Here is a 57,036-nt window from a genome sequence, read left to right as displayed (position 1 = left end):
GGCTTTGATGGCAATCATGGAGCCGAAGTTGAAGCACTGGAACCAGAGATCTTGGTGGGCGAAGCCCGCCTTGCGCAGGCGCGCCTGGTGCACGGCCAGGGTGTCGGTGCGCATCACGTTTTCCAGCGCGTTGCGCTTCTGGCTGATTTCCAGCTCGCTGTAACCGTTGGCACGCTTGAAGTCCAGATGCAGATCGATGAGCAGCTCGTTGACTTGGGCATCCTCGAAGCGGAACTTCTCGCTCAGGATCAGGATGCCGCCGGGGCGCAGGCCATCAAAGATGCGTTGGATGAGGGCGGCTCGCTTGTCGGGATCGACGAATTGCAGGGTGAAGTTGAGCACCACCACAGAGGCGTTCTCGATGGCGATGTCGCAGATGTCCGCCTCGATGAGCTCGACCGGCACCTCGGACTTGAAACCCGACAGATGCGCGCGAGCGCGTTCGATCATGGGATGGGACAGGTCGACCGCAGTGATCTGGCAGCCCGGCTGCGCCACGTGACGGCGCATGGCCTGGGTGGCGGCACCCAGCGAACAGCCGAGGTCATAGAGACGGCTGCCTGGTTGGGCGTAGCGGGCAGCCATCATGCCGATGGCGGAGATGATGTTGCTGTAGCCCGGCACGGATCGCTGGATCATGTCGGGGAACACATCGACGACCTGTTCGTCAAAACAAAAATCCCCCAGGCGGGCGATCGGGGCGGCAAAAATCTGGTCTTTGATATGCATGCTGACACAACCTGACAACCGGTGCGCGAACCGGTTGTTTTGTTCAATGGAATCTTGGCTGGACGCCCATCGACATGGCGTCGTCACCGGTTTGCAAACGGGATGGCGGGCCTTGAGATCCTTCGAGCCTGTCCCGTTCGAAACGGGCCATCGTCCTGGCCCTTATCCGGAGCCGGGTTATCGGTTGCAATCTATCGCAACGAATTAACGACCGGGCTCTCACATGGGGCGCTAGTGTAGTGGATTGACTGGCGTTTGTCTTGACGCCAACCCCGCCCGAGCCACAAAAAACGGCTTTTTTTATACCCGGCCGGGGGCCGTTAAAATGGCTGGCTACTAAAAATACAGCCGCGCTTTTCGGTCCGGGTTAAAAGCCCAGCGAGCCCTGGCGCGCGCGATCGTTTTCCCCCGGCCAGGGGGCCATTTGCTGGCCGAGCAGACGGCTTATCTGGCGGGCCAGCTCCGGTGCCTGGGCATTGTCGGCGGTGTGGATGAAGAGGTAGAGATCCTTGCCCTCGGCCAGCCACTGTTGCCAGCGAGGCAGCCAGGGGGGCAGGAAGGGATGATTGGCGGCCGGATCCGGCAAGCCGATCAGCCGCACCACCGGAGCTTGCGCCGTGGCGAGCAGGTGCACCGGCAGCCTGGGCTTCTTGCCTTGGGCGTCGATCATGGCGGCCGTGGCGGCAGGCACCGAGAACAGCGGCCGGCTGTCGAGCATGATGCGGTTGATGCCGCGGGCCATCAGCAGCCGATTGAGGGCGCGCTCCGCCTCGCCCTTGGCGAAGAAATCGGGGTGACGCACCTCGAGGGCATAGGTGAACTCCTTTGGCAGGCGCTCGAAGAAGGCGGCAAGCCGCGGCAGGCCGGCGGGGCCGAAGCGGGCGGGCAACTGCAACTTGAGCAGCCCCAGCTTGGGGTGTAGCGGGCCGAGCAGGTGGATGAAGTTGCTGATCAGCTTGTCGACGCTGACCAAGTCACTCTGGTGGCTGATGGTTTGCGGAAACTTGAAACTGAAGCGAAAGGTGTCGGGTACCGCATCGGCCCAGCGTCTGACCGTGTCCGGGGTTGGCGAGGCGTAGAAGGTGGTGTTGCCTTCCACCGTATTGAACACCCGGGCATAGTGGGCGAGGTGTTCGGCGGGCTTGGCTCCCACGCCCAGAAGTTGACCGGGCCAGGCCGGGTGCGACCACTGCGGCAGACCCAAATAGAGGCTCATCGCGACTCCTGTCTGCGGGTTGATCGTGTTTTGCTCTGCTTTTTTGCGCCAGGACAAGAAAAAACAGGGCAAAGGAGGCTGCGGGCTATTTTACCCAAATAGGGGTTTTCCTCTATAATGCCAACCCTTTTGTTTGCCAATTTGTTGTGACTCATGCGGTCGTGCGCCTATGGTGGCGACGATGGCAGCCATGAACTGGCTAAACAACGATGCTTGCCGATGTCCTCGCTCCGACTCCTTGACCCCTTATCGGTCACGTAGCTCGAGCCAACATGGGCGGCATAGTGGCGGCAAGTATTCGGCTCAAGAGGAGCCGGATGGTACGAGATTGATTTCAATCCGGGTAAGAAGCAGGATCTGGCCAGCTGTGAGACAGGCGGTGCTTGCCAGTCGTGCCCGGCGACCCAAAACCGTCTCTCTACAATTTCGAAGGAAGAAGTCCATGCGCTCTATCTATTGCGGACAGGTCAATGAGGCCCATGCCGGGCAGACCATTACATTGTGCGGTTGGGTCCATCGTCGTCGTGACTTGGGCGGTCTGATCTTTATCGACATGCGTGACCGGGAAGGGATCGTGCAGGTGTTCTTCGATCCGGACAAGCCGGATGCCTTCGCCCTGGCCTCTGAGCTGCGCGGTGAGTTCTGCATCCAGGTGACCGGCGTGGTCCGCTCGCGCCCCGAGTCCCAGCGCAACAACGACATGGCCACCGGCGCCATCGAGGTGTTTGCCCACGAGTTGACCATCATCAACCGCGCCGAGCCGTTGCCCCTCGACTTCAACCAGGTCAACAGCGAAGAGATCAGCCTCAAGTATCGCTACCTGGACCTGCGCCGTCCCGAGATGGCCAAGTACCTGAAGACCCGTGCCAAGGCCAGCGCCTTCGTGCGCCGCTTCATGGACGAGCAGGGTTTCCTCGACATCGAGACCCCGATGCTGACCAAGGCCACCCCGGAAGGCGCCCGTGACTACCTGGTGCCGAGCCGTGTTCACAAGGGCAAGTTCTACGCCCTGCCGCAGTCCCCGCAGCTGTTCAAGCAGTTGCTGATGATGTCCGGCTTCGATCGCTACTACCAGATCGTCAAGTGCTTCCGTGATGAAGACTTGCGCGCCGACCGTCAGCCTGAATTCACCCAGATCGACGTGGAGACCTCCTTCATGACCGCACCCCAGGTGCGCGAGCTGATGGAAGAGATGATCCGCCAGTTGTGGCAACACGTGCTGGCCGTCGACTTGGGCAACTTCCCGGTGATGACCTTCGACGAAGCCATGCGCCGCTTCGGCTCCGACAAGCCTGACTTGCGCCTGCCGATGGAGCTGGTGGACGTGGCAGACCTGCTGACTGCGGTCGAATTCGCCGTGTTCGCCGGCCCGGCCAATGACCCCAAAGGCCGTGTGGCAGCCCTGAAAGTGCCGGGCGGCGCCGAGCTGTCTCGCAAGCAGATCGACGAGTACACCAAATTTGTCGGCATCTACGGTGCCAAGGGGCTGGCCTGGATGAAGGTCAACACCGCCGCCAACGGCCTCGAGGGCGTACAGTCTCCGGTCGCCAAGTTCCTGAACGACGAGATCGTGCGCGAGATGCTGGCCCGTACCGGCGCGGCCGATGGCGACATCCTCTTCTTCGGCGCCGACAGCAAGAAGGTGGTCTGCGACGCCATGGGCGCCCTGCGTCTGAAGGTGGGTCGTGACCTGGGTCTGGTGGAGCAGTGCTGGAAACCGCTGTGGGTCATCGACTTCCCCATGTTCGAGGAAGACAGCGAAGGCGGCCTGGCGGCCATGCACCACCCCTTCACCGCACCGAGCAATCTGAGCGCGAGCGAGCTGAAAGTGAACCCGCTGAGCGCCTACGCCAACGCCTACGACATGGTGATCAACGGTTACGAAGTGGGGGGCGGTTCGGTCCGTATCCACAACAGCGAGATGCAGTCCACCGTGTTCGACATCCTGGGGATCACCCCGGACGAGCAGCGCCTGAAGTTTGGCTTCCTGCTGGATGCGCTGAAATACGGTACCCCGCCGCACGCCGGCCTGGCCTTCGGTCTGGATCGTCTGAGCATGCTGCTGACCGGCACCGACAACATCCGTGACGTGATTGCCTTCCCGAAAACCACCGCGGCCGCCTGTCTGATGACGGACGCCCCGAGCTTTGCCAACCAGGCCCAGCTGACCGAGCTGGCCATCGCGACCGTCGCCAAGGCCGATGCCAAGGCGGATGTCGAAGGCGCTGAATAAACCAGATGGGCCGCACTTGCGGCCCGTTTAATTCGAACTATCTGATTGATTTATAAGTATAACGGAGAGTTTCTATGGCAGGTCACAGCAAATGGGCCAACATCAAGCACCGCAAGGCGGCACAAGATGCCAAGCGCGGTAAAATCTTCACCAAGCTGATCCGTGAAATCACCACCTCGGCCCGCATCGGCGATCCGGATCCTGCCAACAACCCGCGCCTGCGCGCGGCGGTGACGGCGGCCCTGACCAGCAACATGACCCGCGAAACCATCAATCGCGCCATCGCCCGTGGCGCCGGTGGTGGCGATGGCGAGCAGCTCGAAACCATCGTCTACGAAGGCTATGGCCCGGCTGGTTCCGCCGTGATGGTGGAGTGCCTGACCGACAACCGTAACCGTACCGTGGCCGAAGTGCGTCACGCCTTCAGCAAGAGCGGCGGCAACCTGGGCACCGACGGCTCCGTGGCCTACCTGTTCAGCAAGAAGGGGCTGCTGACCTTCGTCGGTGTGGATGAAGACGCTCTGATGGACGCGGCATTGGAAGCCGGTGCCGATGACGTGGTCACCGAAGAAGATGGCTCCATCGAGGTGTACACCACCCCGAATGATTTCGGTTCCGTGCTGGATGCGCTGGAAGCCGCCGGCTTCAAGCCTGAGAACGCCGAAGTAACCATGATCCCCTCCACCGAAGCCGAGCTGGATGCCGAGACTGCGCCCAAGCTGATGCGTCTCATCGACATGCTCGAGGATCTGGACGACGTGCAAGAGGTGTATCACAACGGCTCCATCTCCGACGAAGTCGCGGCCACCCTCTAACTGCAGCGGCACTGAGCCGATCGCCGTGATGCACTGAGCATCCACTGGCAAACGCGAATGCAAACGGCAGCCCTGAGCTGCCGTTTTTTTTATGTCTTATTTTTGTCTTGAAAGTGTCATTGGGATTCAATCTATCCCTTTTTTGGTCATCTCTTAATTCCCGCTTAAGTTTGCCTTCTTATGCTCACCCTGTATCCGGGCCGCTGTGCCCATCACCTTTCGTTTGCTCGGGATGAGAGACAGGTGACTGGGATGCCCAAAACTGAGCCCCCATGCAGGGCCTCAAGATCTACTGGCTTGTCGGAGTATTGCTATGCGTCTCACTCTGGGAGTGATGAAGGTCAACCTGTTGCTGGTGCTGCTGTTTGCACTGGTCTTCAACTGGCCCATCTTCCTGCACTTTTACCGTATTCTCACTGAGCTTGAACACGTCAAGGCGGGCTTTGCTCTCTCGATCCCCTTCGTGCTGATGGCGGCGCTCAACGCAGTCTTTCTGCCGTTCACCTTCAAGTATCTGCTCAAGCCATTCTTCGCCTTGTTGATCATGACGGGTTCCATCGTCAGCTATGCGATGCTGAAATACGGCATCATCTTCGACGCCGGCATGATACAGAACGTCATCGAGACCAACCGCGGGGAGGCATCCTCCTACCTCAATCTCTCGATCATGCTCTGGTTCTTGCTGACTGCAGTGCTGCCGGTGCTCTGCCTGTTGCTCATCAAGATTGAATACCCGAGCTCCTGGCTCAAGGGGCTCGGCCTGCGCCTCGGGGGCATCGCGCTCTCCTTGCTGTTCCTGTTCGGGGTTGGCGCCCTCTATTACCAGGATTACGCCTCGGTCGGGCGCAACAACCACAGCCTGCTCAAGGAAATCGTACCTTCCAACTATGTCGGGGGCGTCTATCGCTATGCCCGGGACGTGCTGTTCGCCACCCCCGTCCCTTACGAACCGATCGGTACCGATGCCAGAGTGGTGAGCAAGAGCGACAAACCGACCCTGATGTTCCTGGTGGTCGGCGAGACGGCGCGCAGCAAGAACTACTCCCTCAACGGCTACGAGAAGGAGACCAACGGCTTTACCGGCAAGGAGCAGGGGCTGGTCTCGTTCAAGGATGTGCGTTCCTGTGGCACCGCCACGGCGGTCTCTGTACCCTGCATGTTCTCCAACCTGACTCGCCATGAATACGATGAAACGGTGGCCAAATCCCGAGATGGTCTGCTGGATGTGCTGCAGCACGCCGGTGTCTCGGTGCTGTGGAAGGAAAATGACGGTGGTTGCAAAGGGGTGTGCAAAAATGTACCCACCATCGAGATCCAGCCCAAGCAGTTCCCCGACTACTGCCAGGGTGACTCCTGCTATGACGAGGTATTGCTGCAGGGGCTGGATCAGCAGATCAGCGACATGAAGAGCGGTAACAAGGTGGTCGCTTTCCACCTGATGGGCAGCCATGGCCCGACCTACTATCGCCGCTACCCGGCCGCCGCTCGCTTCTTCCTGCCGGACTGCCCGCGCAGCGACATCGAAAACTGCAGCAACGAGGAGCTGGTCAATACCTATGACAACACCATTCGCTATACCGACAAGGTGCTGTCCCAGCTCATCGCCAAGCTTAAGACCCTGGAGAGCCAGTACAACGTGGGGCTGGTCTATTTGTCGGATCACGGTGAATCCTTAGGCGCCATGGGGCTCTATCTGCACGGCACACCCTACAAGTTCGCACCGGACGATCAGACCCGGGTGCCACTGCTGACCTGGTTCTCGCCCCAGTTGCAGAGCGATCGCCAGCTGGATCAGAAATGTCTGCGCCAGGAGGCGGGCAGCAAGCGCTTCTCCCACGACAACCTGTTCCACTCCATGCTCGGTATCATGGATGTACAGACCAAGGTGTACGATGGCGCGCTGGATATGTTCAAGCCCTGCCGCGGGGGCTGAGTCTGAGTCGATATCCACAGATAAAAATGGCAGCCGATGGGCTGCCATTTTTATTGGCAGAAGGGCGCTGGGACTTTTCCGCCCTGATGATTCGCAGGCCAGATATGTAGCAGTCGAACTGGGTTGATAAGCGTGCGGTCTTTGGGCCTATGGACCCGATAAGATAGACGGCAAGCTGGAGGCGGTGGTTGTGTTGCCGGGAGACGAGCGGGGAGGACGTTGGTCGGTGCCTGGTTAGATTATTTGGCCATGGAATCAACACTGGGTAGCCACTTTGTGATGGGAAATAGCAAAAAGGCAGCCGAGGCTGCCTTTTTATTGAGTCATAAAGGAGAAAACTACTTCTGCTCCATGATGATCTGCAGCAGATCCCCTTCCAGCAGGGAGCGTTTGACCAGCGCGAAGCCACCGATGGTGGGCTGGTTCTGGAAGCGCGCCTTCACGATGGGCAGGCCACGGTGGAAGCTCGGCAGGGATTGATGCTCGACGCAGCGGCGAATGGCCGGGATCAGGATCTCCTCGGCGGCGGTGATTTCACCGGCGATCAGCACCTTCTGCGGGTTGAACAGGTTGACCGTGATGGCGATGGCCCGGCCCAGATGTTCTCCCACGTTTTCGATCACGCTGCGGGCCAGTTCATCTCCCGCCACCGCGGCCTTGCACACCTCCTGGATGGTGATGTGCTTCTCTTGCAGGCTGCTCAGATGGCCACGGCTGATGAGCTCCTTGACCTTGTCGACGATGGCCTCGTTGGAGGCGATGGTCTCGAGGCAGCCGAAGTTGCCGCAGTGGCAGCGTTTGCCGAGGGGTTCGACCTGGATGTGGCCAATTTCACCGACGTTGCGGTTCTGGCCGAGGAACACCTTGCCCTTGGTGATGATGCCGGAGCCGGTGCCCTGGTGCACGCTCACCAGGATGGAGTCCATGCAGTCACGGGACTCGCCGAAGAAGTGCTCGGCCAGCGCCAGTGAGCGGGTATCGTTGCCCACGTAGCAAGGCAGGTTGAAGTGGTGCTCCAGCAGCTTGGCCAACCCCAGGTTGCGGATCTGATAGGTGGGGGTATAGATGACCATGCCGGATTCCGGATTGATCAGACCAGGCATGGTCAGCGCGACACTGATGAGGTTGCGGCTGCGCTCGCTGTTGGCGTCGATGAAGGCGCCAATTTCCCGCAGCAGCATGTCGACCACGGGCTGTTGCTCGATCTCGGTCACCTCGGTGATGTGCTGATCGAGCTCCTTGCCATCGAGATCATACAGGCTCAGCTGCAGGTAACCGCGGCCAAGCTTGGCAGAAACAAACTGAAAGCGATGCTTGATGGTGGTCAGGGAGATGGCGCGCCGTCCACCGGTGGAGGCCTGCGGCGAGGTCTCCCTGATCAGCCCATGTTCGATCAGTTGCCGGGTGATCTTGGTCACGCTGGCCGGGGCCAGCTGACTCAGTTCGGCAATTTTGACGCGAGAGATGGGCCCTTGCAGGTCAATGAGTCGATAGACGACCGCACTGTTCACCTGCTTGATAAGATCTACGTTTGCTATTTGTCCGCCAGTCATAGTGTCACTGTTGTGTGTAGTGTCCGTTAACCACGGTCCCGCAGACCGTGAAGGCCTGATCAAAGACGGTGAGGTTGGCAATTTTTCCGACCTGGATACTACCGAGACATGAGTCCCATCCAATGGCGCGAGCGGGGTAAAGGGTAGCCATTCTCAGTGCTTCATCGAGCGGTAATCCGACCTGTTTGACCAGATTTTCCACCCCTTCGATCATGGTCAGGGCGGAGCCGCCGAGTGTACCACTCTCGTCGATGCACTGACCATCACGCAAATAGACGGTTGCGCCACAAAAATCAAACTTCTCAAAGCCTTCCGGTGCACCGGCCGCCGCGGTGGCATCGGTGACCAGCACCAGTCGCTCCCCCAGCATCTTGTGCGCCAGGCGCACGTTGGCCCAGTGTACATGGTGACCATCGACGATGATGCCGGCGTGAACGTCCTTGCGATCATAGATGGCGCCGACAACCCCTGGCTCGCGCCCGTTCAGGGTTGGCGTCATGGCATTGTAGAGGTGGGTGGCGAAGCGGATGCCGTTGTCAAAACCGGTCATGGCCTGCTCATAGCTGGCGGCGGTGTGACCGGCGGACACCAGGATGCCGGCCTCGACCAGCCGACGAATGTGCTCGGGCTTGTTGCGCTCCGGTGCCAGGGTGATCTTGGCGATGGCATCGCTGTTGGCACAGAAAAAGTCGATCATCTCGTCGGCGGGCTGACGGATCTGCGCGGCCGGGTGGATGCCCTTGCGCTTGAGGTTGGTGTAGGGACCCTCCAGATGGACGCCGAGCACCTCGTTGGGGTGGGCCGCCATGTAGTCACGGGTGACTGCCACCGCCTGCTTCATGTCCGCATCCGGACTGGTGATCAGGGTCGGCAGGAAGCTGGTGGTACCGGATCTGAGGTTGGCCGCCTGCATGATGGCCAGGGTTTCGGTGGTGATGTGACCATTGAACATGACGCCGCCGCAGCCGTTGAGCTGCACGTCGATGAAGCCGGCGCTCAGGTTGGCGCCGTGCAGATCATGTTGTTCGACACCGGCAGGTAGTTCGGCCCGGGGCACAATGGCGACAATCTTGTCGCCCTCGATCAGTACGCCGTGGCCGGTCAGCACGCAGCTGCCGGTATAGAGGGTGCAATTAGTCAGTGCGTACATTGCGGCTCCTTACAGGTGCTGGATGTTGTCGGCTTCCAACTGCTGGAAGTAGCGCACCGTCTTGACCTTCAGCTCCATGGTGGAGGGCTCGTCGCACACCATGATGCCCTTCGGATGCAGTTGCAGGGTGGAGATGGTCCACATGTGGTTGACGCAGCCTTCCACAGCAGCTTGCAGGGCCTGGGCCTTGGCGTGGCCGATGACCAGGATCAGGATCTCTTCCGCATCCATCAGGGTACCTACACCCACGGTCAGTGCCAGCTTGGGTACCTGCTCCATGTCGCCGCCAAAGAAGCGGGAGTTGGCGATGCGCGTGTCCTCGGTCAGGGTCTTGACCCGGGTACGGGAGGCCAGGGAGGAGGCTGGTTCGTTGAAGGCGATATGACCGTCGTTGCCGACCCCGCCCATGAACAGGTTGATCTTGCCGTAGGACTTGATCTTCTCTTCGTAGCGCTTGCACTCGGCGGCCAGATCTGGCGCGTTGCCGTTGAGAATGTTGATGTTCTCCGGGCGAATGTCCACGTGGTTGAAGAAGTTGTTGTACATGAAGCTGTGGTAGCTCTCAGGGTGCTCCTTCGGCAGGCCGACGTACTCGTCCATGTTGAAGCTGACGACGTGCTCGAAGCTCACTTCACCGGCTTTGTGCAGTTCGATCAGGCGCTTGTAGGTGGTCAGCGGGGTGCCGCCGGTGGGCAGACCGAGCACAAAAGGGCGCTCGGCAGTGGGCTTGAAGGCATTGATGCGGTCAACGATGTAGCGGGCAGACCAGAGACCGACTTGGCTCGCAGACTTCAACGGGATCAGGCGCATTGGATATACCTCTATACGGTTAGGCCGCGTATCGACGGCAAGAAGTGAAAGACGACTTAAGTTGTTTTATAGCGTAAATAAAGATTGCGAACTAAGCCACATCTATCCGCTACCTTTATCTCGGTTGAGTGATAATGATCACGAAAGTTGGTTTATTAATTTGCGCAGCGAAATAAAACTCATAGACTGCCAATCAAGCCTTGATGGCTTATGCGTCGAACGTGATAAGCACTTAATTTCTAGAAAAACACCAACTAAGGAGAGGAACCGTGAACATTCTCGGTTATTTGCAAAAGATCGGCCGTGCCCTGATGGTGCCGGTAGCGGTATTGCCTGCCGCAGCGATCCTGATGGGGATTGGCTATTGGATTGACCCGAACGGGTGGGGCGGCGAGAGCGCGCTGGCAGCCTTCCTGATCAAGGCGGGTGCCGCCATCATTGACAAGATGGCAATCCTGTTTGCTGTCGGCGTTGCCTATGGCATGTCCAAGGATAAAGACGGTTCCGCCGCGCTGGCCGGTCTGGTCGGCTACCTGGTCGTCACCACCCTGCTGAGCCCGGGCGCCGTGTCTCAGATCCAACAAATCCCACTGGATCAGGTACCTGCAGCCTTCGGTAAAATCGAAAACCAGTTCATCGGTATCCTGACTGGTGTCATTGCCGCCGAGTTGTATAACCGCTTCAGCGGTGTCGAGCTGCACAAGGCGCTGGCCTTCTTCTCCGGCCGTCGTCTGGTGCCGATCGTGACCTCCGTCGTCATGATCGTGGTCTCCTTCATCCTGATGGCGGTCTGGCCGGTTATCTATGGTGGCCTGGTGAGCTTCGGCGAATCCATCGTCAGCATGGGCTCCACCGGTGCGGGCATCTATGCCTTCTTCAACCGTCTGCTGATCCCGGTTGGTCTGCACCACGCCCTGAACTCCGTGTTCTGGTTTGACGTGGCGGGCATCAACGACATCCCGAACTTCCTGGGCGGTCAGAGCTCCATCGATGCCGGTAAAGCGGTAGTTGGTGTCACTGGTATGTACCAGGCTGGCTTCTTCCCCATCATGATGTTCGGTCTGCCGGGTGCCGCCTTGGCCATCTACCACACCGCCAAGAAAGAGCACAAAGAGAAAGTTGCCTCCATCATGATCGCAGCCGCCTTTGCCGCCTTCTTCACCGGGGTGACCGAGCCGCTCGAGTTCTCCTTCATGTTCGTGGCGCCGGTGCTGTACGTCATCCACGCCCTGCTGACCGGTATCTCCGTGTTCATCGCCGCCAGCATGCACTGGATCTCCGGCTTCGGCTTCAGTGCTGGCTTTGTCGACATGTTCATCCAGTCGCGCAACCCGCTGGCCACCCAGTGGTACATGCTGCTGGTACAAGGCCTGGTGTTCTTCGGTCTGTACTACGCCATCTTCCGTACCGTGATCGTCAAGTTCAACCTGAAGACCCCGGGCCGTGAAGATGACGAAGCCGTGCCGGTACAGACTCAAACCACCGACCGCACCGAGCTGGCTCGCCAGTATCTGGAAGTGCTGGGCGGCCAGGACAACCTGGTCACCATCGATGCCTGCATCACCCGTCTGCGTCTGACCCTGAAAGATCGCTCCATCGTCGATGAGCGCAAGCTCAAAGCCCTGGGCGCGGCCGGTGTGGTCAAGCTCGGTGAGCAAAACCTGCAGGTGATTCTGGGCCCATTGGCCGAAATCATCGCCGGTGAAATGAAAGCCCTGCGTTAATAGAGCGCAAGCTCGCCTCAAGTCTAAGTCCATTGTTGACATAACTAAGGGCCCCGCTCAGGGGCCCCATATAAAAAAAGCCAAGAAAATCCAACCTTTACTTCAAACGAGAGCAGCAGTTATGAACTTGAAACATTCTCTGTTAGCCATTGCCATGTCTACCATTTGTGCCACCCAAGTGCAGGCAGCCGATGCCGCCAAGCAAGCCGTGGTGGATTCCCTCGCCAGCAATCTGGTCATCAAGTACGAAGTCGTCACCAACGACGGTGCCGGCGCAGGCCTGGATTGTCAGGCGCTCGGTTCCGAGTGGGCGAGCTGTGGCGTTGCCAAGCTGCACCTGACCAACACGGGTGCCGATGTGACCTCCAAGGACTGGAACATCTATGTCTCCTCCATCCGCCGGATCCAGCGGGTGGACAACGACCAGTTCACCATCACCCACATCACCGGTGATCTCTACCGGATGAGCCCGACCGACAAGTTCCAGGGCTTTGCCAAGGATGCCACGGTCGAAGTGCCGCTGGTGGTGGAATACTGGGTACTGTTTGAAAGCGACATCATGCCGAACTGGTATGTGGCCACCGAGGGTGCCGAGCCCAAGGTGCTCGCCAGCATGAGCAACATCGACGACGCGACCACCTACGAGAAGCCGATGCCGGCCGATGGCTGGAAGCGCACCAAGGATGACAACAACATCCTGATGACCAGCGAGACTCGCTTCGACGCGAACCAGACCAGCAGCCTGCTGCCGGCCAACAAAATCGATGATCGCATCCTGCCGTCCCCGCAGAAACAAGTCGTGAAGGCGGGTCCGCAGGTGGACTTCTCCAGCATCAAGCTCAATGCGCTGGACCTGCCAAGCGATCGTGCCGAGGTCATCAAGGCTGAATTGACCAAGCTGGGTGTCACCCTCTCCGACACCGGCTACCCGGTCACCATCAAGCTCGGCAGCAAGGTCAAGCAGGCGGAAGGTTATGACATGACCATCGGCCAGAAGGGCACCGTGATTCAGGGCAAGGACATCGAGGGTGCCTTCTGGGGCGCGCAATCCCTGCTCTCCCTGCTCGGGGTGAATGACAAGCTGGTCAGCCAGATGAGCGTCGAGGATGCACCTCGCTTTGGATACCGTGGCATGCAGACCGACGTGGCTCGCCACTTCAGAAGCCCGGCGGTGCTGCGCAACCTGATCGATCAGATGTCCGCCACCAAGCTCAACGTCCTGCACCTGGGGTTGACCAACGATGAAGGCTGGCGCATCGAGATCCCGGGCCTGCCGGAGCTGACCGAGGTCGGTGCCGAGCGTTGCCACGATCTCTCCGAGACCCAGTGCATCCTGCCGCAGCTGGGCTCAGGCCCGACCAGCGACAACATGGGTTCCGGCTTCTACAGCAAGGCCGATTACATCGATCTGGTGCGCTATGCCAAGGCGCGCGGCGTGACCGTGATCCCTGAGATCAACATGCCGGCCCACGCCCGTGCCGCCGTGGTCTCCATGGAGGCGCGCTACAAGCGGTTGATGGGCGAGGGCAAAGAGGTTGAAGCCAATCAGTTCCGTCTGACCGATCCGGCCGATACCTCCAACGTCACCTCGGTGCAGTTCTACGACAAGATGTCCTTCATCAACCCTTGCCAGCCGGGCGCCGCGACCTTCGTCGCCAAGGTGATGGATGAAGTCGCCCAGATGCACCAGGCCGCCGGCCAGCCGCTGACTGCCTGGCACTACGGTGGTGACGAGGCGAAAAATATCATGACCCGTGCGGGTTACCAGGATCCGGCCACCACCAAGAAAGAAGAGCTGGTGGGCTGGCGTGGCAACGTCGACTCCAGCAAGCAGGATGAGCCGTTTGGCAAGTCCCCGCAGTGCCAGAAGCTGATCGCCGATGGCAAGATCCAGAAGGTGGATGAGTTGCCGGTTTACTTCGCCAAGGAAGTGAGCGAGATGGTCAAGGGGCACGGCTTCTCCACCCTGCAAGCCTGGGAAGATGGCCTGAAGTACGCCAAGAATGCCGGCGAGTTCGCCACCGACAAGACCCGGGTCAACTTCTGGGAAACCCTCTACTGGGGTGGTTTCAACGAGGCGATGAAGTGGGTGCACAACGGTTATGATGTGGTGCTCTCCAACCCGGATTACCTCTACTTCGATTTCCCGAACGAGGTGCACCCGGCCGAGCGTGGTTACTACTGGGCGACCCGCTTCAACGACACCCGCAAGGTGTTCGCCTTCGCCCCGGAAAACCTGCCGCAAAACGCCGAGACCTCGGTGGACCGCGATGGCAACGCCTTCGTCGCCAAGGGCGATCAGGAGCCCGTCAAGTTCGAGGGGATCTCCGGTCAGCAGTGGGGCGAGACGGTGCGCACCGACGCTCAGTATGAGTACATGGTTTACCCGCGTATCTTCTCGCTGGCCGAGCGTGCCTGGCACAAGGGCGGCTTCGAGCTGGACTACGTGAAGGGTCGCGAGTTCTCCGGCACCACCAAGTTCGTGAACAAGGCCACCCTGAGCAAGGAGTGGAACCAGTTCGCCAACGCCTTGGCCCAGCGCCAGTTGCCGAAACTGGATGCCCAGGGTGTCGAGTATCGCCTCTCGGTGCCGGGTGCCAAGATCGTTGACGGCAAGCTGGACGCGAACGTGGACTTGCCGGGTCTGCCCATCCAGTACAGCCTGGATGGTAAAACCTGGAGCGCCTATGACGCCGCGGCCAAGCCGAGCGTGACCGGCAAGGTCTACCTGCGTACCACCAGCTTCGATGGCAAGCGCAGCAGCCGCGTCACCGAGCTGAACTGATAGTGAGCACAGGGTGGGTCGCAAGACCCACCTTTCCCAAGGCCGCGCCGGGCAAGACGCACCGGTACGGACTTGGGAAAGGTTGACTGTGCGTGTGAACCTTTGTTGTGTGTGTCTGTCTGTTTTTCATTACTTGGACCCCGCCCCGTGCGGGGATTTTTTTATCTGCATTGTTCCGTTGCATCTTCATGATGTCGCCCCTTCTCCCGTTCTTTTTGGATAAAGGGGGAAGTGAGAAAGGTGCGCAGCGTCATCGGCCGTGGCTGACGATCTCTTTCCCGGTCACAGGGGCGGGGAGGATCAGAGGGGATCGCCGGGCAGGTCGATGTCCTGCACGCAGCCGGGATCATCCTGCGGCAGCAAGATCAGGCGGTGGGCGTGGCGTGTCAGCACCGGTTGGGCGCCCTGTTCGCCGCAGAGGAGAGCAAGCTCGGGCAGCAGATCGGCAGGGAAGCTGACGGGGTGGCCTTTTTGACCTTGATGAACGGGGCGAACCAGCTCATGGCCGTGCTGGGCGGCCTGCACGGCCTGCAAGGTTTCGGGGGAGAGGTGGGGCATGTCGGCCAGCGCCACCAGCAGGCTGTGTACCGGTAAGCCTTGGGCCAGCAGGGTGCGTACCCCGTGAGCCAGGCTGTCACCGAGCCCGCCATCGACCGGCACATGGGTGATGAGCGCACCGCTTGGAGCCAGTAGTTGGTGCAGCACCTCATCTTGCTGGCGCAGCACCGCCAGCACGCAGTCATGGTGAGGCAGCAGGGTGGCGAGGGTGCGCAGGATCAGCGGCGGAGATCCCGCCAGGCGCTTGTCTGCGCCGTAGCGGCGGGAGAATCCCGCGGCCAGCAGCAGGGCGACTCGCTCAGGCCGCATCTTTATGAAGCCTCAAACCAATGCCATGGCGGACGGCGATCACCTCGGCCAGGGTAGCGATGGCGATCTCGATGGGGGTCTTGCTGCCGATGGTCAGCCCTATGGGGGCGTGGATCCTGTCGAGCTGGGTCTGGCTGGCATCCCCAATGCGCTGCAATCGCTCCAATCGACGGGCACTGGTGCGTATTGAGCCCATGGCGCCGATATAGAAGGCCTCGGAGTCGAGGGCCGCCATGATACCGGCATCGTCGATCCTGGGATCGTGGGCCAGGGCGAGCACGGCGCTCTGGGCCGTGGCATGGGTGTCGACGAACCGCTCGGGATCGCACCATTGCACCGCTATGCCCCCCTGCTCTGGTCCCCAGTGCCAGTCGGGATTATAGGCCTCGCGGGTATCGCACAGCAGCACCTCGAAACCGGCGGCTTGTCCCAGCCGCGCCACCTGTTCGCTGACCTGGCTGATGCCGAGCAGCAGCAGGCGCCAGCGCTGGGCGTAGGCGAGCCTGACGATGCCAGCTGCATCCCGACCCGACGCCTCACCGCTCGCATAGGTCCGCGTCCCTCGGGCGATGTTGATCTCCCGCACGAAGGGCGTCGCCCCCTGCAAGCTGCACTGCCACTGGGTCAGATCCGCCATGGCGCCTTCATCCGGAGTCAGCCGCTCCACCAGCAGCTTGATGCTGCCGCCACAGGGCAGCTCGAACTGGCTGCCATCGGGGGCCTGGTGGGCGCCGTAGTCGTGCAGACGGATGGGGGCGCCAGTTTCCCCGCTGGCCAATTCTCTGGCCAGCATGGCGACGAAGGCATCCTCGAGGCAGCCGCCGGAGATGGAGCCGCTGCGCGTGGTGCCATCGGTGGCGAACAGGGCCCCCCTTGGACGGGGGGCCGAGCCGTAGGTCGCCACTATGCTGCACAGCCAGATGGTCTTGCCCTGGTTCAGCCAGGCAAGGCTTTGACGCAGTACCTCGACGTTGCTGTCACTCATGATGCTCGGCCAACTCTTTTTTGAGCGTGGTCACGTCTCCAGCGCTCAGGCTGGAGGCCTGATGGGCCCAGGTCTGGCGCAGGAAGTTGGTCAAGTCAGCCAGCTCCTGATCGCTCAGCTCGTCGATATAACCCGGCATGGGGGCGAAGCGCTCGGTCTGGCTGTAACGCTGGGCCGGGATCCCGTGCAGCAGCACGGCCAGGGTGTTGGTCGGCGTCTTCTGATCCAGAGTGCCATTGCCGGTCAGGGCCGGGGTCACATTCGGTTTGCCCTGGCCATCCTGACCGTGGCAGCCGGCGCAGTAGTTGCGATAGAGAGCATAACCGGGATGGGTCTCCTCCAGTTTGACCGACCTGGCCTCGGGCTGCGGCAGCGGGGTATCGCTGTCGAGCAGGTAGCTGGTCACCGCCTTCATATCGTCGGCGGTGAGATAGGCGAAGCTCTTCTCCACCACCGGGTACATGCCCGCGAACACGCCGCCTTTGACCGAGTAACCCTTTTGCAACAGCTTGGCCAGGGAGTCCTGGGTCCAGCCCTGGCGCCTGAGCTCGGTGGCGGTGATGTCCGGAGCCATCACCCCCTCGATCATGCCCCCTTGCAGGTAGCGGGAGGAGTCCATCGCCATGAAGAGGTTGCGCGGGGTGTGGCACTCGCCGCAGTGGCCCAGCCCATCCACCAGGTAGCGTCCCCGATTCCAGTTGACGCTCTTGGCCGGATCGGGGGTGAAGGCGCTGTCTTCATGGGCTATCAGGTTCCAGCCCATCAGACCGGTGCGCACGTTGAACGGGAAGCCGACCTCGTTGTCGTGGTTCGGAGTGGCGGCGGGCTTGGTCTGCATAAAGTAGGCGTAGAGCGCCTTCATGTCGTCATCGGTGACCAGGTGATAGGAGGTGTAGGGCATGGCGGGATAGAGGCGTCCCTTGGGGGCGTTGCCGTTGTGCATCACCTCATAGAAATCCTGATAGCTGTAGCCGCCGATCCCCTCTTTCTTGTCCGAGCTGATGTTGGTGGAGTAGATGATGCCAAAGGGCGTCTTGAACGCCAGGCCACCGGCGTACTTCTGGCCGGCTTCCGCCGTGTGGCAGGCGGCGCAGTCACCGATCTTGGCAAGATAGCGGCCCTGTTCCACCAGGGGATCCTTGGCCACCGTGGTCTCGGTGGCCGCCACGGCCCCCGAGCCCAACAACAGTGCAAATGCGAGTCTGGACAGGATCATGACTTGACCACTCCCTCATTGATGAGCATGGTCTTGACCCCCTCATAATACTTTTTGTACCCGGTGCAGCGGCAGACGTGATCTTTGAGTGCATCCGAGATGGTCTGCTCCAGATCGGCCACTCCCACCGGCTGCCTGCGCAACCGCTCCAGCAGCACCGTTGTCTCGTTGACGAAGCCGGAGGTGCACCAGCCGCACTGGAAGGAGAAGTGATCGAGGAAGGTCTTCTGCACCGGGCTCAACGCGACTATCTTGCCGAGGCTGTTGCGCTTGGCGTGACCCTCGATGGTGCGCAGGCGCTTGCCGTTGAAGCGGCCGACGCCGTTGATGCAGGTGCGTACGCTCTCGCTGGTGCCGTCTTCGTTGTCGAGCACTACGGTACAGGCGTGGCAGACGCCGACCCCGCAACCGAACTTGGTGCCGGTCAGGTTCACCACCTCGTGCAGGAAGTCGATCATCATGGTGCTGTCATCCACTTCGAGCGGGCCAACGAGACGGTCATTGATGGTCATGGTTACTGTGGTCATTGGATGGCCTTCTGAATGTCGGTTGCAGTCACGGGAAGATGATAGAAACGGGTGCCGGTCGCCTGATAGAGGGCTTCGACCAGCGCGGCGACGACCGGGATCATCACCACTTCGCCGATGCCCTTGGTGGCATCGGTGGGGGAGAGGGGGTCGAGCAGGGTATGGGTCAGATTCCAGACCGGTAACTGATGCGCCAGCGGCACCTGATAGCGGTTCAGGTTCCAGGTGCCGTTGCCTGGCCCGTCCTGTCCTGCCGGCAAGTATTCATACAGCGCATGCCCGACCCCCATGGCCAGACCGCCCTGGATCTGCCCTTCCACCAGCTCGGGGACGATGACGCGGCCAGCGTCCAGCCAGCTGTGTGCGGACAGGATATGCACCTTGCCCGAGCCCTTCTCCAGCGCGATCTCCACCAGGGTGGCGCAGGGAGCATAGTAGGTCACCATGGCGTTGTTCAGGCTGGTCTTGGGGTAGTGGGCCAGGGTGCGATCGAGCAGGTGGTAGCCATTGGCATCGGCCTGTGCACGCTTCTCGCTGCTGGCGCCATCGCCATAGCGCACGGCCAGCGCATCGACGGGCAGGCGTTGGCTTTGGCCTTCTATGGTGAAATCGCACTCGGCCCAGGCCCAGCGGTTGAAGGTGTGTACCATGGCGCCGGTGATGAAGCCGTTGAGGTGGGCATGGGCCGCCAGCAGGGAGAGCGGCAACGGCGGCATGCCCCGGGTGGTGAGGCCCGCCGCGGTCCAGCTCGCCTCGCTGGAGGGGCCCAGATCCAGGCCTGCCTGACCAACGAAATACTGCTTGCGCCAGATGGCGGTGGCCGCCGGCCAGATCGCCTGCTCAAACAGGATGCGGGCCGCCGCCACGGTGGCATGGCTCTGGAAGTAGGAGGAGATGGAGGCCGAGGAGGCCTGCGGAATGGCCAGCGTCCAGCGCGGGTTCTTCTGCATCTCGTCCTGGCGTTCCTGGGAGATGGTGTAAGGGTTGTCGGTCTCTATCAGCTTGAAGCTTTCCCAGAGCGCGATTTCGGCGAGATCTATGGTGTCGGCCGGCTGGCCAAAGTAGCGACTGACGATCTCGGCCTGGGAGGTCTGGATCCCGGTACCCATCTCCATGCCACTGATCTTGAGCAGGATCTCGCCCTTGGCGGTCAGCTCGACGCAGGCGGAGGGGGCCACGGCGCCGGTGCCATAGTCCTTGGTGGTGATGCTGAAACCAATGCCATGCAGACGGTCCGGATGCTGGGCCTCATAGGCCTGCTTCCTGGCCAGGCGCTGGGTCCAGATGTCGTGCTGCCCGGCCATCGCCAGGATCTCGGGATAGCGGTTGTTGCCCTCGGGAATGGCGCCCTGGGTGTTGGGCTGGCCGGGCTTGATGAGGTTGCGGCGCCGCAGCTCCAGCGGATCCATCTTCAGCAGCGCGGCGGCCTCGTTGATCATCATCTCCATGGCTGCCATGGTTTGCAGGGAGCCATAGCCTCGCATAGAGCCACAATCCGGGTTCTCGGACGGCAGGGCGACCACCGCGATGTCGTTCTTGGGCAGGTAGTAGACCCCCTGGATGGCGCTGGCCCCCACGCTGGCGACTGAGCCGGTGAAGTTCAAGCGACCGCCGCCATCCACCGTCATGGAGGCGATGAGGGCGCGGAACTGGCCGCTCTGTTTGTCCAGTACCAGCTTGTTCTGCATGGTGAACGGATGACGTTTGAGGCCACCCTGGAATTGTTCGAAGCGATCGTTGGCCAGCCGTACCGGGCCGTCGCCATAGAGGGTCGCGAGCAGGCCATAGAAGGGGAAGATGGTGTGATCCTTGGCCCCGAAGCCGCCGCCGATGAAGGGTGAATGCACCACCAGCTTGTCGACCTTGCCTGCCAGCGGGCCCTTGGCCAGCATCTCGGCGGCCTGATAGTAGAAATCGTGCGGGGACTGAGTGCTCACCACCAGGTGCATGGTACGTGCCTTGGCATCGAACCAGCCGTTGAAGTTTTCCGGCTCCATCATCATGGGTTCGATGAACTGGGTCTGATAGGAGCGATCCAGCACCAGGGCGTCCTCGGCCTCCAGCTCCCTGTGTACCAGCCCGGCCTGATAAATTCCCTGCTCCCCCCCGTTGCCATCGGCCCTGGCGGTCGGCCATACCGGCTGGTGATTGACAATCGCCGGGAAGAAGAGGCCATTTTTCAGGGTGCTGTATTGATCCTCTGCCCCGAGCTTGCCCTCGATCCGGATGATGCGCCAACAGGCCCAGGGATCGCGACCGGTGGCGACCAGCGGCGTCACTTCGCCATAGCGGATCACCTTGTTATTGAATTGCAGCGTCTGCTTGGCGCGGTTGAAGGTGGCAAAGTCCTGGAAGATCAGCATGGCGACCGCATGACCCAGATAGTCCGGGGTAGCCCCTTCGCTCACCATCATGTTGATGCCGTAGAAGGAGGGCAGTTCGACGCCGTCGCGTACCAGATCGGCGGCGGTGATGACGCGGCTGGGCTGGGCATTGGCGGGCAGCATGGCGAGATCCAGGCCCAGATAGACGCGATCCGCCTTGTCGGCCCGGATCAGCAGCGCATGTTGCTGTTGGGATGGCCAGCCGGCCAGATCCCGCGCGCGATAGTCCCGGCTGTAGATCTTCTGGCCGGTCACCTTGGCCAGGCCGTCGCTGCGAAACTTGACCTTGCCGCCCTGCTTCCATTGGCTGAGCAATTCGGGATCGAAGATCTCGTCTTCCATGCCGGACAGCGAGAGGTTGGCGAGGAGGGGGGCGCTGTAGACGGCGATGCCGGCGATGACGCACTGTTTGATGAATTCACGTCTTGATAAGGGATAGGACATGCTTCGGCTACCTGTGTGAGGATGAGGCGAGTGGCTCGGGAGAAGGAGAGGGGGGACAGCTGTTGTCGACCATCTTCCCTGATGTCGCAGCAAAAGTGACAAGGTTGTAAATAGGATACTAGGATGATGCGATTTGGAAAGTGCCTAGTTTCTGTTTATGCCGATTTAGCTCAATTTTGTGGTGTTATTCACTGGCTGTTAGCGATTTATTTCAACTTACCGAAGTTTGATATCAAAAAAACATCCATAAATAGTGTTTTATTTGTACTCATAAGTAACTGTTCACGTTTGCTCTATGCGTTCAGCGCATTTTTCCTGCGACCAAAAAATCTCATTCGAGACCTTGTTGCGATGAAAAGCATGGCGATGCCGGTCAGTAACCGACTCTCCCTGATGCAAACGGCGTCTGGCATGACGCAACACAAGGCGCGGCGGCAAATTACTGTTGAGCCTCGCGAGCTAATAGTGGATCATTGTCGGTTTCTAAGCGGGGGCCTGCGGTTGCCCCACGAGCTTGAGACATTCGAGGTGAATTCATGACCGAGGCGAGCAGCCCAACCAACTTTATCCGTCAGATCATCGATGAAGATCTGGCCAGCGGTAAGCACAAGAGCGTGCATACCCGTTTCCCGCCAGAGCCGAATGGTTATCTGCACATCGGCCACGCCAAGTCCATCTGCCTGAACTTCGGCATCGCCCGCGACTATCAGGGCCAGTGCAATCTGCGCTTCGATGACACCAACCCGGCGAAGGAAGACATCGAGTTCGTGGAGTCCATCAAGCAGGACGTGCAGTGGCTCGGCTTCCAGTGGAGCGGCGAGATCTGCTACTCCTCCGACTATTTCGACAAGCTGCACGGCTATGCCATCGAGCTCATCGAGAAGGGTCTGGCCTATGTGGACGAGCTCTCCCCCGAGCAGATGCGCGAGTACCGTGGCACCCTGACCGCTCCCGGCAAGAACAGCCCGTTCCGCTCCCGCAGCGTCGAAGAGAACCTGGCCCTGTTCGCCAAGATGAAGAACGGTGAGCTGGCCGAAGGCAGCGCCTGCCTGCGCGCCAAGATCGACATGGCATCCCCCTTCATGGTGATGCGCGATCCCGTCATCTATCGCATCAAGTTTGCCCATCACCATCAGACCGGGGACAAGTGGTGCATCTACCCGATGTATGACTTCACCCACTGCATCTCGGACGCCCTGGAGGGGATCACCCACTCCCTGTGCACCCTGGAGTTCCAGGACAACCGCCGTCTGTACGACTGGGTGCTGGACAACATCAGCATCGATTGCCACCCCCGTCAGTACGAGTTCTCCCGTCTGAACCTCGAATACACCGTCATGTCCAAGCGCAAGCTGAACCTGCTGGTGACCGAGGGGCACGTCAGCGGTTGGGACGATCCGCGCATGCTGACCGTCTCCGGTCTGCGCCGCCGTGGCTACACCCCGGCCTCCATCCGCGAGTTCTGCAAGCGCATCGGCGTGACCAAGCAGGACAACATCGTCGAGATGAGCATGCTGGAAGCCTGCATCCGCGAGGATCTCAACGAGAACGCACCGCGCGCCATGGCCGTGCTGCATCCGGTGAAGGTCGTTATCGAGAACCTGGCCGCCGACGAGGTGCTGAGCGCGCCTGCGCATCCGAACAAGCCGGAGATGGGCACTCGTGAGCTGACGTTCAGCCGCGAGATCTTCATCGACGAGGCGGATTTCAAGGAAGAGGCAAACAAGCAGTTCAAGCGGCTGGTGCTGGGCAAGGAAGTGCGCCTGCGCAACGCCTATGTCATCAAGGCTGAGCGGGTCGAGAAGGATGCGGATGGCAAGATCACCTGCATCTACTGCTCCTACGATCCCGAGACGCTGGGCAAGGATCCGGCGGACGGCCGCAAGGTGAAGGGCGTGATCCACTGGGTCAGTGCCACTCACTCACTGCCAGCCGAGGTTCGTCTCTACGATCGTCTGTTCAAGATGCCGAACCCGGCTGCCGAAGATGACTTCGAGGCGGCGCTGAACCCGGACTCTCTGGTGATTATCGCCGGCGCCCGGGTCGAGGCCTCCCTGAAAGATGCCAAGCCGGAGTTTGCCTACCAGTTCGAGCGTGAAGGGTATTTTTGCGCCGACAACAAGCTCTCCAGCGCTGAGCACCTGGTGTTCAACCGCACCGTGGCGCTGCGCGACGTCTGGGGCAAGGCCGAAGTCTGATAGATGAGAGGGCAGGGGAGACCCTGCCACTCTTGGTCCGGAGAACGGACACAAAAAAGCCAGCATCATGCTGGCTTTTTTATTGGCTGAGGTGCAGCGACTTACTCTTCGTGCTTGCACTCGCCGGAGGCGCAGTGGCCGTACAGGTAGAGGCTGTGGTTGGTCAGGCGGATGTTGTGCGCCTTGGCGATGTCGCGCTGACGCTGCTCGATCACCTCGTCGGAGAACTCGATCACCTTGCCGCAGTCGAGGCAGACCAGGTGGTCGTGGTGCTCCTGGGTGGCCAGCTCGAACACCGACTTGCCGCCTTCGAAGTGGTGGCGGGTAACGATACCGGCATCATCAAACTGGTTGAGAACGCGATAGACGGTAGCGAGACCAATCTCCTCACCCTGCTCGATCAGCCGTTTGTACAGATCTTCCGCACTGGTGTGCTGGCTGTCCGGCTGTTGCAGGATTTCCAGGATCTTGACGCGGGGCAAGGTGATCTTGAGCCCGGCCTTTTTTAATGCTTGATTGTGGTCTGCCATATTCTATTTATTCGCATTCTCGAAGGTGTGGTCATTCTGATTGACTGCCGAAGGAATGGCAACCACGAACTCGTTTGGCCTGACATTATAGGTCGTAGCCAGCGTAAAAATAAACCCAGCAATTCAAGGGCTTTAGCAGATAACCCGCGGAGAAAGATAAATCTGCCGCGGCGTGGTTCGGCTTGCTCCCGCAGGAAATGTTGATAATATGTAATTTCTCTATTATCTGGTCGGATGAGATCCATGGATTGGCTTTTTGGCAACGCAGCCTGGGTGCGCCACGCCCTCAACGCCTGGCCTCCCTTCTGGGGAGCCGGCATCAAGATCGAAACACTGAGCGCCGATTTTCGCTTCTGCAGGGTCACCCTGAAATCCCGCTGGTGGAACAAGAACGCCAACCGCACCCAGTTCGGCGGCAGCATGTTTGCCATGACGGATCCCATCTATCCGCTGATGCTGATGGGGCATTTCAAGAATCGTTATTACGTCTGGGACAAGGCGGGCAGCATCAACTACATCAAGCCGGGCAAGGGGATGCTGGTGGCGGAGTTCAACCTGACCGACGCCAAGCTGGCCTCCATAGTGACGGCGACCGAGGGGGGAGACAAACACTTCCCCGAGTTCGAGGTACAGGTGCAGGACAAGCGTGGTGAGCTGGTGGCCCAGGTCAGGCGCACTCTGTATGTGCGGGCCAGACCGGAACACAGGGCGTCCGAGTAAGGCGCTTATCCGGTATTGATAGATCAAAACAAAGAGGGCCCCAGCGGGGCCCTCTTTGTCAGGGGGAAGTGGCTTATGCCAGCTCGCCCAGATTCAGCTCTTCGTGCAGCTGCTTGCACCAGCCCTTGACGCGCTCGGCGGTCAGCTCCGGCTGGCGATCCTCGTCGATGCCCAGACCGACGAAGTGTTTGTCATCAACCAGCGCCTTGGAGGCTTCAAATTCGTAGCCGGCGGTCGGCCAGTGACCGACGATGATGGCGCCCTTGGCTTCGACGATGTCGCGCAGGGTGCCCATGGCATCGAGGAAGTACTCGGCATAGTCTTCCTGATCGCCGCATCCGAAGATGGCGACCAGCTTGTTGGTGAAGTCGATCTCTTCCAACTCGGGGAAGAAGTCATCCCAGTCAGCTTGAGACTCACCATAGTACCAAGTCGGGATACCGAACATCAGCAGATCGAAGCTGGCAATCTCGGCCTTGCTGCTCTTGGCAATGTCATGAACTTCAATGAGTTGCTTGCCCAGTTCTTTCTGGATCATCTTGGCGACAGCTTCGGTATTACCGGTATCGCTGCCGAAAAACAGACCTACACTAGCCATAGTGTTTAGTTACCCGTATCTGGTGTTAATGCTTAACGGTCAGATTGCGATGCCTGCTGCAAAAGCAGACTCAATCTGTTGCTTCAGGATAGATTGGATCAGCTCGGCTCGGCTGACGTTCTGTTGCAGCGCGAGTTGGTTAAGGCGCTCCAGCAACTCGGCCTCCACCTTTAACTCTACCCGTTTCAGGCCATTCTCCCGATCACGCTTGAGCTGGTTGCGCTTGTTGATCTTGAGTTGGGTCTCACGGGGGAGTGGGTTGGTCTTTGGCCTGCCGGGGCGCTTCTCACTTGCGAACAGATCCAGTGTTGTTCGATCAGTTTGCTGTTTGGCCATACATCACAGATGAAAATAAGTTAGCCGATCCCTGAGCCTTCCCAGCCCATTTCGATCAGCCCCTTGGCGACAAAACCCGCGCAACCCAGAAACAGGACCAGCCAGACGACGAGACGGCCGAAACGGGGCACGTTGCCGCGTTTGAGCACGTCATGAATGGCCAGACCAATCAGCAGGAAGATGGCCACGAAGAACAACTTCAGGCCCAGACTCTCGATGAGATCGATATGTTCACTCAGCATGGATTGCGCACACTCCTTATGACGGGCGCACTATATCACAAAGGATTTGAAACTGTTAACCGCCTGTCGACAGGAAATCCACAACCAGTTTATTGAATAAAAGTGGCTTCTCGGCGTGCAACCAGTGGCCTGCTCCCGCGATGACCCGGGCCTTGGCGGCCGGGAATTGCGCCATCACCGTCTCGGTGTATTGGGGCAATACATAGTCCGAATCTCCCCCCTTGATGAACAAGGTCGGCCCCTCGAAGCGGGTCTGCGCATCGGGCCAGCCCATGATGTTGGCGTAGTTGTGCTCGAGCGCCGGCACGTTGAAGCGCCAGCCCCACCCGGACTCACTCTTGGCGAAGGATTTGAGCAGGAACTGGCGTACCCCCGGGATCTCGATGTACTGGGCCAGCAGGGTCTCGGCCTCGCTGCGGCTCTGGGGAGGATTGGCCAGGGTGGCGTTGAGACCGGCGAACACATTCTTGTGGCGGGCGTGGGGGTAGGAGACCGGGGCTATGTCGGCCACCACCAGCTTGCTGACCCGCTCGGGTGCCTGCTTGGCGAGTTGCATGGCGACCTTGCCCCCCATGGAGTGGCCCACTATCGCCACTTGCGCAAGACCGAGCTTGTCCAGCAGGGCGAGCACGTCGGCGGCTTGCTGGGGGTAGCGCATCTCGTCACTATGAAAGGAGGCGCCGTGGTTGCGCAGATCTAGGCTGATGACCCGGTAGTGTTCGCTCAGGGGGCGAGCCAGCAGGCCGAGGTTGTCCAGGCTGCCGAACAGGCCGTGGATCAGTACGACGGGGGCTCCCTGGCCCTGCTGCTTGAAATTCAAATGGGGGCTGTGTTGCAAAATGACACCTTCAACGGTCGTTGGCGCACGGGCCTGATTTTTAATCTATTGAAAGAAAAGGATTTCATTCTTTTCGGGATGGTTTTTTCGTGGTTTTTTTCCAAAAAAACGACCCGGGATCCGCTATCAGTGCGGGGGATCACACACTTGGTCCCGTATTATGCCGTATTCTCGATAAGATTCATGCACATCTGCCAGCCCTTCCCTTGGGCTGCCGGGTTTGCCTATGTATAATCGCCGCATCCGAACTTCGACGAGTCCAGCGCATCCCTATGAAAACCATCGAGCTTGATGACGATCTCTACTTCTTTATCGCGAGCCAGACCCGGCACATCGGTGAGAGTGCCTCCGATATCCTGCGCCGCCTGCTGGAACAGCCCGCCTCGGCGCGAGCGCCCGTGACCGTCGAACCGACGGTGCAGGCCCAGCCAGTGGCCATGGCCGATGCCATGGGGCTGCAGGCACTGCTCGATTCCGGCGCGCTGCAACAGGAAGAGAAGTCCATCAACCGTTTCATGCTGGTGCTGAGTACCCTCTATCGGGACAACCCGGAGAGCTTCACCCAGGCGACCGAGATCAAGGGGCGCAAGCGCGTCTATTTCTCCCGGGATCCCGAGGCACTGCGGGCCAGTGGCAGCACCACCAAACCCAAGCAGGTGCCGGAGACCCCGTTCTGGGTGATCACCAACACCAACACCAGTCGCAAGCAGAACATGGTGGCCCAGCTGATGGCCAGCATGGGGTACGACGAGGAGTTGACTGCTCGGGTGTGCGGCGCAGTCTAACGCATCACAGACTTACGGCCTTGTTGGCAAGGCCTCGCTCAAGGAAAACGTCATGGCACAGCATCCTCACGCCGGTCAGCCGGCTCGCCTCAGTGATCTGACCAACATCCCCCGTCTGGTCAGCGCTTACTACCTCAACAAGCCGGACATGAGCCGCCCCGAGCAGCGGGTGGCCTTCGGCACCTCCGGCCACCGCGGCAGCGCCCTGCACAACGCCTTCACCGAATCCCACATCCTGGCGGTGACCCAGGCGCTGGTGGAGTATCGCCAGCAGGCTGGCATCACCGGGCCGCTGTTTGTCGGCATGGATACCCACGCCCTGTCCGAATCCGCCTTCTCCAGCGCCATCGAAGTGCTGGCGGCCAATGGCGTCGAGACGCGCATCCAGGCTGGCCTCGGCTTCACGCCGACCCCGGTCATCTCCCACGCCATCCTGCGCCACAACGCGGATAAACCGGCGGCGCTGGCGGACGGCGTGGTGATCACCCCGTCCCACAATCCGCCGGAAGACGGTGGCTTCAAATACAATCCACCCCACGGCGGCCCCGCCGAGGGTGAGATCACCAAGTGGGTGGAGGACCGCGCCAACGCCATCCTGGAGGCGAATCTTGCCGGCGTGAAGCGGATGCCGTTCGCCGAGGCGCTTAAGAGCCCGCTGGTGATCGAGCACGACTACGTCACCCCCTATGTGGACGACCTGAAGAACGTGCTGGATCTGGACGCCATCAAGCGGGCCGGCATCAAGATCGGGGTCGATCCGCTGGGCGGCTCCGGCGTCGCCTACTGGGACGTGATCGCCAAGACCTATGATCTCGACATCGAAGTGGTCAACTATCGCGTCGACCCGACCTTCTCCTTCATGACCCTGGACAAGGACGGCAAGATCCGGATGGACTGCTCCAGTCCCTTCGCCATGGCCAGCCTGATCGCGCTGAAAGACAAGTTCGACATCGCCCTTGGCAACGACCCTGACTATGACCGCCACGGCATCGTCACCAAGGCGGGGCTGATGAACCCGAACCACTACCTGGCGGTGGCGATCCAGTACCTGTTCACCCACAGAACCGGTTGGGCAAAAGAGGCCGCCGTCGGCAAGACGCTGGTTTCTTCCTCCATGATCGACCGGGTCGCCGGCGAGATCGGCCGCACCCTGAAAGAGGTGCCGGTCGGCTTCAAGTGGTTCGTGGATGGCCTCTACAGCGGCGAGTTTGGTTTCGGCGGCGAAGAGAGCGCCGGTGCCTCCTTCCTGCGTAAAGACGGCAGCGTCTGGACCACCGACAAGGACGGCTTCATCCTGGCCCTGCTGGCCGCCGAGATCCTGGCCGTCACCGGCAAGGATCCCCAGGCCCATTACGATGCCCTGGAGGCGAAGTTCGGCCGCTCCAGCTATCGCCGCATCGATGCCCCGGCCAACAGCGCCCAGAAAACCGTGCTGTCCAAGCTGGATCCGGCGCTGGTGGAAGCCTCCACCCTGGCAGGGGATCCCATCCTCGCCAAGCTGACCAAGGCGCCCGGCAACGACGCCGCCATCGGTGGCCTCAAGGTGGTGACCGAGCACGGTTGGTTTGCGGCGCGCCCCTCCGGCACCGAATCCATCTACAAGATCTACATGGAGAGCTTCAAAGGCGAAGCACACCTGGATCTTATCCAGCAGGAGGCGCAGCAGATCGTCTCCGCCGCCCTGGCCAAGGCCGGCGTCTGAACCTGAGTCGATCCGTTGACAGAAAAAGAGGAGCCGTGATGGCTCCTCTTTTTTTATGTGCTTTTTATGTGCGGCGTGGGCTGTTCATGGGCAATCGTCGCCAAGATCAGACCCGCTTATCGACCGGCCTTGCGAGCCTGCCAGCGTTTGAAGAAGGGCCGCGCCGGCAGCTTCATCAGGAACAGGGAGAGCAGGATCACCCCGATGCCGAGCCACTGACGGCCATCCAGGGTCTCCCCCACCATCAGCACACCGAGGGAGACCGCCACCATGGGGTTGGTGAGGGCCAGCATGCCCATCACCTCGGGGCCGTGGCGCTTGAGCCCCCACAACCAGGCCCAGTATGCCAGAGCGGTGTTGAGCAGGATCAGCCAGGCCAGCCCGGGGGCACTCGCCAAGTGTGGCATCGGCATGGGACCCGCCAGCCACCAGGCGAGCGGGATCAGCATCAGGCCGCCGAGCAGCAGTTGCCAGGCGGTGAGGGCGAGCAGATCGCTCACCGGCCAGCGCTGCATCCAGCGACTGGACTGGCCGATGAGCAGGGTGGCGAGCAGGGCGCAGGCGACGCCGACGGGATCCAGATTGGCGGAGGGGTTGAGCAGCAGCAAGACGCCCGCCAGCCCCATCAGTCCCAGCAGCAGCCACTTCAGGGTGGGTCTCTTGCCATCCTGCAGCCAGGCCAGCGCCATCAGGACGAGCGGCAGGGTGGCGCCGAGGGTGCCCGCCACGGCGCCCGGCAGGCGGAAGGCCGCGACGAACAGCAGGGCGAAGAAGGCGGTGATGTTGCAAAACGCCAGCAGGAATTGCCGGCTCCAGGTCAGCGGCGGTCGGCTGGGATGTAGCAACAGCAGCAACAGCCCGGCGGGCAGGGCGCGCCACACCGCCACCCAGTAAGGGGAGTAGTCGGTCAGATAGAGGCTGACGAGGGCATAGGTGCTTCCCCACAGCAGGGGGGCGAGCAAGGCAATCAGCAGTGGCATGGGTATCTCATAAGAAAGTATCTTTAAGTAAAGATACATTAGTCACGAATTAGTTTATCATCAAGTATCTTTACGAAAAGATAATGGAGTCATGATGGAGTCTGATCATGTAGACCTGCTGCTGGCGCAGTGGGCCCGGCAGCGGCCGGATCTCGACTGCAGCCCCATGGGGGTGCTGGGCCGGGTGGCGAGAATGGCGGCGATCGCCGGGCGCGAGGTGAGCGAGGAGCTCAAGGAGTGCGGCCTGCTGGGCTCGGACTTCGACATATTGGCGACCTTAAGACGCGTCGGGGAGCCACTCACGCCTACCCAGCTCTATCAGTCCGCCATGCTGACCTCGGGGGCCATGACGGCCCGGCTCGACAAGCTGGCCGAGCGTGGCCTCATCGAGCGTCAGGCGGCCCCCAACGACAGGCGCAGCCTGCTGGTCTGCCTGACCGAGGCGGGCCGGGAGCTGATCGACAGGGCGGTGGAGCGGCACGTGGCGAACGAGCGCCGCCTGCTGGCCCCCCTGACCGAGGCCGAGCAGGTGCAACTGGCCGCCTTGCTCAAGCGCTGGCTATTGGAAAACGAATGACAAAACGGGCCCTGCGGGCCCGTTTTGTCAGCAAGAAACAAAATTAATAACTGCCTCTGGCATCCCTGACCGCCAGACCGAGCTGCCACACCGCCATGGCGTAGTGGGTGCTGTGGTTGTAGCGGGTGATGGCGTAGAAGTTCGGCAGCCCGTACCAGTATTGGTAGCCGGTGCCGACGTCCAGGCGCAGCAGGCTGGCTTGCTGATGGTTGCCAAGGGAGCCGGTGGGCGCGAGCCCGGCCCCGCGCAGGGTCGCGACGGGATAGCGGGTCTGGAAGCCGTGCTCATAGCCTGGCAACTGGCCCTGACCGCGCACCGCCACCGGTTGGCCCTTCTCCCAGCCGTGAGCCTTGAAGTAGTTCGCCACGCTGCCGATGGCATCCACCGGATCCCAGAGGTTGGTGTGACCGTTGCCATCGAAGTCCACCGCATAGCTCTGGAAACTGGACGGCATGAACTGGCCATAGCCCATGGCGCCGGCGTAGGAGCCCTGCGGCTCGGTAGGATCCATGCCCTCGTCCCGGGTCATCACCAGGAAGGCTTCCAGCTCACCGGTGAAGAAGTCGGCCCGACGGGGGTAGTCGAAGGCCAGGGTGGCCAGCGCATCCAGGATGCGGGTCTTGCCCATCACCCGACCCCAGCGGGTCTCCACTCCAATGATGCCGACGATGATCTCCGGCGGCACCCCGTAGACCTGTTGCGCCCGGTTGAGCTCGCTCTCGTATTCACGCCAGAAGTTGACGCCATTCTGGACGTTGTCCGGGGTGATGAACTTGGCGCGATAGCGGTTCCAGGCCCCCGTCGGGCCGGTCGGCGGCGTGGTGGTGGGGGCCTGGGCGTCCATCAGCTTGATGATCCAGTCGTAGCGCTGGGCCTGGGCCAGTACCCGGTGCAGCTCGGCGTTGTCGAAGCCGTGCTTCTCGACCATGCGCTGCACGAATCGGTCCACATTCGGGCGGTTGGCGAAGTCGCCCTTGCTAACCCCTTGGCTGTAAACCGGTTTGCTCGGCGGCGTCTGGTTGATGAAGGCGCTGTTTGGCTGTGGCTTGACCACAGTCGCGGGGGGCGGTGTGCTGCTGCAGCTTTGGAGCAGCGGCAAGGCGGAAAGGGTGAGAAGGCAGACAAGGCGGCGCATAGGGGATCTCGGGAGCCTGAAACTAAGTGATGTCATGGTAAAACATTGGTGCCTGCGCGCAAGTGCTCAGTGCGGGCAGGCATAGCCAAATGCATCTAGTCGCGCAGGCTGTGATAGCCGCTCCAGAGCCGGGTCAGGGTGGTGATGAGGCAGAGCAGGGCGAAGCCATAGGCCAGCGGGGCAAAAACGGCGGGCCACAGGCACATCAGCACGAACAGGGCGATGGTCTCGCTGCCTTCGGTCAGCCCGCCCAGATAGTAGAGGGACTTGTGGCGATAGACGGGGCTCTCGATGCCGCGCTTGCCCGCCATGATGGCGAAGGCCAGAAAGCTCGATCCCGTGCCCATGAAGGCAAACAGCAGGGTGGCGGCGGGCAGGGCGTTGGCCGGGACACTCAGGGCGAAGCCCAGCACCACGGCTGCATAAAAAATGAAATCCAGCGTGATGTCGAGGAAGCCGCCGCAGTCGGTGATCCCCGTCTGCCGCGCCACGGCGCCGTCCAGCCCGTCCAGCAGCCGATTGAGCAAAATGGCGAACAGGGCCCAGTCGTACAGCTCCAGCGCCAGCAGCGGCAATGCCAGCATGCCGATGGCAAAGCCGGTGAGACTTACCTGATTGGCGCTCACCCCGGCCCGGCACAGGGGGGCAGCCAGGGCGGCGAGGGGACGGCGGATAAGGGGAATGATGTGGCGATCAAGCAAGGCTTTGCTCCTCGAAGGGCATGAGGTTGAGGATGGCGCCCGGCGCATCGTCCTCGTCGTGGGTCACCAGGATGGCGGGTATCTTTCGCGCCTCTATTTGCGCAAACACCAGGGCCCGAAATGCGGCCCGCAGCGGCTTGTCCAGCCGGGAGAAGGGCTCGTCCAGCAGCAGCGCCTCGGGCTCGGCCAGCAGGGCCCGCAACAGGCTGACGCGGGCCTTCTGGCCGCCGGAGAGCTGGCCGGGCAGCTTGTCGGCCTGCTCCCCCAGCGCTACCTGCGTCAAGGCCGTGAGGGCATGCGCCCGCCTCGCCGTCAGCCCCTTGAGGTGGGCGGGCATGCCAAACATCAGGTTCTCGGCCACTGTCAGGTGGGCAAACAGCAGGTCCTCCTGAAACAACATGCCGATCCGCCGCCGCTGGGGGGGCAGGGACGTGAGCAACCGCTCACCCAGCCAGAGCTCGCCCTCCAGCCGAAACGGGCCCTTGGGAGGCTGCACGCCCGCCAGCGCCGCCAGCAGCGAACTCTTGCCACAGCCGCTCGGTCCCATCAGGGTCAGCACCTCGCCGGGGGCCACCTTGAGTGCAGGCAGGCTGAGCAATGGCTTGCCTGCGAGGTGCAGTGTGAGTGGGGTGGTGCGCAGCATATTCAGTGTCTCAGGGCTGGGTTGATGCGGGCTGGCAGCCAGAGTACCAGGGCGTAGATGCACAGCGGCAACAGCAGTTGCAGCAGGCCGTAGAGCCCCGCCAGCCGCCGGTTGAGACCGCTGCCAATGGCCACCGCCTCGGTGGTGATGGTCACCACCCGGCCGGCGCCGAACAGCAGGGTCGGCAGGTATTGCGCCAGGCTCACCGCCGCCCCGACCCCGAAGGCGAACAGCAGCGGGCGGGCCAGCAGGGGGGCCTTCACCCGCCACCACGCCCGCCAGGGGCTGGCCCCGAGCAGCAGGGCCGCCTGACTGAGACGGGGGTCGAACTGGCGATAGGCACCGTGCAGGCAGAGATAGACATAGGGCGCCACGAACAGCAGCTGGCTCCAGAGCACCCAGCCCCAGCCGATGCCATTTCCTTGCAACCAAGAGCCCTGCCACCAGGCACCGAGCCAGTCGGCCCCCAGTCTCAGCCCGAACAGCAGGCTGGCCTGGGGCAACAGCAGCGGCAGGCAGATGAGCCAGAGTGGCCAGTCGTGGCTATCAGCGCGGCGGTGTTGCTGCGCCTCCAGGCCCAATACCACCAGCAGCAGGGCGAGGCCGGCGCTCAGGATGGCGAGCAGCAGGCTCTGCCACAGCAAGGGCCCCAGGCTCGGCAGCAGCGCCAGCCAGTGGTGGTCGCTCCATTGGCTCGGTAGCGCGTCAGGGAAGGGCCAGCGGCGGGTCAGCGACCAGAGCAGCAGCGCGGCCAGCACCAGCAGGTTGATGGCGAGCAGCGCCAGGGCGCCGCCCCCGATCAGGCGTTTGATCCGCGTTGAGGGGGCAGCCCGGCGGCCATCGAGCCAATGGCGCCTGCCAAGACCGATATGCCCCCACTCCAGCAGTCGCAGACCGGCGAGCAGCAAGAGGCCGCCAGCCAGCAGCAGCAGGGCGCCGCTGGCACTGGCCCCGCGCCACTGCAGTGCGGCGTCCTGATACCAGAGCCAGAGCCGCACCGCCAGCGGGGCAGGGGCATCCGGCCCCAGCAACTGGGCGAGATCCACCACGGCGATGCCATAGGCCGCCACCGCATAGAGCGGCAGCCGCAGGGCGGGCCAGAGCGCGGGCAGCAGCAGGCGCCACCAGATCTGGGGGAGGCTGAAACCCATGCTCACGCCTAGCCACTGCTGGCGGGCCAGCTTGGCGGGATCCAGAGCCGAGAGCGCCATCAGCAGCAAAAAGGGAGTCTCTTTCAGGATGAGCGCGACGATGAGGCCGAGCCCCCAGGGATCCTTGAGGGTCTGCCAGTCGGGAGGCATCTCGAAACCGGTGAGGGCAGGGGAAAGCAGCCGCAACAGCCAGCCGGAGGGGGCGAGCAAAAAGGCGAAGCCGATGGCAAAAGCCACGTGGGGCAGCGCCAGCAGCGGGGAGAGCAGGCGGCGCAGCAGCGCCATCCAGCGGCTGCCGTCCCCCTGGGCGAGCAACAGTGCGGTGCAGAGCAGGGCACCCAGGGTGGAGACGCTCGCTATCCAGAGGCTCAGGCCCGCCGAGTGCCAGAGTCCGGGCTGCGCCAGCAGCAGGTGCAGGTTGTTCCGGTCAACGCCTTCGATCAGCAGCAGCAACAGGCCGACGGCGAGCGGGACCGCCAGCAGCAGGCCGCACAGCCAGAGAACGAGGAGGCGCCAGGCCAGGGGGTTCATGGATGGATATTCATGGATCAGTGGCCGTAGCGCTGGGCCCAGGCCGCTTCCAGCCGCAGTTGCCAGCTCGGGTGAGGCTCGGCCACCGCCTTGAAGCGCAGTGCCGGCGCCCCCGTGGTGGACATGGCCCTGACGCCGAGTTTGGCGGGATCCAGCACGCTGGGATCACCCCAGAAGGCGGGGTCCGCCTTGCGGGCCTGAGCATCCGGGCTCAGCAGGAAGTTGGCCACCACCTTGGCGCCGGCCCGGGCGCTGGCGTTGAAGGGAATGGCGAGGAAGTGACTGTTGGTCAGCGCCCCCTTCGCCATGGCCGCCGCCTTGACGCCGGGGGGCAGGGTGCCGTTTTGCACCGCACTCTGCGCCTCCTGGGGGTTGAAGCTGATGGCCATGGCGAGCTCGCCGTCGTCCAGCAGCTGGCGGGTCTCGGCGGCGCCGGTGGGGAACAGCTTTCCCTTGCGCCAGAGCGCGGGGTGCAGCGCGTCGAGCCAGGCCCAGAGGGGGGCGCTCAGACGATCAAACTCGGCATCGGTCGCCTCCCGATACAGTGGCGCCGGATCGGGCGTCAACTCCAGCAGGATCTGCTTGAGGAAGCTGGAGCCGTGGAATTGCGGCGGCTTGGGATAGGTGAAACGGCCGGGGTGGGCCTTGGCCCAGTCGAGCAGCGCAGCCGCCGAGGTCGGCGGGGGGCTCACCTCGTCGGTGTTGACCATCAAGTTGAGTTGGCCAATGCCCCAGGGCGCCTCCAGCCCCGCCACCGGCACGGTGAAGTCCTCCGTCACCGGCAGCGTCTTGTCCACCAGCGCCATGTTGGGCAGCTCGGCGCTGAAGGGGGCGCCCAGCAGGTGCTGCTCCTTGAGCGCCTTGAAGTTCTCGCCGTTGACCCAGAGCAGATCGATGGGGCCGCCGGCGCTCTTGCCCGCCCGCTTGTTGGCCAGCAACTGGCTGACGCTCTGGGCGATGTCATCCACCTTCACCTGCACCAGCGTGACCCCGTATTGCTGCCGGAGCTCCTGCCCGGCCCAGACCAGATAGGCGTTGATCTCCGGGCTGCCGCCCCAGGCGTTGAAATAGACGCTCTGGCCACGGGCCTCCTTGAGCGTCTGCTGCCAGCGCGACTCATCCAGCGATTGTTCGCTCGCCTGCAATGGGCTCGCTATCAGCAAGGGGAGGGCGGCGAGCAGCAGGGCCAGGTGCACAGGGCGGAGCAGGGAGCTAAGTCGGGTCTTGAACATGATGATGACCTTCTGCAAATGGGATCAGGCGCCGCGGCGCCAGGCGTGATAACGGGCCAATAGCGGTAGCAGACGAACCGGTTGATGGGCTTGCTGCCAGCGCCCGGCCACCTGTTTGTTGGCCTCCATCAGGGTGGGGTAGGCGTGTACGGTGGCGAGGATCTTGCGAAGCCCCAGTCCCTGGCCCATGGCGAGCACGAACTCGGCGAGCCGCTCGCCGGCGTGAGTGCCCACTATGGTGGCACCCAGGATCCTGTCCTTGCCCGGCACCGTCAGCACCTCGACGAAGCCCAGGCGATCCCCATCGGTGATGGCGCGATCGAGTTCGGACAGCGGGAAGCGGGTCGCCTCGAAGGGAATGCCCCGGGCGTTGGCCTCGCCCTGGTTCAATCCCACTCGGGCTATCTCCGGGCTGGTGTAGGTGGCAGCCGGGATCACCCGGTAGTCCGCCCGAAAACGCTTGAGGGGGGCGAACAGGGCATTGACCGCCGCGTACCAGCCCTGATGGGCCGCGACGTGGGTGAATTGATAGGGACCCGCCACGTCCCCCACCGCCAGTATGCTGGGGTAGTTGGTGGCCAGAAAGCCATCGACCGCAAGGGTGCCGCCCGCTGCCAGGGTGACCCCCAGCGCCTCCAACCCGAAGCCGCCGACGTTGGCGACCCGGCCAAGGGCCAGCAACAGCTGGTCGCCCTCGATCATCTGACATTCATCGCCTCGGTGCAGGTGCAACCGGATCTCGTTCGGCCCCCCGCGCTCGACGCGTTCGACCCGCCAGCCGGTGAGCACCCGCACCCCGTCCTGCTCCAGCTGGTGGCGCAACAGCTCGGCCACCTCCGGCTCCTCCCTCGGCAGCAGTTGCTCGGCCAGCTCCACCAGACTGACCGGGATGCCGAGCAGGGCGAAACTCTGGGCCAGCTCGCAGCCCATGGGGCCGCCACCGAGCACCAGCAGTCGGCGTGGCGCCGTGCGCAGCTGCCAGAGGCTGTCCGAGGTGAGATAGGGTACATCTGCCAAGCCCGGCAGGCTCGGCACTCGCGGCCTGGCGCCGGTAGCGATGACGATGTGGCGGCTCGACAGACGCCGGCCATTGACCTCCACCTCCCAGGGGGAGACCAGATGCGCCGCTCCCTGGATGCACTCCACCCCCAGCCCTTGATAACGCTCGACCGAGTCGTGGGGCTCGACCTGTCTGATGACCTCGGCGATGCGGGCCATCACGGCGGCGAAATCGACCCAGGACTGGCTGGGGGTGAAGCCCAGCTCGGCGGCGCGGCGCTGCTCGGCGGCGAAGCGGGCGGCGCGGATCAGCGCCTTGGAGGGAACACAGCCGGTGTGCAGACAATCCCCGCCCATTTTGTGTTGCTCAATCAAGGCGACCCTGGCCTTCACCGCGGCGGCGATATAACTGGTCACCAGACCACCGGCGCCGGCCCCGATCACCAGCAGGTTGTAGTCAAAGCGTGCGGGTCTTCGGTAGGGCGCGTGCAGGCGGCGCAGGGCCCAGCGTCTCATCAGACTCTTCATCAGCAGCGGCATGATCCCGAGCAGGGTCAGCGCCACCATCAAGCCGGGGGAGAGGATGTTGCCGGTGCTGGTTAGGGTCGCCAGCTCACTGCCGGCCAGTACATAGACGAAGGTGCCGGGCAGCATGCCGAGCTGGCTTACCCAGTAGTAGGTGCCGACGCGGATGGGGGTGAGCCCCATCAGCAGGTTGACCAGGAAGAAAGGGAAGAGGGGGATGAGGCGCAGGCTCAGCAGATAGAAGGCACCATCCTTTGCCATGCCCTGTTCGAGTTGCGCCAGCTTGTCGCCAAAGCGGGCCTTGACCCAGTCCCTCAGCAGGAAGCGGGCGCGTGAGAAAGGCCAGAGTAGCGCCGAGGGAGCTGGCAAACGACACCAGCAGCAGCCCCCAACCGATGCCAAAGACGGCGCTGCCCCCCAGGGTCAGCAGGCTGGCACCGGGCAGGGAGAGGGCGGTGCTGAGCACATAGACGAGCAGGAACAGCAGGGCGGCCAGGGCGAAGTTGCCCTGCACCCAGGCGGCGATCTGCGTCTGGCGTGCCTGCAGCTCGGCCAGGTTCAGATTGCGGCCGAGATCGAAGGCGAAGAAGGCCGCGATGAGGCCTCCCATGAGCAGCAGCAACAGCAGGCGGGTGCGCGTCATCAGGGCGCCTTGTCTTGGTGGTGATCGTCGGCAGGCGAGGGGCGCACCGGCTGCACCGGCAACTGGCAGAAGCCCTGGGGCGCGATGTCGAGGGCGGCGTTGAACTTGGCCGACATGTTCTGGAAGGCGATGAGGCCGGTCAGCTCCACCAGGCCGTCGTCGTCAAACCAGGGCTTGAGGCGCTCGGCCTGGGCGTCGCTCACCCCGTCCAGCCCGGTCATGGCTTCGGTGTAGTCGAGCACGGCCCGCTCACGCTCATCGAACAGGGGGCTCCCCCGCCACTGGGCCAGGGCCTCCACCTTGTCGCTGGAGCCGGCCCGCTTGATCAGGGTCATGGCGTTGATGTCGACGCAGAAGCGGCACCAGTTGAGCTGGGAGACCCGTACCGTGACCAGGGAGCGCAGCACAGGATCGATGGGGGAGCGCTTGCGGTTGATGACCCCGTACAGGGTAGCCACGGCGGCAAACAGCCGTGGCGAGCGGCCCCAGCACTTGCCCGGGATCAGCACCTGGCCGTAGTTGCGTTTTTGCAGCCAGAAAAAGGGGCGGATAAACCAGGCATATGCCCGGTCGGCTTTCACCTCAACGCGCATGGAGATCCTCATCGACAGTCTGCATCTTGGGTTTGAAGGCCCCTCCCAGCCGCTCGTTCAGCCGGATCAGGAAATCCTGAATTCGTGCCCGGTTGACGCCCAGATCGCTGCGCCCCTGACGGGAGGCGGAGCGCATGTCGACGCGGGTCTCCTTGAGGCCGGCAAAGACCCGCAGCGCCACATCATCCTGAAAGCCGAACCAGCCCGAGGTCACCACGGCATCGAGGCCATCCGGGTTCGCGCTCAGCTGCCAGCCGAGCTCCGTCATCAGCTCCTCCGCCTCGGCGAGGACCTCGGCCGGGGAGGCCTTGGTATAGAGCGGAGCCGGATTGCCGCCAAAGGCTGACAAGGGGCCGGCATTGACGGGCAGATCCTGCGCCGTCCTGAGCTGCTCTGCCCACAGCAGGCGGGGAGGATGGTAGGGATCCGTGCTGACGTCGTTGGTGAGCGGTGCGCGCAGCGCCTGTACCAGAAACAGCAGGGGTAGCAGCAGCGGCACTGTTCCCCACAGGCTGGGGGTGCGATGCCGGCTCCAGGGCAGGCGCAACAACAGCCCCAGGCTTATCAGCGCACTGCCGATGCAGAGCGCAAAGCCGACCCACCAGGGCCAGAGATGGGTACGACTGCCGAGGGTGCCGCCGAGGGGCAGCAGCCAGGCCAGCAGGGGCCACCACAGATAGCTGGGCATAGGAAGGATCCACGGTGATGATGGACAGTGCTCAGAAGGATAAACCTAATCAACTGATAACGTTAGTAAATTCATCCATGTCCCGGTGCTTTTCATTGTCGCAATACGGGGACGGGCGCAAAGAGGGGAGGGTGCGACGAAAAGGGAGTTAAGTGGCCAGTTATGGGTCATGGCCGGCGCCTGCACAGGCTGGCCAGAGGCGCCAGCCCAATATCGAGGGGGTGATAGACCCTGGGCTTTGGGGAGCCGGTTAGGAAAAGACCCAAGTGTTCGACGCACCGAGCGTCAGGCCATCAGTTGCGGTAGAGCACCTTGATGAGGTGAAAGCCAAACTTGGTGCGAACCGGGCCCAGCACCGTCAGGAGCTCGCCCTTGAACACCGCATCGTCGAATGCCTTGACCATGTCACCCTTGGAGAACTCCCCCAGATCGCCGCTGCGTTTGGCGGAGGCACAGGTGGAGAAACGCTTGGCCATCTGGCCGAAGTCGGCGCCCTTGGCGAGTTTTTCCTTGATCTCGAGACACTGTTTCTCGGTCTTGACCAGGATGTGTTGGGCACAGGCTTTTTTCATGTGGGCGCTCCATGAGTGGATGGTGGGCGGATAACAGGGGGCGCAAGATTACCCGAATTAACCCCGCGCGTCAGCCGTCAGACGTGCCCTGGGGCGAGCTTGCCACAGGATTTCCAGCCCAAGCAGCCCATAGAGGCTCCAGATGGCCAGCGGATTGAGCCATTGACCGCCCAGTTGCAGGGTGAGCAGGGCGCCACCGGCCAGCAGCAGGGTGATCCCGGGCAGGCGCCAGTGCGCCGGCAGCGGGGCCAGCATGGCCAGCCCCAGCAGCAGGGCGAGGCCGAAGGGCAGATTGAGGGCGGTAAACGCCAGGGCTTGTTGGCCATTCATGCCGGTCAGCAGGGCCAGCAGGGCGCTGCAACAGGCCAGGAAGGTGATGAACTCGAGCCGGTCGGCGATGTAATCAGCCAGTTGTTCGCTACGTGAAAGCATGGGGTGTCTCCTGCAATTGATGTCATCAGTGTGGAGCAGGCGGGCGCCCAGTGGCAGCGGGATAAATCGATTGGATTGAACGAAGCTTTCGTCTCACCCATTCAACTTATTGATTTAAATTTATTTTCCTGTTGAATAGCGAGGAAGGTACGCTAGGGACCAGGGCCTGCTGTCAAGCCATGCTGCGGCCCCCCGGTGAGTTGCCACCGGTTCTCCGACAAGGCTTGTCGCGTCACGCCGACGGTTCAATACGCAGGCGGCGGCGCCTGTGGGAAGGTGGTGGGGCGCCTGTGGTGGGGCTTTTTTGTACCGCAGTGCCGAGAGAGTGTTCGCTTTCCCCCGCCTGGAATGGGATTTTCCCTGTCTGGTCGCTATGTTACCGGCGGGGTGGTGCCAGAATAGGGGAAGGATGTATGGGGGATCGCGCTGCGGTCACCGCGCCGATTATGCTAGGATGCACGGCGCTTGCCACCGAGTGAGCCTCATTATCATTCTAAATATTACAGATTTTTAATAATTTTATGCGGGGAAATTTACGTTTGACAGGATGCTATCCTATCCAGCCGGCAGAAAACCGATCGCTCTGGCGCACGCTTCGTCCTGGGCTCGGCCCCTGGGGGCTCGCGCTCTGCCTGTTGCTGCTGGTGACGCCCGCCATGGCGGCCAAGTTGACCTATCAGATCAAGGGGGTCAAGGGGGAGCAGAAGGATAACGTCGAAGCCTACCTCAATGCCCTGCCCGTCTATCAGGAGCGCCAGTATCGTCCCGCTCGCGCCAAGATCACCGAGAGCGTGCAGCAAGCCCTGCAGGTCTACGGCTACTACCAGCCCAAGATCACCCTGAGCCGCGACAAGCAAGCCCCCGCCAAGGTGGTGATCGCGATAGAGAGGGGCAAGCCGGTGCTCATCTCGCGCCTCGACATCCTGCTGGAAGGGGATGCGGGCAGTGACGAGGTCTACAGCGAGCTGCTGGACAAGCTGCCTCTCAAGGAGGGGGATCCCCTCAACCACGGCAAGTACGAATCCATCAAGGCGGATCTCGGCAGCCTGGGGCTGGCCCGCGGCTACTTTGACGCCAAGATCAGCAAGAGCCAGGTGAAGGTCTTCCCCGAGCAGGGCAAGGCCGAGATCTTCATCCTGTTCCGCTCCGGTCCCCGCTATCACTTCGGCGAGATCCACTACGATGCGACGCCGGAGGCGCTGCGCCTCATCCGGCCACTGATCAACATCCAGAGCGGCGATCCCTATCTGGCGATCCGCCTCGCCGAGATGTCGCAGGATGTCTCCTCCACCAAGCTGTTCAAGCAGGTGGACATCAAGCCCATGATAAGCCAGGCCGAGGGCAACCGGGTGCCGGTGCAGGTGACGCTCGCCAACCGGGTCGATCACGAGATCGAGACCGGTATCGGCTATGCCACCGACGTCGGGCCGCGCCTGAGCGCCACCTGGGAGAAACCCTGGGTCAACCGCTACGGTCACAGCCTCTCCAGCACCGCCAAGATCTCGGCCCCCGAGGCGGAGCTCAGCTTCGATTACCAGATCCCGGTGGGCAATCCGCTGCGGGACTACTACTCCCTGCAGGCGGGCTATCAGTACACCGACAACAACGATACCCGCTCCGATCTGGCCACCTTCGGCGTGCACCGCTGGACGCGGCGACCGGAGAGCTGGGACAGAGACGTCTTCATCCGCTTGGAAAACGAGCGCTACGTGCAGGGCAATGAGGAGGGGAACAGCCTGCTGCTGATCCCGGGTGTTTCCTGGTCGCGGTTGCGAGTGCGCGGCGGCCTGGTGCCGGACTGGGGGGATCGCCAGCAGCTGACGATGGAATTTTCCAGTCCCTACTGGGGCTCTGACATCAACTTCATGCGGGTGTGGGGCCGCAGCAAGTGGCTGCGTACCCTGGGGGAGGATCATCGCTTCCTGATGCGGGTCGAGCAGGGGGCCATCGTCGGCGACGACTTCTCCCTGGTGCCGCCTTCCCTGCGTTTCTTCACCGGTGGCGATCAGACCATCCGTGGCTACGGCTACGAGACCGTCTCCCCAAGGGGGGACGACGGCAAGCTGACCGGTGGCCGTTACACCAGCGTGGGCAGCCTGGAGTACAACTACCGCTTCAGCGACAAGTGGCTCGGCGCCCTGTTCGTGGATGGCGGGACCGCCACCAACGATTACAGCGAGGCCTGGAAGATAGGCACCGGGGTCGGGGTGCGCTGGGTGACCCCCATCGGTCAGGTCAGGCTGGATCTGGCGGTGGGGATCTCCGAGGAAGACAAGCCGCTTAGGCTGCACTTCGCGCTGGGGCCTGAACTATGAGGCAGCTAAATACGCTATTTGTTAAAAATTCAGTGAAATCTTGCGCTGAAAATATCGCCATTTTCAATTCAATTATGCTGGTTCGGCCGCTGCGGCTGCATTTCTCGCTGAGGTCCCCATCGTGATCTGGATAAAACGCATTTTCTTGTGGTCGCTGAGTCTGTCCTCTTCGCAAGGGGTGGCACAGTGATCTGGATAAAACGTATTTTCTTGTGGCTCATGGGCCTCATCTTCTTGCTGCTCATCGGCATCAGCCTGCTGGGCTTCACCCATCAAGGCAACAAGTGGCTGTGGCAACAGGCCAAGTCGGCGCTGCCTTCCCTCAAGGGAGAGCTGGTGGCCGGCCAGCTCGGTTACGGCTGGACCCTGGAAGGGGCCGGTTGGCAAGACGAGCTGGTGGACGTCACGGTCGATCGCGCCGTGCTGGACTGGGATCTCGGCAAGTTGCTGCAGGGCAAGCTGTGGATCAAGTCGCTGGAGGTCATCCATCCCGTGGTGCGGGTGGCCGAGTCCGAGCCGGTAGCCGAGGAACCGACGGCGCCCTTCGTCTGGCGCCCGCTGCCGCTGCGCATCCAGTTTGACAGCCTCAAGGTGGCGGATCTGGATCTGGCCGTGCCTGGGGTGGCGGTCACCCTCAAGGCCCTCGACATAGGGGCGACCCTGGATCGCAAAGGGCTCATCGTGCGGGGGCCTGTGCTCGATGGGCTCAACATAGTGCTGGCGGAGGCCCCCGAGGAGCCTGCCGGCAAAAAGCCTGCCGACAAGGCGGCACAGAGCAAGGCGGCCGCTGACAAACAGGACAAACAGGACAAACAGGACAAGCAGGGCAAGGATGTCTCCCTGGCGGCGGCCAAGCCGTCCGAGGGGAGCAAGACAGACAAGGACAACAAGAGCAAGGCCGCCAGCAAGCCTGAGCCCATCGTGCTGCCCGCCATCCGCCTGCCATTCCCGATCCAGCTGGAAGGCCTGAACGCCACCAAGCTGCGCTACCAGCAGGGTGAGCTGATCGAGGGGCTCGACACCCTGCTGCTCAGCGCCACGGCCAAGGAGGAGCGCATCGATGTGCGCGAGCTCTCCCTGCGTCACGACATGGCCGATCTGGCCCTGAGTGGCCATGTCCGTCTGGTGGATGATTACCCCCTTTCCCTGACCCTGGATGCCAAGGCGCGCAAGGGGCTCAAGCAGTGGGAGCTCGATACCGAACAGGCAAAGCTGACCCTGGATGGCTCGGTCGGCAAGCTGGCGCTGGCGCTGCAGGCCAAGGGGCCGGTGGCCGCCAACATCAAGGGCACCCTAGAGGCGTTGCATCCCGAGTTGCCATTCGATCTGGTGCTGGACTGGAAGCGCCTCGGCTGGCCGCTGCACAAACCAGCAAAAGAGGAGCCGGGCTATCAGCTGGACAAGGGCACCCTGACGGCCAAGGGCAAGCTCTCGAGCTATCAGTTCGCCTTGAAGACCGCCGGCAAGGGCACGGACGTGCCCCCTTTCAAACTGGCACTGTCCGGCAAGGGGGATCTGACCCAGCTCAGCCGCATCGAGTTGCTGCTCAATGCCCTGACCGGTGAGCTCACACTCGATGGCAAGCTGGCCTGGAGCAAGGGCGTCCAGTGGCAGGGCACCACCGAATTCAAGGGGATAGACCCGGCTGAGCTGGTCCCCGAGATCAAGGGCAAGCTGGCGGGCAAGATAGCCAGCCGCTTCGAGCTCAATGAGGCGGGCCACTGGCAGCTGACGCTGCCGGAGCTCAAGGTCGATGGCAAGCTGAACCAGTATCCGTTGGCCCTCAAGGGGGCGCTCAGCGGCAACGACAAGATGGAGTGGATCATTCCGGCGCTGGCGCTGCAAAGCGGCCCCAACCATCTGCAGGCGAAGGGCTCCCTTACGGCGCAAGCCTGGAAGCTGGATGCGGATATCGATGCGCCCGCCCTGGGTGGCATCTATCCCGGCCTCAAGGGGGACGTCAAGGGACAGCTACGGCTCACCGGCAGCCAGCAGGCGCCGAGAGTGAATGCCGATCTGGCGTCCACTCGTCTCTCCTATGCAGGAACAGTGCTAAAAGGGATCGCCATCAAGGGCAATGCCCTGGTGGGGGACAAGCCCGCCGGCGAGTTGGCGCTGACGGTGGCGAGCCTGGTGCAGGGGACGACCTCGCTCTCCCAGCTGGCCCTGAATCTGAGCGGCGATCTCAATCGCCACGATCTGACCCTGACCATGAAAGGGGAGCCGGTGGCTGCGGATCTGAGCCTGAATGGCAGCCTGCGCGGCGACCACTGGCGCGGTACCCTTTCGACCCTGAAGATGAAGACGCCGCTCAAGCGCTGGGAGCTGATGGCGCCCTGGGCGCTGGATCTGGCGCTGTCCAGACAGCAGCTGACCATGGGGGATCTCTGCCTGGGCTCCCAGGGCGCGAGTCTCTGCGTCAAGGGCAGCCAGATCTCCGCCGCTCAGGGCAGTCTGGAATTTGCCTTGAATGCGCTCGATCTCAAGCGACTGCGCCCCTGGCTGCCGGACAACTTCCGCTGGCAAGCCGTGCTGTCGGCAGATGGTCGTGCCAGCTGGCGCGGCTCCCAGCCGACATTGCACGCCACCGTGCGGACCACGGCCGGTACCTTCGTCGCCGACGAGCTCAAGACCGACTATCAGCAGCTGGAACTCGGCGTCGACTTCGAGCGTCAGCAGGCCGCGATCCGGCTCGACTTCGCCTCCAAGCAGATCGGCAACATCGACACCGATCTGCTGATAAAGGAGCCGGCTGGCCGGGGCCAGCTGTCGGGTCAGCTCAAGTTTGATCAGCTCAAGCTCGCCACCTTCGCGCCGCTCATCCCGGAGGTGCGCTCCTTGCAGGGCTTCATCTCGGCGGATGCCCGCTTCGATGGCACCCTGGCCTCACCCCTGCTGTACGGCGATCTCAACTTGCAGGATGGGGAGGTGCAGACCCACTCCGACATGGTGACCCTGAGCAAGCTGGTGACTCGCCTCAAGATCGAGGGCAACAGAGCCGAGCTCGATGGCACCATGATGGTGGGCAAGGGACCGCTGGCGCTGGGGGGCTGGTTGAGCTGGGCCCAGCAACCTGTCACCGGCAGCCTCACCATCAAGGGCAAGGATCTGGAGGCGCAGTACCCGGGCATGGGTCGGGTGCGGGTGACGCCGGACATCGCCATCTCGCTGGGGGAGGAGACCCGGGTCAGCGGTCAGGTCGACATTCCCTGGTCGCGGATCCTGGTCAAGAGCCTGCCCGAGAGCGCGGTGGCCGTCTCCGACGACGTGACCGTGATCTACGACGATTTGCCGCCAGTCCCCAAGGCCGAGCCGTTGCCGATGGAGATCAAGCTCGCCATCCGGCTCGGCGACGATGTCCGGCTGGAGGCCCTGGGGCTCAAGACCAAGATGACAGGGGCGCTCAACATCCGCCAGGACCCGTCCAAGCCGCTGTCGGGCAATGGTCAGCTGGAGCTGAAAGATGGGCGCTTCAAGGCCTACGGCCAGAACCTCATCATCAAGGAGGGCCGTATCCTGTTCTCCGGCCCCATCGATCAGCCTTATCTCAACATCGAGGCGAACCGGGATCCCGACACCATAGAGGACAATGTCACCGTCGGGGTACGGGTGACGGGACCGGCGGCCAAGCCGAAGATCACCGTCTACTCCGAGCCGCAGATGGCGCAGTCCGAGCAGCTCTCCTACCTGCTGCGCGGCAAGGGATTGCAGACCAGCGGCGAGGATGGCGGCTTCAACGGCCTGCTGGTGGCCGGTGCCGTCAGTCAGGCCAACGGGGTGGTCTCCAGCATCGGGGAGTCCCTCGGCATGAGCGACGTGGCTCTGGATACCGCCGGCAGCGGTGACGACACTCAGGTAACCTTGTCGGCCTATCTGCTGCCCGGCCTGCAGTTCCAGTACGGGGTCGGGGTGTTCAGCCCCATCGCCGAGTTCAAGCTGCGCTACGAGGTGCTGCCAAGGCTCTATCTGCAGGCAGTGAGCGGGGTGGCCCAGGCGGTGGATATCTTCTACCGCTTCACCCTGTGAGGAAATAATCGGTGAAACAACGGGAGGCTTTGGCCTCCCGTTTGCTATTGGTGACGGGGACGTTCATGTGAACATCTCTAGGAGCTGAAAAGCGAAAACCCGGCGCCAGGCCGGGTTCTCTGAAGAATGGTGGAGGGAGAAGGATTCGAACCTTCGAAGGCAGAGCCGTCAGATTTACAGTCTGATCCCTTTGGCCGCTCGGGAACCCCTCCACGGGGTATTTCTCTTGCTATCGGGTACTGATTTTTGCACTTGAATGGTGGAGGGAGAAGGATTCGAACCTTCGAAGGCAGAGCCGTCAGATTTACAGTCTGATCCCTTTGGCCGCTCGGGAACCCCTCCCCAAGTGCGAGCGCATACTAACAGATCTATCCAGGTTGTGAACCCCTTGCCGGCGTTTTTTAATGCTCAAAGGTTGAGGTTGTCGGCCGATAAGCAATGAAACCTTCATTTCCAAGATTTATCTCATGCTGCCCAGCGCGATTCGTGATCGACTGCTCGTTGATGAAGCCCAGTTGGGCCAGCGCCTCAACCAGGATCTCCGACAAGGTGACAGGGCCGACTTCAGGCTGCATCTCGCCCTGCTGAGCGGGGCAGTCGAAGATCAGCCCTGGTTTGGTGACAAGCCGCCTGCCGCGCCTGCCGCCAAGGAGTGGCGCGTTCACTTCGGTTTGCCGGAGCAGGCTCCCTTGCAGGGCACAGTGGATGAAGCTGACAGCGGCGCGCTCAATGAATGCCTGCAGCAAGGGGGCAGCATGGCCGATGTGCGGCTCTGGCTGGCCTTGCGAACGCCTCCGCTGCTCGGCCAGACGCCGGCGCTGGATCCCGCCGTGTATGACAATCTGTCGGCACTGGGACGTCAGCGCTGGCAGGAGAGGCAAGCCGCCCACCCTCTGCTGTCTCAACCCGGGGAAGAGACGCTGTCGCTGATGCTGCCGCTGCTCGATGAGCTGAAGAGCGGGGTCGATGCCCGCCTGCGATGGCTGGGGTGAGGAAAGAAGGAGAGAAGGAGAGAAGCGGACAGTATGCAAAAAGGCGGGATAACCCGCCTTTTTGCTCAATGGATGGAATGACTGCCCGGATCAGGCGTCGGCGTCGGCTTCGTCAGGCTCCGTTTGGGGGATGTCCTTGGCTGCTGCGGCGCGTCGAGCAATGGGTTTTTCGGTGTGGCGATTGAGCTGGCGCTCCAGCTTCTGGCCCAGATCCGTGATGGCGGCGTACAGATCCTCGTGCTCTGCCTGTGCAAACAGCTTGCCGTTGGGGATGCCGGCGGTGGCCTCGACGATATAGGTCAAACGCTCCTTGGAGATGATCACATGGGGTGTGATAAGAGGCACTTGAAGACGCTCGAGCTTTTCAAAACGGGATTCGATGCGCTCGCGAATGGCTGGGGTGATGTCGATGATTTTGCTGGTGATTTCGATTTTCATATTGGCCCCCTTTGGGTCGTCTTGCTTGTGTCTTCACCTTCAGATTACTCATGTAGCCAGATTGAAATGTGATCTGGATCACGAAATTGTGCCTTGGTTATCTAGCGATTTATAAATTGTGATCTTTTCCCGTTTCATGCCAAAAACCGCTTGAGCTGTGCGAAACAGGCAGGCTAGTATGAACAAACTAGGCTCGTATCTGTCCCCTCTTGGCAGCGTCTTGTGCCGACCTGATGTCTGGTTTTTGCCGCTTGGTTTCGTACTTTCTCTATCTATCCTCATTACCGCATCGCAGATTGATTGCCATGCGCGGATGGCGGTATGCGTAGAAGCGGATATTCCACCCCTCATGCGGGTGGATAACGTGGTTGCTGTAGTGTTGGAGTCGTAAATGAAGCAACAAGCCACCCAGATGATGTGGTTTTATGATCGGCAGCATGAACAATGGAGTCTGTCTGATCATGTCTCTTGCCAGCCCTGGCAGGGGGAGGGGGCTCACCCCTGGGCCAGGCAGCTGGCACAAGAGGATGAACCCGGTTTCGCCGATTTTCTCTCCAGACTCTATCACTCGCGCCAGCCAGGCCAGTTTATCGGTCACCTCAGCGATGAGAGTGGCGCCGTGCACCACGTGCTCTGGAGCGGTCAGTATGTGCCGGCCCAGCAGGTGTGCTGTGGCTGGCTGGCGCCGCTGGACGGCGTCCATGGCGCCGAGCTGCCTGACGGCCTCGCTCAGTCTTCCCACCCATTGCAAGATCCCCTGCTGACCCAGCTGGCACAGGCGCTCTCCGCCAAGACCGGCCTCGATTTTTGCAACACCCTGGTCAGCGAGCTCGCCCATATCCTGGGTGCGAATGCGGTATGGCTGACGGAGCGCGTGGGCCGGGATCGACTCAGGGTGCTGGCAGGCCACGGCATCGATCTCAAGGAATATGCGCTCGCCGACATGCCCTGTCAGCGCCTCTACCGGCAGGATGCCATCGCAGTGGCCCCCATCAGCGAGCCCCTGACGGGCTGCACCAGCCTGCCCCCGGGCCAGCACTATTACGCGCAGCCGCTGCTCGATCGCAGTGGCCAGACCCTGGGTCATCTCGCATTGCTGTTCCCGAGCCAGACCCAGATCGCGAACCTGGGATCCGTGCTGACCATCTTCTCGGTGCGCATGGTGGCCGAGCTGGAACGGCTGCAGAGCGATGCGCAGATGCGCCTGTCGGCGGTGGCGTTCGAAACTCATGAAGGGATCATCATCACCGATCCCGACTTCAAGATCCTGCGGGTCAACAACGCCTTCAGCCAGATCACCGGCTTTGACAACCAGGGGGTGATAGGCCGCTACCTTGGCAATGACCTCTGGTCCGGGCTGGGGGGGCTTAGCTATGAGTTCAATGGCCTCGACCGCTGGCAGGGGGAGACCCTGCGGCTGCACGCCGACGGTCATGGCTATCCCCAGTGGGAAATCGTCACGCCGGTGCAGGATGACAAGGGGGGCATCAGTCACTACGTCATCTTCTTTGAAGACATTTCGGAGCGCAAGGCGGCGGAGCGCCGCATCCAGGATCTCGCCTATTACGATGAGCTGACCGGCCTGCCCAATCGTCGCCAGCTCCATGAGACCCTGGCCCAGGCGTTCGTGGAGGCGAGCCGTGAGCACCTGATCGGCGCCCTGCTGTTCATCGATCTCGATCACTTCAAGACCATCAACGACTCTCTCGGCCACGCCACCGGCGACTGGCTGCTCAAAGAGGTGGCCAGCCGCCTCAAGCGGCTGGTGCGCCAGGGGGATTGCCTGGCGCGGCTCGGCGGCGACGAGTTCGTGTTGCTGCTGCCTTCCCTCTCCATCAGCCCTCCCCAGGCGGAGATGCAGGCCGACCTCATCGCCGAGCGGCTTATCGGCGAGATTGCCGCGCCCTACAGCCATGGTGGCCAGGTGCTGCACATCGGCGCCAGCGTCGGCATTACCCTGTTCCCCGGGCGGGAGCAGGAGGCGGGGGATCTGCTCAAGCAGGCGGACACCGCCATGTATCAGGCGAAGTCGGCGGGCCGCAAGACTCGGCGCTTCTTCGATGCCTCCATGCAGCTGCAGGCCGATCGCCGTCTGCTCATTCACAACGAGCTGCGCAGCGCCCTCAACAATCAGGAGCTGACGCTCCACTATCAGCCCCAGCACATGGTGGAGGGGGGGGACATCATAGGGGTGGAGGCGCTGATCCGCTGGCAACCCCCTGGCCGCGCGCTGGTCTCCCCCGCCGAGTTCATCCCCATCGCCGAGGAGACGGATCTCATCGTCGACATCGGCAACTGGGTGCTGCACGAGGCGTGTGCCCAATATGTCTCCTGGGAGGAGAACGGGATCCACGTGCCCCAGCTGTCGGTCAATGTGAGTGCCAAGCAGTTCCATGCCCATGACTTCGTCGACTGCATTCACGACGTGCTGGCCGCCACCGGCATGGATCCCGCCTGCCTGAACCTGGAGATCACCGAGTCCGTGGTGCTCGGTCATGCGGAGGACACCATCAGCAAGATGGCCGAGCTCAAGACCCTCGGCATCAGCTTTGCCATCGACGACTTCGGCGCCGGTTACTCCTCCTTGAGCTACCTCAAGCGACTGCCGGCGGACGAGCTCAAGATAGATCGCTCCTTCATTCAGGACATCCCCAAGGATGGCGACAACATGGCCATCGTCGAGGCGGTGATCGCCATGGCCCGCCACATGGGCTTCAACGTGACGGCCGAGGGGGTCGAGTCGCGCCAGCAACTGGAGTTCCTGCAGGCGCAGGGTTGTCATTTCTTCCAGGGCTATCTCGCCTCCAAGCCGCTGCCTGTGCCCTATCTGGAGCGCTATATCAGCCGGCTGACACGCCACGACCGCAACCCCCAGACCGATAAAAATAGTGTGGCGTAGCCCCCATATTTAACGGGTAGAATGAAAGCCATGTCACCACCGCCAACGGGCGGTGGTTGTGCCTCTCAAGGGAGAACGCTATTCGTGAAAGCCGTCTGGGGAATCATCTTATCGGCGCTGTGCCTGCCTGGGCTGTTGCCGCAAGCTTCTGCTCAAACCATGGAGCAATCCCTCTATCGTCAGGCCTATGATGCGGTACGGGCGGACGATCAGGCCCGTTTCCAGCAGATCCGTGCCCGCTTGACCCATTATCCGCTGCTGCCCTATCTGGATTACTACCAGTTGGCGTTCCGACCGGGGGCGGCGGACTACGACGATGTGACCCGTTTTATCCGCCAGCACGGGGACACGCCCCAGTCCAACCGGCTGGAGCGCAGCTATCTCACCTACCTGGCCCAGAGCCAGCAGTGGTCCCAGTTCCTGCGCTTCTACCCGGCCAAGCCGAGCTCCACCGACTTGCTCTGCATGCACTATCAGGCGCGCTACTACACCGGACAGCGGACACAAGCCCTGAATGAAGCGGACAAGCTCTGGCTGAGCGGTCAATCCAGGCCCGATGCCTGCGATCCCCTGTTCCAGCTCTGGCAACAGGCCGGCCTGCGCACTCAGGATAAGATCTGGCAGCGGATGAAGCTGGCGTTCGAGGCGCAAAATCCCGACCTCATCCGTCACCTCGGCGCCCAGCTGAGCGGCAACCTGAAACCCTACGGGGATCAGATGATCGCCCTGTTCGATCAACCCGCCAGGGCGATGAACCCGGCCAACTTCACGGCGGCGCCCCAATCCAGACACCTGCTCGCCCTGGGGCTGGCCCGCTACGCCAATCAGGAGCCCGAGGCCGTGTTGCGCCAGTTGGGCGAGATGAAGCGTCGCTTCGGTCTGAATCAGACCGAGGTGGCGGCCGTGGAGCGGGCCGCCGCCCGTCGTCTGCTGCTGGACAGATCCACTGCCCAGCGCGGCTGGCTGGATGGGACCCTGGCGCGCAGCAAGGATGCCGAGCTGCTGGAGCTGCGGGCGCGGCTCGCCATCTGGGAAGAGGATTGGCGTGGGCTCGACGGCTGGGTCAAGAAGATGCCGATGGCGCTGCAGAAGGAAGATCGCTGGCGTTACTGGCTCGCTCGCTCCCTCGAGGTGAAGGGCCAGCAGAAGACGGCGCGGGATCTCTATCTCGAGACCGCCAACCTGCGCGGCTTCTATGGCTTCATGGCGGCCCAGCGCACCGGCGTGCCTTATCGCATCAAGAACCAGAGCTCGGCGCACAAGGTGCCGGACTGGCGCACGGCGAGCAGCCGCTGGCCCTTCCTGCTGCGGGTGCGCGAGCTGCTGGACATGAACGAGATCACGGCGGCACGCTCTGAGTGGATCCACAACATGGATCGCAACCCGGTGGCCCAACGCCTCGAGTTTGGTCACATCGCCCTCAATCAGGGCTGGCATGAGCTGGCGATCCTCTCCAGCATCCGGGCCGAGGCCTGGGACGCGCTCGACTTGCGCTTCCCGCTGCCCCTCAAGCGCACCTTCTCCCAGATGGCGCAGGAGCGCACCATGAACACCAGCCTGCTCTACGCCATCTCCCGTCAGGAGAGTGCCCTCTATCCGCTGGCGCAGTCGCCGGTCGGGGCGCGTGGCCTGATGCAGCTGATGCCGGCGACCGCCAAGGAGACGGCCGCCAAGCTGGGAGTGCCCTATCGCAACGAGCAGCAGCTGTTCGATCCGGCCATGAACATCCGGCTCGGCAGCGCCTACCTCAAGCGCTTGCTGGATGTGTATGACGGCAACCGGATCCTGGCGGCGGCGGCCTATAACGCGGGCCCCGGCCGGGTCAAACGCTGGCGCGATCAGAGCGAGAACAAGCCGATGGATGTCTGGGTGGAGAGCATTCCCTATCGGGAGACGCGCAACTACGTCCAGAACGTACTCTCCTTCGATCTCATCTATCAGCACAAGCTGCAGCAGCCGCTGCGTTTCATGTCGGAACGCGAGCTGAATCACGCCTACTGAGAATGGGAGGCAATCGTCGTGGCGGTTGCCTCCCTTTCTTGCCTCAAAATGGTTATCATCCCTTAAGCTTTGTTACAAAAGGAAACCTGCCAGGTGATCGGGCACCGCGTCTTGGGCTGGCAGGTTCGATACAATAGCTCGATCAACACAGACAGGTTTCTCCAACAAAGGAATTGAGAGTGGCAACGATCAAAGATGTGTCTCAGCTGGCGAATGTGTCCATTTCGACGGTGTCGCGAGTCATCAACAACACGGCGCAGGTCGCCCCCGAGAAGCGCGAGGCTGTCCTCGCGGCCATGAAAGAGTTGAGTTTCCGTCCCAACAGCTTTGCCCAGGCCCTGGTGAGCAAACGCTCCAATTGCATCGGCGTGCTGGTGGGGGATCTCTGTGGTGGTCCCTTCTTCGCCCAGATGATGCGCGGCATCGAGAGCATGGTCGACAAGGCGAACAAATTCACCATAGTGGTATCCGGCAATCATGATGCGACCCGCGAGCGTCACGCCATCCAGGCGCTGCTGCAGCGTCAGTGCGACGCCCTGATCCTGCACAGCAAGGCGCTGCCGGATGCCGAACTGATCGAGCTGGCGACGGGTTCTACCCCCATCGTTTTCATCAACCGTCAGGTGCCGGGTTGCGAGGATCGCTGCGTCTGGCTGGACAATCAGGCGGGCATCACCACCGCCTGTCAGCACCTGCTGGATGCGGGACATCGCAAGATTGCCTTCGTTACCTCGGATGACGAAGAGTTCGTCGACGGTCAGCAACGCATGGCGGGTTACCGGGTCGCGCTGCAGCGCGCCGGCATCGAGCTGGATCAGGCCCTGATCGGTCGCGCCTATGCCGACGAGAAGGGTGGCTACGTGGCCATGGGCGAGTTGCTGGAGCGCGGGGTCGAATTCAGCGCCGTGCTGGGCTTCAACGACGCCATGGTGGCGGGGGCCATCTCCTGCCTGCTGGAGCGAGGCTACAAGATTCCGCAGCAGGTGTCGGTGGTCGGCTTTGACGACATCCCCTATGCCCGTTACATCTACCCCAAGCTCACCACCGTGCGCTACCCCATCGAGGAGATGGGCGAGCGGGCCGCGGAGCTGGCCTTGCGGTTGCTGGATCACAAGCCGGTCGACGGCCTGGCCCTCAAATTCGAGGCCGAATTGGTTCGCCGGGAGTCCGTGGCCTGAGTCATTTATTGGCCCTGAACGGGCCAATAAATACGCAAAGTATTGAAAGCGCTTTCAGAAATCCTTTTCAACTGTGATCCGCTTCAAAGCTTTTTGGCTGCGCTGCCACTAGGATAGGCCCACGAATTAGGAGCGTGCGCTCCCGATTTTCCCGCTGTGGGAGGTAACTGGTTAATCCAGCTATTTCCTTCGTTACTTTCGACGGTCATCATGGATGGCCGTTTTTTTTTGCCAGGATTTTACCGATGACAGTCGAGAGTGAATATCAGACGGGAATAGTGGGAGCCGGCTGGCTGGGATTGCCGCTGGCGAAGGCGCTGCAGGCGCAAGGCCAATCGGTCGCGGTGACGGTCAGCTCGGGCGAGAAGGCCGCGCGCCTGACGGCCGAGGGGGTGCCGGCCTGGCCGCTGCAGCTGTCGGCTCAGCTGGACGCCTTGCCGTTTCGCTGCCGCGAGCTGGTTGTCTGCGTGCCGCCGAGCAAGACCGAGGATTATCCGGCCGCGGTGGCGCGGCTCTGCCTATTGGCCAGGGCGGCGGGCACGCAAAAGGTGCTGTTTATCAGCGCCACCTCGGTGTGGGCAACCGGGCAGGGGGAGGAGGAAGTCCCTCGGCCGGCTCATGCCAGGGGAGAGCGGATGCTGGCCGCCGAGCAGGCAGTGCAGGGGGCAGGCTTCGGATCTGCCATGGTGCTGCGCCCCGCCGGCCTCTATGGCCCGGATCGCCATCCCGGCCGTTTCCTCGCGGGCAAGACGCTGGCGGGGGGCGCTCAAGCGGTGAACCTGGTGCACCTGGACGACGTAGTGAGCGCCTGTCAGCTGATGCTGATGCAAGGGCAGGATGGGGATGCCTACAACCTGAGTGCCCCGGTACACCCCAGACGCGAGCAGCTCTACCCGTTTGCATCCCGCCTGCTCGGGTTGGCGCCGCCTGTCTTCACCGAACCGGCCGGCGACTTTGCACCGATCGAGGGGCAACTGATCTGCCAGCGGCTCGGCTTTGCCTATCGCTGGCCGGATCCGGCCCACTGGTTTGCCGATCAGGCAGCACAATCAGATTGAAACAGGATAGGGCTCAATATTATCTGCTGCGCCCCCTCTCAGGGGCGTGCGGGCAATTGAGGTTTGCCAAGGCCGGGATCGCCCCCTATCATGCCGCCATTCTTATCCTGAAGTGCGGTCAGCTGGCGCTCGATACCCGGCCATGCCTTTATAGGCGCGGGGGCTTGCCGTCTGACCACCACTTCGTACCTGTCATAGAGAGTCGTAATGATGGTCGATACCAAGCGTCACCCCGATGGGGAACTGCTGCTGAGAACCCTGGCAATGCCAGCCGATACCAACCCCAATGGTGATATCTTCGGGGGCTGGATCATGTCCCAGATGGATATAGGGGGGGGCATCATGGCCAAGGAGCTGGCAAAGGGACGCATCTGTACCGTCTCGGTCGAAGGCATGACCTTCCACAGTCCGGTCAAGGTGGGTGATGTGGTGTGTTGCTATGGCCGTTGCCTGAAGATCGGGCGCAGCTCCATGCGCCTCAAGCTGGAAGTCTGGGTCAAGCCGGTGCTGCGGGAGAATGAAGCCCAGCGTTACTGCGTGACCGAAGGGGTCTTCACTTACGTTGCCATCGACGATCAGGGCAAATCCCGCCCCGTCCCGGTCTGATCCTGCTCAGATGATCCGGGCGCTGATGATGGATATTTCCTGCTCAAGCCCGGTTTTTTGCCGTATCATGCGCTCCAGCATCTCTTCCGAGCCAACGCATTGCGTGGCGTCAAACAGGCAGAGATCGCACTGGGGATCCCGCCTGATCTGGTAGACGGTGGAGAGCTCCACTTGATGACAAGTTCCTTGTTGATCATAAAATGTCACGCGGTACTGGTGCTGTCTCGCCATTGCGGGATCCCTCATGGATGAGTCGGGCCGGACACGAATAATGAGACTAGTCGGCGACCATGACACTTGTGTCGTTCATGGCCGGTTGCAGAGGCAGGTGATTGTTAGCCAATGAAAAATAGTTATCGGATTCTGGGGACTTCCCTGCTGACGCTGGGACTGGTTGGTTGTTTCGAGGTGCCTGATCAGGATCATCTGGTCACGGCGGCAGGCATAGTGCCCGGCGTCAATTGCCAGAAACCGCCGCTGGTGGCGCTGGCATCCACCGCCTTGCCCCGCGAGTTCGGCATCACCGTCTGGAATCTCTACAAGGGTCAGCGTAAAAACTGGCGCGAGGGGCTGGATGAGTACGCCAAGTCTCAGGATCTGGTGCTGCTGCAGGAGTCGGTCACTCGTCCCGAGATGCTGGACTGGCTCAAGAGCGGCGACTTCCAGTGGCAGCAACTGCAAGCCTTTACCCAGGGCGGGATGTCCTTTGGTGTCATGACGGTGGCCAAGACGCCACAGGCGTTCGTCTGCGGTGTGCGCTCACCCGAGCCGTTGCTGCGCATTCCCAAGTCCGGTCTGGTG

General features: G+C 62.0%; 47 protein-coding genes, 2 tRNA genes and 1 pseudogene (2 of these 50 only partly in view). 20 read left to right on the top strand and 30 right to left on the bottom strand.

Features of this window, described 5'->3' with window-relative positions:
* Window positions 1-729: the 5' portion of a carboxy-S-adenosyl-L-methionine synthase CmoA gene (cmoA, locus tag ACZ9IL_RS10855; RefSeq protein WP_476003526.1), read on the bottom strand. Its footprint begins 15 nt before the window's first position; 729 of the gene's 744 nt are visible here — the first part of the coding sequence; it begins with the start codon at window positions 727-729; its stop codon lies beyond the left edge, outside the window.
* 367 nt (window positions 730-1,096) lie between these two features.
* Window positions 1,097-1,945, bottom strand: coding sequence for a DUF72 domain-containing protein (locus ACZ9IL_RS10850; RefSeq protein WP_476003525.1), 849 nt, complete (start codon window positions 1,943-1,945; stop codon window positions 1,097-1,099).
* Window positions 1,946-2,387: 442 nt separating this feature from the next.
* Here ACZ9IL_RS10850 and aspS point away from each other — a divergent pair, with 442 nt between their 5' ends.
* From aspS to ACZ9IL_RS10835, 3 genes are all read left to right on the top strand, one after another.
* Window positions 2,388-4,178: an aspartate--tRNA ligase gene (aspS, locus tag ACZ9IL_RS10845; RefSeq protein WP_476003524.1), complete on the top strand. Its 1,791-nt coding sequence runs from the start codon at window positions 2,388-2,390 to the stop codon at window positions 4,176-4,178.
* Window positions 4,179-4,252: 74 nt separating this feature from the next.
* Window positions 4,253-4,993, top strand: coding sequence for a YebC/PmpR family DNA-binding transcriptional regulator (locus ACZ9IL_RS10840; RefSeq protein WP_476003523.1), 741 nt, complete (start codon window positions 4,253-4,255; stop codon window positions 4,991-4,993).
* Between the two features lie 313 nt (window positions 4,994-5,306).
* Entirely contained in the window at window positions 5,307-6,926 is a 1,620-nt protein-coding gene (locus tag ACZ9IL_RS10835; RefSeq protein WP_476003522.1) for a phosphoethanolamine transferase, read from the top strand.
* 338 nt (window positions 6,927-7,264) lie between these two features.
* On the opposite strand, the gene nagC is transcribed toward ACZ9IL_RS10835, so the two are convergent.
* Genes nagC through nagB form a run of 3 tightly spaced genes read right to left on the bottom strand, consistent with a single transcriptional unit; the run spans window position 7,265 to window position 10,439 of the window.
* Window positions 7,265-8,479: a DNA-binding transcriptional regulator NagC gene (gene nagC / locus ACZ9IL_RS10830; RefSeq protein WP_476003521.1), complete on the bottom strand. Its 1,215-nt coding sequence runs from the start codon at window positions 8,477-8,479 to the stop codon at window positions 7,265-7,267.
* Window positions 8,480-8,483: 4 nt separating this feature from the next.
* Window positions 8,484-9,629, bottom strand: coding sequence for an N-acetylglucosamine-6-phosphate deacetylase (gene nagA, locus ACZ9IL_RS10825; protein WP_476003520.1), 1,146 nt, complete (start codon window positions 9,627-9,629; stop codon window positions 8,484-8,486).
* Between the two features lie 9 nt (window positions 9,630-9,638).
* The gene (nagB, locus tag ACZ9IL_RS10820; protein ID WP_476003519.1) at window positions 9,639-10,439 is read right to left on the bottom strand and encodes a glucosamine-6-phosphate deaminase; all 801 of its coding nucleotides are present in this window, start codon (window positions 10,437-10,439) and stop codon (window positions 9,639-9,641) included.
* Between the two features lie 269 nt (window positions 10,440-10,708).
* Here nagB and nagE point away from each other — a divergent pair, with 269 nt between their 5' ends.
* Together nagE and ACZ9IL_RS10810 are read left to right on the top strand one after the other, a co-directional pair.
* A complete protein-coding gene (gene nagE, locus ACZ9IL_RS10815; protein ID WP_476003518.1) occupies window positions 10,709-12,163 on the top strand; it encodes an N-acetylglucosamine-specific PTS transporter subunit IIBC in 1,455 nt (484 codons plus the stop codon).
* Between the two features lie 121 nt (window positions 12,164-12,284).
* Entirely contained in the window at window positions 12,285-14,948 is a 2,664-nt protein-coding gene (locus ACZ9IL_RS10810) for a beta-N-acetylhexosaminidase (protein ID WP_476003517.1), read from the top strand.
* 300 nt (window positions 14,949-15,248) lie between these two features.
* Here the strand turns inward: ACZ9IL_RS10810 and ACZ9IL_RS10805 are convergent, their stop codons facing one another.
* Genes ACZ9IL_RS10805 through ACZ9IL_RS10785 form a run of 5 tightly spaced genes read right to left on the bottom strand, consistent with a single transcriptional unit; the run spans window position 15,249 to window position 21,371 of the window.
* Window positions 15,249-15,815, bottom strand: coding sequence for a nucleotidyltransferase family protein (locus tag ACZ9IL_RS10805; RefSeq protein ID WP_476003516.1), 567 nt, complete (start codon window positions 15,813-15,815; stop codon window positions 15,249-15,251).
* The gene (locus ACZ9IL_RS10800) at window positions 15,805-16,800 is read right to left on the bottom strand and encodes an XdhC family protein (RefSeq protein WP_476003515.1); all 996 of its coding nucleotides are present in this window, start codon (window positions 16,798-16,800) and stop codon (window positions 15,805-15,807) included. The genes ACZ9IL_RS10805 and ACZ9IL_RS10800 overlap by 11 nt, the downstream gene beginning before the upstream one ends.
* Window positions 16,793-18,016, bottom strand: coding sequence for a cytochrome c (locus ACZ9IL_RS10795; RefSeq protein ID WP_476003514.1), 1,224 nt, complete (start codon window positions 18,014-18,016; stop codon window positions 16,793-16,795). Before ACZ9IL_RS10795 ends, ACZ9IL_RS10800 begins: the two co-directional genes overlap by 8 nt.
* The gene (locus ACZ9IL_RS10790) at window positions 18,013-18,543 is read right to left on the bottom strand and encodes a (2Fe-2S)-binding protein (RefSeq protein WP_476003513.1); all 531 of its coding nucleotides are present in this window, start codon (window positions 18,541-18,543) and stop codon (window positions 18,013-18,015) included. Before ACZ9IL_RS10790 ends, ACZ9IL_RS10795 begins: the two co-directional genes overlap by 4 nt.
* Window positions 18,540-21,371: a xanthine dehydrogenase family protein molybdopterin-binding subunit gene (locus ACZ9IL_RS10785; RefSeq protein WP_476003512.1), complete on the bottom strand. Its 2,832-nt coding sequence runs from the start codon at window positions 21,369-21,371 to the stop codon at window positions 18,540-18,542. Before ACZ9IL_RS10785 ends, ACZ9IL_RS10790 begins: the two co-directional genes overlap by 4 nt.
* Before the next feature lie 123 nt (window positions 21,372-21,494).
* Between ACZ9IL_RS10785 and ACZ9IL_RS10780 the strand changes: the two genes are divergently transcribed.
* Both ACZ9IL_RS10780 and glnS read left to right on the top strand, forming a co-directional pair.
* A complete protein-coding gene (locus ACZ9IL_RS10780) occupies window positions 21,495-21,911 on the top strand; it encodes a hypothetical protein (RefSeq protein WP_476003511.1) in 417 nt (138 codons plus the stop codon).
* A complete protein-coding gene (gene glnS, locus ACZ9IL_RS10775) occupies window positions 21,908-23,569 on the top strand; it encodes a glutamine--tRNA ligase (protein ID WP_476003510.1) in 1,662 nt (553 codons plus the stop codon). Before ACZ9IL_RS10780 ends, glnS begins: the two co-directional genes overlap by 4 nt.
* Window positions 23,570-23,670: 101 nt before the next feature.
* On the opposite strand, the gene fur is transcribed toward glnS, so the two are convergent.
* A complete protein-coding gene (fur, locus tag ACZ9IL_RS10770; RefSeq protein ID WP_476003509.1) occupies window positions 23,671-24,099 on the bottom strand; it encodes a ferric iron uptake transcriptional regulator in 429 nt (142 codons plus the stop codon).
* A 243-nt stretch (window positions 24,100-24,342) separates the two neighbouring features.
* Between fur and ACZ9IL_RS10765 the strand changes: the two genes are divergently transcribed.
* Window positions 24,343-24,819, top strand: coding sequence for a DUF4442 domain-containing protein (locus ACZ9IL_RS10765; protein WP_476003508.1), 477 nt, complete (start codon window positions 24,343-24,345; stop codon window positions 24,817-24,819).
* A gap of 73 nt (window positions 24,820-24,892) precedes the next feature.
* On the opposite strand, the gene fldA is transcribed toward ACZ9IL_RS10765, so the two are convergent.
* The 4 genes from fldA to ACZ9IL_RS10745 are packed head-to-tail and all read right to left on the bottom strand — an operon-like array spanning window position 24,893 to window position 26,815.
* A complete protein-coding gene (gene fldA, locus ACZ9IL_RS10760; RefSeq protein WP_476003507.1) occupies window positions 24,893-25,417 on the bottom strand; it encodes a flavodoxin FldA in 525 nt (174 codons plus the stop codon).
* Between the two features lie 39 nt (window positions 25,418-25,456).
* Window positions 25,457-25,753 (bottom strand): LexA regulated protein, encoded by a 297-nt coding sequence (gene ybfE / locus ACZ9IL_RS10755; RefSeq protein ID WP_476003506.1) that lies wholly within the window; start codon window positions 25,751-25,753, stop codon window positions 25,457-25,459.
* 20 nt (window positions 25,754-25,773) lie between these two features.
* Window positions 25,774-25,995 carry a DUF2788 domain-containing protein gene (locus tag ACZ9IL_RS10750; protein WP_033129318.1) on the bottom strand — a complete coding sequence of 74 codons (222 nt, stop codon included), beginning with the start codon at window positions 25,993-25,995 and terminating at the stop codon, window positions 25,774-25,776.
* 55 nt (window positions 25,996-26,050) lie between these two features.
* Window positions 26,051-26,815, bottom strand: coding sequence for an alpha/beta fold hydrolase (locus tag ACZ9IL_RS10745; protein WP_476005343.1), 765 nt, complete (start codon window positions 26,813-26,815; stop codon window positions 26,051-26,053).
* A 290-nt stretch (window positions 26,816-27,105) separates the two neighbouring features.
* Between ACZ9IL_RS10745 and seqA the strand changes: the two genes are divergently transcribed.
* Together seqA and pgm are read left to right on the top strand one after the other, a co-directional pair.
* Complete coding sequence (seqA, locus tag ACZ9IL_RS10740) at window positions 27,106-27,618, top strand: replication initiation negative regulator SeqA (protein WP_476003505.1); 513 nt, start codon at window positions 27,106-27,108, stop codon at window positions 27,616-27,618.
* A 52-nt stretch (window positions 27,619-27,670) separates the two neighbouring features.
* Window positions 27,671-29,320, top strand: coding sequence for a phosphoglucomutase (alpha-D-glucose-1,6-bisphosphate-dependent) (gene pgm / locus ACZ9IL_RS10735; protein ID WP_476003504.1), 1,650 nt, complete (start codon window positions 27,671-27,673; stop codon window positions 29,318-29,320).
* A gap of 116 nt (window positions 29,321-29,436) precedes the next feature.
* On the opposite strand, the gene ACZ9IL_RS10730 is transcribed toward pgm, so the two are convergent.
* Entirely contained in the window at window positions 29,437-30,300 is an 864-nt protein-coding gene (locus ACZ9IL_RS10730; RefSeq protein ID WP_476003503.1) for a DMT family transporter, read from the bottom strand.
* A 94-nt stretch (window positions 30,301-30,394) separates the two neighbouring features.
* Between ACZ9IL_RS10730 and ACZ9IL_RS10725 the strand changes: the two genes are divergently transcribed.
* Window positions 30,395-30,877: a MarR family winged helix-turn-helix transcriptional regulator gene (locus ACZ9IL_RS10725; protein WP_476003502.1), complete on the top strand. Its 483-nt coding sequence runs from the start codon at window positions 30,395-30,397 to the stop codon at window positions 30,875-30,877.
* Window positions 30,878-30,920: 43 nt separating this feature from the next.
* On the opposite strand, the gene mltB is transcribed toward ACZ9IL_RS10725, so the two are convergent.
* The 10 genes and pseudogenes from mltB to ACZ9IL_RS10675 all read right to left on the bottom strand — a co-directional run bounded on the left by mltB (window position 30,921) and on the right by ACZ9IL_RS10675 (window position 40,722).
* Complete coding sequence (mltB, locus tag ACZ9IL_RS10720; protein WP_476003501.1) at window positions 30,921-32,012, bottom strand: lytic murein transglycosylase B; 1,092 nt, start codon at window positions 32,010-32,012, stop codon at window positions 30,921-30,923.
* A 95-nt stretch (window positions 32,013-32,107) separates the two neighbouring features.
* The gene (locus tag ACZ9IL_RS10715; protein ID WP_476003500.1) at window positions 32,108-32,713 is read right to left on the bottom strand and encodes a CDP-alcohol phosphatidyltransferase family protein; all 606 of its coding nucleotides are present in this window, start codon (window positions 32,711-32,713) and stop codon (window positions 32,108-32,110) included.
* Complete coding sequence (locus ACZ9IL_RS10710) at window positions 32,706-33,356, bottom strand: ATP-binding cassette domain-containing protein (RefSeq protein ID WP_476003499.1); 651 nt, start codon at window positions 33,354-33,356, stop codon at window positions 32,706-32,708. Before ACZ9IL_RS10710 ends, ACZ9IL_RS10715 begins: the two co-directional genes overlap by 8 nt.
* Window positions 33,357-33,358: 2 nt before the next feature.
* Window positions 33,359-35,038, bottom strand: a complete 1,680-nt coding sequence (locus ACZ9IL_RS10705) for an ABC transporter permease (protein ID WP_476003498.1) — start codon at window positions 35,036-35,038, stop codon at window positions 33,359-33,361.
* Window positions 35,039-35,055: 17 nt separating this feature from the next.
* Window positions 35,056-36,270 (bottom strand): ABC transporter substrate-binding protein, encoded by a 1,215-nt coding sequence (locus ACZ9IL_RS10700; protein ID WP_476003497.1) that lies wholly within the window; start codon window positions 36,268-36,270, stop codon window positions 35,056-35,058.
* Between the two features lie 24 nt (window positions 36,271-36,294).
* A pseudogene (locus ACZ9IL_RS10695) lies at window positions 36,295-38,437 on the bottom strand (FAD-dependent oxidoreductase).
* Window positions 38,437-39,030 carry a carboxymuconolactone decarboxylase family protein gene (locus ACZ9IL_RS10690; RefSeq protein WP_476003496.1) on the bottom strand — a complete coding sequence of 198 codons (594 nt, stop codon included), beginning with the start codon at window positions 39,028-39,030 and terminating at the stop codon, window positions 38,437-38,439. Before ACZ9IL_RS10690 ends, ACZ9IL_RS10695 begins: the two are co-directional and overlap by 1 nt.
* A complete protein-coding gene (locus ACZ9IL_RS10685; protein ID WP_476003495.1) occupies window positions 39,020-39,718 on the bottom strand; it encodes a DUF1499 domain-containing protein in 699 nt (232 codons plus the stop codon). Before ACZ9IL_RS10685 ends, ACZ9IL_RS10690 begins: the two co-directional genes overlap by 11 nt.
* 293 nt (window positions 39,719-40,011) lie before the next feature.
* Window positions 40,012-40,290: a peptidylprolyl isomerase gene (locus tag ACZ9IL_RS10680; protein WP_042651377.1), complete on the bottom strand. Its 279-nt coding sequence runs from the start codon at window positions 40,288-40,290 to the stop codon at window positions 40,012-40,014.
* Between the two features lie 57 nt (window positions 40,291-40,347).
* Window positions 40,348-40,722 carry a hypothetical protein gene (locus tag ACZ9IL_RS10675; RefSeq protein WP_476003494.1) on the bottom strand — a complete coding sequence of 125 codons (375 nt, stop codon included), beginning with the start codon at window positions 40,720-40,722 and terminating at the stop codon, window positions 40,348-40,350.
* 539 nt (window positions 40,723-41,261) lie between these two features.
* On the opposite strand from ACZ9IL_RS10675, the gene tamA reads away from it, so the two are divergent.
* Together tamA and tamB are read left to right on the top strand one after the other, a co-directional pair.
* Window positions 41,262-43,037, top strand: a complete 1,776-nt coding sequence (tamA, locus tag ACZ9IL_RS10670) for an autotransporter assembly complex protein TamA (protein ID WP_476003493.1) — start codon at window positions 41,262-41,264, stop codon at window positions 43,035-43,037.
* A gap of 186 nt (window positions 43,038-43,223) precedes the next feature.
* Complete coding sequence (gene tamB, locus ACZ9IL_RS10665; RefSeq protein WP_476003492.1) at window positions 43,224-47,063, top strand: autotransporter assembly complex protein TamB; 3,840 nt, start codon at window positions 43,224-43,226, stop codon at window positions 47,061-47,063.
* A 127-nt stretch (window positions 47,064-47,190) separates the two neighbouring features.
* On the opposite strand, the gene ACZ9IL_RS10660 is transcribed toward tamB, so the two are convergent.
* Window positions 47,191-47,275, bottom strand: a tRNA-Tyr gene (locus ACZ9IL_RS10660).
* Window positions 47,276-47,320: 45 nt separating this feature from the next.
* Window positions 47,321-47,405 (bottom strand) — tRNA-Tyr (locus tag ACZ9IL_RS10655).
* A gap of 125 nt (window positions 47,406-47,530) precedes the next feature.
* Between ACZ9IL_RS10655 and ACZ9IL_RS10650 the strand changes: the two genes are divergently transcribed.
* Window positions 47,531-48,055, top strand: a complete 525-nt coding sequence (locus ACZ9IL_RS10650) for a VC2046/SO_2500 family protein (protein WP_476003491.1) — start codon at window positions 47,531-47,533, stop codon at window positions 48,053-48,055.
* 90 nt (window positions 48,056-48,145) lie between these two features.
* Here ACZ9IL_RS10650 and hpf read toward each other — a convergent pair whose 3' ends face one another.
* Window positions 48,146-48,493 (bottom strand): ribosome hibernation-promoting factor, HPF/YfiA family, encoded by a 348-nt coding sequence (gene hpf / locus ACZ9IL_RS10645; protein ID WP_476003490.1) that lies wholly within the window; start codon window positions 48,491-48,493, stop codon window positions 48,146-48,148.
* Window positions 48,494-48,884: 391 nt separating this feature from the next.
* On the opposite strand from hpf, the gene ACZ9IL_RS10640 reads away from it, so the two are divergent.
* The 5 genes from ACZ9IL_RS10640 to yciA all read left to right on the top strand — a co-directional run bounded on the left by ACZ9IL_RS10640 (window position 48,885) and on the right by yciA (window position 56,235).
* Window positions 48,885-51,392 carry a putative bifunctional diguanylate cyclase/phosphodiesterase gene (locus tag ACZ9IL_RS10640; protein WP_476003489.1) on the top strand — a complete coding sequence of 836 codons (2,508 nt, stop codon included), beginning with the start codon at window positions 48,885-48,887 and terminating at the stop codon, window positions 51,390-51,392.
* Between the two features lie 84 nt (window positions 51,393-51,476).
* A complete protein-coding gene (locus tag ACZ9IL_RS10635; RefSeq protein WP_476003488.1) occupies window positions 51,477-53,393 on the top strand; it encodes a transglycosylase SLT domain-containing protein in 1,917 nt (638 codons plus the stop codon).
* Between the two features lie 179 nt (window positions 53,394-53,572).
* The gene (locus ACZ9IL_RS10630) at window positions 53,573-54,571 is read left to right on the top strand and encodes a LacI family DNA-binding transcriptional regulator (protein WP_476003487.1); all 999 of its coding nucleotides are present in this window, start codon (window positions 53,573-53,575) and stop codon (window positions 54,569-54,571) included.
* A gap of 245 nt (window positions 54,572-54,816) precedes the next feature.
* Window positions 54,817-55,629 carry an NAD-dependent epimerase/dehydratase family protein gene (locus tag ACZ9IL_RS10625; protein WP_476003486.1) on the top strand — a complete coding sequence of 271 codons (813 nt, stop codon included), beginning with the start codon at window positions 54,817-54,819 and terminating at the stop codon, window positions 55,627-55,629.
* Window positions 55,630-55,836: 207 nt separating this feature from the next.
* Entirely contained in the window at window positions 55,837-56,235 is a 399-nt protein-coding gene (gene yciA, locus ACZ9IL_RS10620; protein ID WP_241342917.1) for an acyl-CoA thioester hydrolase YciA, read from the top strand.
* A 6-nt stretch (window positions 56,236-56,241) separates the two neighbouring features.
* On the opposite strand, the gene ACZ9IL_RS10615 is transcribed toward yciA, so the two are convergent.
* A complete protein-coding gene (locus ACZ9IL_RS10615; protein ID WP_042641934.1) occupies window positions 56,242-56,466 on the bottom strand; it encodes a hypothetical protein in 225 nt (74 codons plus the stop codon).
* Between the two features lie 111 nt (window positions 56,467-56,577).
* Here ACZ9IL_RS10615 and ACZ9IL_RS10610 point away from each other — a divergent pair, with 111 nt between their 5' ends.
* Window positions 56,578-57,036, top strand: the 5' portion of a protein-coding gene (locus tag ACZ9IL_RS10610; RefSeq protein WP_476003485.1) for an endonuclease/exonuclease/phosphatase family protein. It continues 387 nt past the right edge of the window; the window shows 459 of its 846 coding nt (coding positions 1-459); it begins with the start codon at window positions 56,578-56,580; the stop codon falls past the right edge of the window.

It is taken from the genome of Aeromonas sp. TECH754 (assembly GCF_056279295.1).
Note: the sequence above shows the minus strand (reverse complement) of the source record. Positions and strands in the feature narration are given on the sequence as shown.

What these genes read in the sequence shown, in the direction of transcription:
- ACZ9IL_RS10850 (WP_476003525.1), bottom strand. Translation starts at nt 1,945, where the DNA reads ATGAGCCTCTATTTGGGTCTGCCGCAGTGGTCGCACCCGGCCTGGCCC.
- aspS (WP_476003524.1), top strand. Translation starts at nt 2,388, where the DNA reads ATGCGCTCTATCTATTGCGGACAGGTCAATGAGGCCCATGCCGGGCAG.
- ACZ9IL_RS10840 (WP_476003523.1), top strand. Translation starts at nt 4,253, where the DNA reads ATGGCAGGTCACAGCAAATGGGCCAACATCAAGCACCGCAAGGCGGCA.
- ACZ9IL_RS10835 (WP_476003522.1), top strand. Translation starts at nt 5,307, where the DNA reads ATGCGTCTCACTCTGGGAGTGATGAAGGTCAACCTGTTGCTGGTGCTG.
- nagC (WP_476003521.1), bottom strand. Translation starts at nt 8,479, where the DNA reads ATGACTGGCGGACAAATAGCAAACGTAGATCTTATCAAGCAGGTGAAC.
- nagA (WP_476003520.1), bottom strand. Translation starts at nt 9,629, where the DNA reads ATGTACGCACTGACTAATTGCACCCTCTATACCGGCAGCTGCGTGCTG.
- nagB (WP_476003519.1), bottom strand. Translation starts at nt 10,439, where the DNA reads ATGCGCCTGATCCCGTTGAAGTCTGCGAGCCAAGTCGGTCTCTGGTCT.
- ACZ9IL_RS10810 (WP_476003517.1), top strand. Translation starts at nt 12,285, where the DNA reads ATGAACTTGAAACATTCTCTGTTAGCCATTGCCATGTCTACCATTTGT.
- ACZ9IL_RS10805 (WP_476003516.1), bottom strand. Translation starts at nt 15,815, where the DNA reads ATGCGGCCTGAGCGAGTCGCCCTGCTGCTGGCCGCGGGATTCTCCCGC.
- ACZ9IL_RS10800 (WP_476003515.1), bottom strand. Translation starts at nt 16,800, where the DNA reads ATGAGTGACAGCAACGTCGAGGTACTGCGTCAAAGCCTTGCCTGGCTG.
- ACZ9IL_RS10795 (WP_476003514.1), bottom strand. Translation starts at nt 18,016, where the DNA reads ATGATCCTGTCCAGACTCGCATTTGCACTGTTGTTGGGCTCGGGGGCC.
- ACZ9IL_RS10790 (WP_476003513.1), bottom strand. Translation starts at nt 18,543, where the DNA reads ATGACCACAGTAACCATGACCATCAATGACCGTCTCGTTGGCCCGCTC.
- ACZ9IL_RS10785 (WP_476003512.1), bottom strand. Translation starts at nt 21,371, where the DNA reads ATGTCCTATCCCTTATCAAGACGTGAATTCATCAAACAGTGCGTCATC.
- ACZ9IL_RS10780 (WP_476003511.1), top strand. Translation starts at nt 21,495, where the DNA reads ATGATGCGATTTGGAAAGTGCCTAGTTTCTGTTTATGCCGATTTAGCT.
- glnS (WP_476003510.1), top strand. Translation starts at nt 21,908, where the DNA reads ATGACCGAGGCGAGCAGCCCAACCAACTTTATCCGTCAGATCATCGAT.
- fur (WP_476003509.1), bottom strand. Translation starts at nt 24,099, where the DNA reads ATGGCAGACCACAATCAAGCATTAAAAAAGGCCGGGCTCAAGATCACC.
- ACZ9IL_RS10765 (WP_476003508.1), top strand. Translation starts at nt 24,343, where the DNA reads ATGGATTGGCTTTTTGGCAACGCAGCCTGGGTGCGCCACGCCCTCAAC.
- fldA (WP_476003507.1), bottom strand. Translation starts at nt 25,417, where the DNA reads ATGGCTAGTGTAGGTCTGTTTTTCGGCAGCGATACCGGTAATACCGAA.
- ybfE (WP_476003506.1), bottom strand. Translation starts at nt 25,753, where the DNA reads ATGGCCAAACAGCAAACTGATCGAACAACACTGGATCTGTTCGCAAGT.
- ACZ9IL_RS10750 (WP_033129318.1), bottom strand. Translation starts at nt 25,995, where the DNA reads ATGCTGAGTGAACATATCGATCTCATCGAGAGTCTGGGCCTGAAGTTG.
- seqA (WP_476003505.1), top strand. Translation starts at nt 27,106, where the DNA reads ATGAAAACCATCGAGCTTGATGACGATCTCTACTTCTTTATCGCGAGC.
- pgm (WP_476003504.1), top strand. Translation starts at nt 27,671, where the DNA reads ATGGCACAGCATCCTCACGCCGGTCAGCCGGCTCGCCTCAGTGATCTG.
- ACZ9IL_RS10730 (WP_476003503.1), bottom strand. Translation starts at nt 30,300, where the DNA reads ATGCCACTGCTGATTGCCTTGCTCGCCCCCCTGCTGTGGGGAAGCACC.
- ACZ9IL_RS10725 (WP_476003502.1), top strand. Translation starts at nt 30,395, where the DNA reads ATGGAGTCTGATCATGTAGACCTGCTGCTGGCGCAGTGGGCCCGGCAG.
- mltB (WP_476003501.1), bottom strand. Translation starts at nt 32,012, where the DNA reads ATGCGCCGCCTTGTCTGCCTTCTCACCCTTTCCGCCTTGCCGCTGCTC.
- ACZ9IL_RS10710 (WP_476003499.1), bottom strand. Translation starts at nt 33,356, where the DNA reads ATGCTGCGCACCACCCCACTCACACTGCACCTCGCAGGCAAGCCATTG.
- ACZ9IL_RS10705 (WP_476003498.1), bottom strand. Translation starts at nt 35,038, where the DNA reads ATGAACCCCCTGGCCTGGCGCCTCCTCGTTCTCTGGCTGTGCGGCCTG.
- ACZ9IL_RS10700 (WP_476003497.1), bottom strand. Translation starts at nt 36,270, where the DNA reads ATGTTCAAGACCCGACTTAGCTCCCTGCTCCGCCCTGTGCACCTGGCC.
- ACZ9IL_RS10690 (WP_476003496.1), bottom strand. Translation starts at nt 39,030, where the DNA reads ATGCGCGTTGAGGTGAAAGCCGACCGGGCATATGCCTGGTTTATCCGC.
- ACZ9IL_RS10685 (WP_476003495.1), bottom strand. Translation starts at nt 39,718, where the DNA reads ATGCCCAGCTATCTGTGGTGGCCCCTGCTGGCCTGGCTGCTGCCCCTC.
- ACZ9IL_RS10680 (WP_042651377.1), bottom strand. Translation starts at nt 40,290, where the DNA reads ATGAAAAAAGCCTGTGCCCAACACATCCTGGTCAAGACCGAGAAACAG.
- ACZ9IL_RS10675 (WP_476003494.1), bottom strand. Translation starts at nt 40,722, where the DNA reads ATGCTTTCACGTAGCGAACAACTGGCTGATTACATCGCCGACCGGCTC.
- ACZ9IL_RS10650 (WP_476003491.1), top strand. Translation starts at nt 47,531, where the DNA reads ATGCTGCCCAGCGCGATTCGTGATCGACTGCTCGTTGATGAAGCCCAG.
- hpf (WP_476003490.1), bottom strand. Translation starts at nt 48,493, where the DNA reads ATGAAAATCGAAATCACCAGCAAAATCATCGACATCACCCCAGCCATT.
- ACZ9IL_RS10640 (WP_476003489.1), top strand. Translation starts at nt 48,885, where the DNA reads ATGAAGCAACAAGCCACCCAGATGATGTGGTTTTATGATCGGCAGCAT.
- ACZ9IL_RS10625 (WP_476003486.1), top strand. Translation starts at nt 54,817, where the DNA reads ATGACAGTCGAGAGTGAATATCAGACGGGAATAGTGGGAGCCGGCTGG.
- yciA (WP_241342917.1), top strand. Translation starts at nt 55,837, where the DNA reads ATGATGGTCGATACCAAGCGTCACCCCGATGGGGAACTGCTGCTGAGA.
- ACZ9IL_RS10615 (WP_042641934.1), bottom strand. Translation starts at nt 56,466, where the DNA reads ATGGCGAGACAGCACCAGTACCGCGTGACATTTTATGATCAACAAGGA.